The 51,134-nt window shown below is 65.2% G+C and carries 47 protein-coding genes and 2 pseudogenes; 16 read left to right on the top strand and 33 right to left on the bottom strand.

Features of this window, described 5'->3' with window-relative positions; genetic code table 11:
• Positions 1-211: 211 nt before the first annotated feature.
• Positions 212-376: an alternative ribosome rescue factor ArfA gene (gene arfA, locus LU671_RS26175; protein ID WP_028690395.1), complete on the top strand. Its 165-nt coding sequence runs from the start codon at positions 212-214 to the stop codon at positions 374-376.
• A 61-nt stretch (positions 377-437) separates the two neighbouring features.
• Positions 438-1,751, top strand: a complete 1,314-nt coding sequence (locus tag LU671_RS26180) for a lytic murein transglycosylase (protein ID WP_232857385.1) — start codon at positions 438-440, stop codon at positions 1,749-1,751.
• Positions 1,752-1,871: 120 nt separating this feature from the next.
• Here LU671_RS26180 and LU671_RS26185 read toward each other — a convergent pair whose 3' ends face one another.
• From LU671_RS26185 to LU671_RS26245, 13 genes are all read right to left on the bottom strand, one after another.
• Positions 1,872-2,810: a S66 peptidase family protein gene (locus LU671_RS26185; protein WP_232857386.1), complete on the bottom strand. Its 939-nt coding sequence runs from the start codon at positions 2,808-2,810 to the stop codon at positions 1,872-1,874.
• 102 nt (positions 2,811-2,912) lie between these two features.
• Positions 2,913-3,929 carry a lipoyl synthase gene (lipA, locus tag LU671_RS26190; RefSeq protein ID WP_028690392.1) on the bottom strand — a complete coding sequence of 339 codons (1,017 nt, stop codon included), beginning with the start codon at positions 3,927-3,929 and terminating at the stop codon, positions 2,913-2,915.
• A 2-nt stretch (positions 3,930-3,931) separates the two neighbouring features.
• Entirely contained in the window at positions 3,932-4,579 is a 648-nt protein-coding gene (gene lipB / locus LU671_RS26195; RefSeq protein ID WP_203648160.1) for a lipoyl(octanoyl) transferase LipB, read from the bottom strand.
• Complete coding sequence (locus LU671_RS26200) at positions 4,579-4,854, bottom strand: DUF493 domain-containing protein (protein WP_011535839.1); 276 nt, start codon at positions 4,852-4,854, stop codon at positions 4,579-4,581. The genes lipB and LU671_RS26200 overlap by 1 nt, the downstream gene beginning before the upstream one ends.
• A gap of 73 nt (positions 4,855-4,927) precedes the next feature.
• Positions 4,928-6,088 (bottom strand): D-alanyl-D-alanine carboxypeptidase family protein, encoded by a 1,161-nt coding sequence (locus LU671_RS26205; RefSeq protein WP_203648161.1) that lies wholly within the window; start codon positions 6,086-6,088, stop codon positions 4,928-4,930.
• 273 nt (positions 6,089-6,361) lie between these two features.
• On the bottom strand, positions 6,362-7,360 hold the full coding sequence (locus tag LU671_RS26210; protein WP_203648162.1) for a septal ring lytic transglycosylase RlpA family protein: 999 nt from the start codon (positions 7,358-7,360) through the stop codon (positions 6,362-6,364).
• The gene (mltB, locus tag LU671_RS26215; protein WP_203648163.1) at positions 7,361-8,371 is read right to left on the bottom strand and encodes a lytic murein transglycosylase B; all 1,011 of its coding nucleotides are present in this window, start codon (positions 8,369-8,371) and stop codon (positions 7,361-7,363) included.
• Positions 8,372-8,388: 17 nt separating this feature from the next.
• Positions 8,389-9,492, bottom strand: coding sequence for a rod shape-determining protein RodA (gene rodA / locus LU671_RS26220; protein WP_203652712.1), 1,104 nt, complete (start codon positions 9,490-9,492; stop codon positions 8,389-8,391).
• A gap of 38 nt (positions 9,493-9,530) precedes the next feature.
• Positions 9,531-11,429, bottom strand: a complete 1,899-nt coding sequence (mrdA, locus tag LU671_RS26225) for a penicillin-binding protein 2 (protein ID WP_203648164.1) — start codon at positions 11,427-11,429, stop codon at positions 9,531-9,533.
• A 17-nt stretch (positions 11,430-11,446) separates the two neighbouring features.
• Complete coding sequence (gene rlmH / locus LU671_RS26230; protein WP_023631106.1) at positions 11,447-11,914, bottom strand: 23S rRNA (pseudouridine(1915)-N(3))-methyltransferase RlmH; 468 nt, start codon at positions 11,912-11,914, stop codon at positions 11,447-11,449.
• Between the two features lie 9 nt (positions 11,915-11,923).
• The gene (gene rsfS, locus LU671_RS26235; protein WP_203648165.1) at positions 11,924-12,355 is read right to left on the bottom strand and encodes a ribosome silencing factor; all 432 of its coding nucleotides are present in this window, start codon (positions 12,353-12,355) and stop codon (positions 11,924-11,926) included.
• Between the two features lie 44 nt (positions 12,356-12,399).
• The gene (nadD, locus tag LU671_RS26240; protein ID WP_203648166.1) at positions 12,400-13,059 is read right to left on the bottom strand and encodes a nicotinate-nucleotide adenylyltransferase; all 660 of its coding nucleotides are present in this window, start codon (positions 13,057-13,059) and stop codon (positions 12,400-12,402) included.
• 1 nt (position 13,060) lies between these two features.
• Positions 13,061-14,332, bottom strand: coding sequence for a glutamate-5-semialdehyde dehydrogenase (locus LU671_RS26245; RefSeq protein WP_203648167.1), 1,272 nt, complete (start codon positions 14,330-14,332; stop codon positions 13,061-13,063).
• 305 nt (positions 14,333-14,637) lie between these two features.
• Here LU671_RS26245 and LU671_RS26250 point away from each other — a divergent pair, with 305 nt between their 5' ends.
• Together LU671_RS26250 and LU671_RS26255 are read left to right on the top strand one after the other, a co-directional pair.
• The gene (locus LU671_RS26250; protein ID WP_232857387.1) at positions 14,638-15,330 is read left to right on the top strand and encodes a DNA-3-methyladenine glycosylase; all 693 of its coding nucleotides are present in this window, start codon (positions 14,638-14,640) and stop codon (positions 15,328-15,330) included.
• A gap of 3 nt (positions 15,331-15,333) precedes the next feature.
• Positions 15,334-16,650, top strand: coding sequence for a bifunctional DedA family/phosphatase PAP2 family protein (locus LU671_RS26255; protein ID WP_232857388.1), 1,317 nt, complete (start codon positions 15,334-15,336; stop codon positions 16,648-16,650).
• Between the two features lie 167 nt (positions 16,651-16,817).
• On the opposite strand, the gene LU671_RS26260 is transcribed toward LU671_RS26255, so the two are convergent.
• Genes LU671_RS26260 through LU671_RS26270 form a run of 3 tightly spaced genes read right to left on the bottom strand, consistent with a single transcriptional unit; the run spans position 16,818 to position 18,493 of the window.
• Positions 16,818-17,408: an LON peptidase substrate-binding domain-containing protein gene (locus LU671_RS26260; protein ID WP_203648170.1), complete on the bottom strand. Its 591-nt coding sequence runs from the start codon at positions 17,406-17,408 to the stop codon at positions 16,818-16,820.
• A 9-nt stretch (positions 17,409-17,417) separates the two neighbouring features.
• Positions 17,418-18,134, bottom strand: coding sequence for an LrgB family protein (locus LU671_RS26265; protein ID WP_203648171.1), 717 nt, complete (start codon positions 18,132-18,134; stop codon positions 17,418-17,420).
• A complete protein-coding gene (locus LU671_RS26270; RefSeq protein WP_203648172.1) occupies positions 18,131-18,493 on the bottom strand; it encodes a CidA/LrgA family protein in 363 nt (120 codons plus the stop codon). Before LU671_RS26270 ends, LU671_RS26265 begins: the two co-directional genes overlap by 4 nt.
• Before the next feature lie 151 nt (positions 18,494-18,644).
• On the opposite strand from LU671_RS26270, the gene LU671_RS26275 reads away from it, so the two are divergent.
• The 3 genes from LU671_RS26275 (at position 18,645) to LU671_RS26285 (ending at position 21,594) form a co-directional block, all read left to right on the top strand.
• Positions 18,645-19,100 carry a MaoC family dehydratase gene (locus tag LU671_RS26275; RefSeq protein ID WP_110737952.1) on the top strand — a complete coding sequence of 152 codons (456 nt, stop codon included), beginning with the start codon at positions 18,645-18,647 and terminating at the stop codon, positions 19,098-19,100.
• A gap of 88 nt (positions 19,101-19,188) precedes the next feature.
• Positions 19,189-20,922, top strand: coding sequence for a C13 family peptidase (locus tag LU671_RS26280; protein ID WP_232857389.1), 1,734 nt, complete (start codon positions 19,189-19,191; stop codon positions 20,920-20,922).
• Between the two features lie 27 nt (positions 20,923-20,949).
• Entirely contained in the window at positions 20,950-21,594 is a 645-nt protein-coding gene (locus LU671_RS26285; RefSeq protein ID WP_028690375.1) for an oxidoreductase, read from the top strand.
• Positions 21,595-21,684: 90 nt separating this feature from the next.
• Here LU671_RS26285 and LU671_RS26290 read toward each other — a convergent pair whose 3' ends face one another.
• The 4 genes from LU671_RS26290 to LU671_RS26305 form a co-directional block, all read right to left on the bottom strand.
• Positions 21,685-21,972 (bottom strand): YceK/YidQ family lipoprotein, encoded by a 288-nt coding sequence (locus tag LU671_RS26290; RefSeq protein ID WP_203648173.1) that lies wholly within the window; start codon positions 21,970-21,972, stop codon positions 21,685-21,687.
• A complete protein-coding gene (gene ubiX, locus LU671_RS26295; protein WP_198744903.1) occupies positions 21,969-22,598 on the bottom strand; it encodes a flavin prenyltransferase UbiX in 630 nt (209 codons plus the stop codon). The genes LU671_RS26290 and ubiX overlap by 4 nt, the downstream gene beginning before the upstream one ends.
• Positions 22,595-23,944 (bottom strand): UDP-N-acetylmuramate:L-alanyl-gamma-D-glutamyl-meso-diaminopimelate ligase, encoded by a 1,350-nt coding sequence (gene mpl, locus LU671_RS26300; RefSeq protein ID WP_232857390.1) that lies wholly within the window; start codon positions 23,942-23,944, stop codon positions 22,595-22,597. The genes ubiX and mpl overlap by 4 nt, the downstream gene beginning before the upstream one ends.
• Before the next feature lie 66 nt (positions 23,945-24,010).
• On the bottom strand, positions 24,011-25,987 hold the full coding sequence (locus tag LU671_RS26305) for a sigma-54-dependent Fis family transcriptional regulator (protein WP_232857391.1): 1,977 nt from the start codon (positions 25,985-25,987) through the stop codon (positions 24,011-24,013).
• A 267-nt stretch (positions 25,988-26,254) separates the two neighbouring features.
• On the opposite strand from LU671_RS26305, the gene exaC reads away from it, so the two are divergent.
• The 8 genes from exaC (at position 26,255) to ppa (ending at position 34,735) form a co-directional block, all read left to right on the top strand.
• Complete coding sequence (gene exaC, locus LU671_RS26310) at positions 26,255-27,775, top strand: acetaldehyde dehydrogenase ExaC (RefSeq protein ID WP_203648175.1); 1,521 nt, start codon at positions 26,255-26,257, stop codon at positions 27,773-27,775.
• A gap of 229 nt (positions 27,776-28,004) precedes the next feature.
• The gene (gene eat, locus LU671_RS26315; protein WP_028690369.1) at positions 28,005-29,453 is read left to right on the top strand and encodes an ethanolamine permease; all 1,449 of its coding nucleotides are present in this window, start codon (positions 28,005-28,007) and stop codon (positions 29,451-29,453) included.
• A 49-nt stretch (positions 29,454-29,502) separates the two neighbouring features.
• Positions 29,503-30,897 carry an ethanolamine ammonia-lyase subunit EutB gene (locus LU671_RS26320; RefSeq protein WP_203648176.1) on the top strand — a complete coding sequence of 465 codons (1,395 nt, stop codon included), beginning with the start codon at positions 29,503-29,505 and terminating at the stop codon, positions 30,895-30,897.
• Positions 30,898-30,905: 8 nt separating this feature from the next.
• Entirely contained in the window at positions 30,906-31,724 is an 819-nt protein-coding gene (gene eutC, locus LU671_RS26325) for an ethanolamine ammonia-lyase subunit EutC (protein WP_232857392.1), read from the top strand.
• Positions 31,725-31,831: 107 nt separating this feature from the next.
• On the top strand, positions 31,832-32,290 hold the full coding sequence (locus tag LU671_RS26330; RefSeq protein ID WP_203648178.1) for a GNAT family N-acetyltransferase: 459 nt from the start codon (positions 31,832-31,834) through the stop codon (positions 32,288-32,290).
• A 354-nt stretch (positions 32,291-32,644) separates the two neighbouring features.
• Positions 32,645-33,292 (top strand): DedA family protein, encoded by a 648-nt coding sequence (locus tag LU671_RS26335; protein WP_232857393.1) that lies wholly within the window; start codon positions 32,645-32,647, stop codon positions 33,290-33,292.
• Between the two features lie 7 nt (positions 33,293-33,299).
• On the top strand, positions 33,300-34,115 hold the full coding sequence (locus tag LU671_RS26340) for a zinc-dependent peptidase (RefSeq protein ID WP_232857394.1): 816 nt from the start codon (positions 33,300-33,302) through the stop codon (positions 34,113-34,115).
• A gap of 92 nt (positions 34,116-34,207) precedes the next feature.
• Positions 34,208-34,735, top strand: a complete 528-nt coding sequence (gene ppa / locus LU671_RS26345) for an inorganic diphosphatase (protein WP_203648181.1) — start codon at positions 34,208-34,210, stop codon at positions 34,733-34,735.
• Between the two features lie 93 nt (positions 34,736-34,828).
• Here ppa and LU671_RS29830 read toward each other — a convergent pair.
• The 13 genes and pseudogenes from LU671_RS29830 to LU671_RS26405 all read right to left on the bottom strand — a co-directional run.
• Positions 34,829-35,344, bottom strand: a pseudogene (locus LU671_RS29830) (methyl-accepting chemotaxis protein); the annotation flags it as partial.
• A 390-nt stretch (positions 35,345-35,734) separates the two neighbouring features.
• A pseudogene (locus LU671_RS29835) lies at positions 35,735-36,427 on the bottom strand (methyl-accepting chemotaxis protein); the annotation flags it as partial.
• Positions 36,428-37,070: 643 nt separating this feature from the next.
• Positions 37,071-38,363, bottom strand: a complete 1,293-nt coding sequence (locus LU671_RS26355; protein ID WP_028688256.1) for an adenylosuccinate synthase — start codon at positions 38,361-38,363, stop codon at positions 37,071-37,073.
• A gap of 55 nt (positions 38,364-38,418) precedes the next feature.
• A complete protein-coding gene (locus LU671_RS26360; RefSeq protein ID WP_110734905.1) occupies positions 38,419-39,606 on the bottom strand; it encodes an ATP phosphoribosyltransferase regulatory subunit in 1,188 nt (395 codons plus the stop codon).
• A 292-nt stretch (positions 39,607-39,898) separates the two neighbouring features.
• Positions 39,899-40,768: a protease modulator HflC gene (gene hflC, locus LU671_RS26365; RefSeq protein WP_203648182.1), complete on the bottom strand. Its 870-nt coding sequence runs from the start codon at positions 40,766-40,768 to the stop codon at positions 39,899-39,901.
• Positions 40,768-41,952 (bottom strand): FtsH protease activity modulator HflK, encoded by a 1,185-nt coding sequence (gene hflK, locus LU671_RS26370; protein WP_110734900.1) that lies wholly within the window; start codon positions 41,950-41,952, stop codon positions 40,768-40,770. Before hflK ends, hflC begins: the two co-directional genes overlap by 1 nt.
• A gap of 96 nt (positions 41,953-42,048) precedes the next feature.
• Entirely contained in the window at positions 42,049-43,350 is a 1,302-nt protein-coding gene (hflX, locus tag LU671_RS26375) for a ribosome rescue GTPase HflX (RefSeq protein WP_023629895.1), read from the bottom strand.
• Positions 43,351-43,368: 18 nt separating this feature from the next.
• On the bottom strand, positions 43,369-43,629 hold the full coding sequence (hfq, locus tag LU671_RS26380; protein WP_203648183.1) for an RNA chaperone Hfq: 261 nt from the start codon (positions 43,627-43,629) through the stop codon (positions 43,369-43,371).
• 93 nt (positions 43,630-43,722) lie between these two features.
• Positions 43,723-44,694, bottom strand: a complete 972-nt coding sequence (gene miaA / locus LU671_RS26385; RefSeq protein WP_203648184.1) for a tRNA (adenosine(37)-N6)-dimethylallyltransferase MiaA — start codon at positions 44,692-44,694, stop codon at positions 43,723-43,725.
• Between the two features lies 1 nt (position 44,695).
• Positions 44,696-46,597, bottom strand: coding sequence for a DNA mismatch repair endonuclease MutL (gene mutL, locus LU671_RS26390; RefSeq protein WP_203648185.1), 1,902 nt, complete (start codon positions 46,595-46,597; stop codon positions 44,696-44,698).
• Positions 46,594-48,036, bottom strand: coding sequence for an N-acetylmuramoyl-L-alanine amidase (locus LU671_RS26395; protein WP_420713625.1), 1,443 nt, complete (start codon positions 48,034-48,036; stop codon positions 46,594-46,596). The genes mutL and LU671_RS26395 overlap by 4 nt, the downstream gene beginning before the upstream one ends.
• The gene (gene tsaE, locus LU671_RS26400) at positions 48,037-48,489 is read right to left on the bottom strand and encodes a tRNA (adenosine(37)-N6)-threonylcarbamoyltransferase complex ATPase subunit type 1 TsaE (protein WP_420713658.1); all 453 of its coding nucleotides are present in this window, start codon (positions 48,487-48,489) and stop codon (positions 48,037-48,039) included.
• An 8-nt stretch (positions 48,490-48,497) separates the two neighbouring features.
• Complete coding sequence (locus tag LU671_RS26405) at positions 48,498-49,349, bottom strand: NAD(P)H-hydrate dehydratase (protein WP_232857396.1); 852 nt, start codon at positions 49,347-49,349, stop codon at positions 48,498-48,500.
• Positions 49,350-49,413: 64 nt separating this feature from the next.
• On the opposite strand from LU671_RS26405, the gene queG reads away from it, so the two are divergent.
• Positions 49,414-50,478, top strand: a complete 1,065-nt coding sequence (gene queG, locus LU671_RS26410; protein WP_232857398.1) for a tRNA epoxyqueuosine(34) reductase QueG — start codon at positions 49,414-49,416, stop codon at positions 50,476-50,478.
• Positions 50,479-51,134 lie beyond the last annotated feature (656 nt).

Consider the following 51,134-nt stretch of genomic DNA (forward strand, 5'->3'; position numbering starts at 1 on the left):
CCAGTAGCCATGGAGGAAAAGCTCAAGGCAGCGGCATAAACCTTAACCGGTGTCCAAAATTACTTGACCAGTTCAAGCCCGCTCCCACAAAGATGTCGTGGGAGCGGGCTTGACCCGCGATCAGGCCCGCCGCCATAAACACAATCAATTGGCTCAGGTAGCGCTACAGGCCTAAAGTGCGCGCGCCATCCACCCAGACCGGGAACCCACCATGAGCAAGAAACCGAAAAAGCACGGCCCCAACAAGGCCAAGTCCATCGTCGCCCAACCGCTGTTCCGCTGCCGCCAGGAACGACCGGAAAAAGGCAAAGGCAGCTACCGCCGCGAAGCCTTCCAATCGAGAGATTGGGAGGCTTCCTGCTTTATGGCGGCATGAAAGGCATGAAATGCGCAGGCATGGTATGGTCGGCACCTGACCTGCAATTCTGGATCTGTGCATGCCCTCTCGTCTCACTCTCCGCTGGCAACCCCGCCAGCTGATCGCGGCCACAAGCTTCATCCTGCTCGTCGCCTGCGCCGAGAAACCCACCGCCGCCGACGCCCTGCCGCTGGCGCCCGCCCAGCCCGCCCCCGTCGCCACCCAGCCCGGCACCGCGCCCGAGGCCAACGGTGAAATCCAGCCCCTGCAGACCTTCGCCCAATGGCAGGCCGGCTTCCGCCAACAAGCCCTGCAAGCCGGTATCAGTGCCAGCCTGTTCGACCGCGCCTTCCTCGGCGTCACCCCGGACATGGACGTGATCAAGGCCGACCGTAGCCAACCCGAGTTCACCCGCCCGGTGTGGGAGTACCTGGACGGCGCCCTGTCGCCGCTACGCGTGCGCAACGGCAAGAAACTGCTCGAGCAGAACGCCGATCTGCTGACCCGCATCGAACAACGCTACGGTGTCGATCGCCAGGTTCTGGTCTCGGTATGGGGCATGGAAAGCAACTTCGGCCAGTTCCAGGGCAGCAAGTCGGTGATCCGCTCACTGGCCACCCTGGCCTATGAGGGCCGGCGTCCGCAGTTCGCCCAGGACCAGCTGATCGCCGCCCTGCAGATCCTGCAGAACGGCGATATCCAGCCCGATGCGATGCGTGGCTCCTGGGCTGGCGCCATGGGCCAGACCCAGTTCATCCCGACCACCTACCTGACCCACGCCGTGGACTTCGACGGTGACGGCCGTCGCGACATCTGGAACAGCACCGCCGACGCCCTGGCCTCCACCGCGCACTACCTGCAGGCGTCCGGCTGGAAACGTGGCCAACCCTGGGGCTTCGAGGTGCAGGTGCCCGCCGGCTTCGACTACTGGCTGGCCGATGGCAGCCAGCGCAAGAGCGTCAACGAGTGGCTGCAGCTGGGCGTGAAACTGCCGGCCGGCACCACCCTGCCAACCGGCAGCGACCAGCTGCCCGCCGCCCTGTTGCTGCCCGCAGGTGCCAAGGGGCCAGCATTCCTGGTACTGGACAACTTCCGCGCCATCCTCAAGTACAACAATTCGTCGTCCTACGCGCTGGCGGTGAGCCTGCTGGGGGATCGTTTCTCCGGATGGGGGTTCATTGCCGGCAGCTGGCCGAAAGAGGACCTGCCGCTGAGCCGCAGCGAGCGAATCGAGTTGCAGACCTTGCTCAATGCCAACGGGCATGAAGCAGGCAATCCGGATGGGATCATCGGCGCCAATACCCGCAAGGCAATCCGCAATGCGCAGCAGGCCCAGGGTTGGCCGGCGGATGGTTATCCGACCCACAAGCTGCTTGATAGCCTGCGCCGCTAGAGAGCGCAGGGGGGCGCTTTGCGCCCCTTTCGCGGCACAAGGCCGCTCCTACAGGCGATTGCAATCCCCTGTAGGAGCGGCCTTGTGCCGCGAAAGGGCTGCAAAGCAGCCCCGGCGATCTCAACCCCTGAACAGATCCTGCAACAGCACCAGACTCTGCTCTTCAGCATCCAGTCGCACACTTGCCCCCATCGGCAAGCACACATTCGGATCACAGTGCCCACTGCGCCACCCGGCCAGCACCGGCACCCCGAGCGGGCCGAAGATGTCCAGCAGCAGCGGCGTCATCGCCGCCACCGTGATCCCGGCAAAGTCCCCCACCAGCACCCCTCGCACCTCTTCCAGCTTGCCGGCCAGGCGCAGTTGGGTCAGCAGTCGGTCGACACGGTAGAGCGGCTCGTTGACGTCCTCGATGAACAGGATGCTGTCCCGGGTGTCGACTTCCGCCAGCGTCCCCAGCGTGGAGCCGAGCAGCGACAGGTTGCCGCCAACCAGACGCCCGCTGGCAATCCCGGGCACCACGCTGGTGAGCGGGAACTCGACAGGGTGGTCAATCACATCACCCGCCCCCAACCGCCCCCGTAGCTGTCCGAACAGTGAGCTGACGGTGGGCTCGAGCTTGCCCCCCAGCAGGTCGGCATTGAGCATTGCACCATGGAAGGCCAGCATCCCGGCATGTCGGTTGAGCGCCGAATGCAGGGCGGTGATGTCGCTGTAACCCACCAGCGGCTTGGGATGGCGTCGGATCAGTTCGAAGTCGATGCGGTCCAGCAGGCGCATGCTGCCGTAACCGCCGCGCATGCACAGGATGGCGTCGATGTCCGGGGCGCTGAATGCATCGTGCAGGTCACGCAGGCGTTGCTCGTCGCTGCCGGCAAGGTAACCGTCCGCCTGCAGCACCCCAGGGTAGATGCGGCACTGCTGGCCACGGCTTTCGAACCACTGACGGGCCTTGTCGGTGTCCAGCCGCGCCGGCCCGGCCGGGGCGACGATGGCGAAACGGGCGTTGTCAGGCAAGGCCTTGGGCAACAGGTATTCAGCAGTTTCCAGGCAATTCATCGCGCCACTCCTTGCAGCTTGTCGCTTGAAACAGATCGCTCAAAAACAAAAATGCCGATGCCGCCTTCCGGCGCGCATCGGCATGTCCCGCTCAAGCCCGGTTCAGAGCTTGATCTTGGCTTCGTGGGCCTGCTGGTCGGCGTGGTACGACGAGCGCACCAGCGGGCCGGAGGCGACGTTCTTGAAGCCCATCTTGTAACCTTCCTCGGCGAACCAGGCGAAGGTGTCCGGGTGCACGAAGCGCTGTACCGGCAGGTGGTTGCGCGACGGCTGCAGGTACTGGCCGAGGGTCAGCATGTCGATGTCATGCTCGCGCATGCGGTGCATGACCTCGATCACCTCGTCGTCGGTCTCGCCCAGGCCCAGCATCAGGCCGGACTTGGTCGGCACATGCGGGACCATCTGCTTGAACTTCTGCAGCAGGTCCAGCGACCAGTCGTAGTCCGAGCCCGGACGCGCGGCCTTGTACAGGCGCGGCACGGTCTCGAGGTTGTGGTTGAACACGTCCGGCGGCGTCTGTGCGGTGATTTCCAGCGCCACGTCCATGCGCCCGCGGTAGTCCGGCACCAGGGTCTCCAGCTGGACGCCCGGCGAGAGCGCGCGGATTTCGCGGATGCAATCGGCGAAGTGCTGGGCACCGCCGTCACGCAGGTCATCGCGGTCCACCGAGGTGATCACCACGTACTTCAGGCGCAGGTCGGCGATGGCGATGGCCAGGTTCTTCGGCTCGTCCAGGTCCAGAGGCTTCGGACGGCCGTGGCCGACGTCGCAGAACGGGCAGCGACGGGTGCAGATGTCGCCCATGATCATGAAGGTCGCGGTGCCGCCGGAGAAGCACTCGCCCAGGTTCGGGCAGGAGGCCTCTTCGCACACGCTGTGCAGTTTGTGCTTGCGCAGCAGTTGCTTGATGCGGTCGACCTCCGGCGAAACCGGGATGCGCACGCGAATCCAGTCAGGCTTTTTCGGCAGTTCTTCGGTGGGGATGATCTTCACCGGGATGCGCGCCACCTTCTCGGCGCCGCGCAGCTTCACGCCGGCCTCGACTTTCTTCGGCGCAGGGCGCGGGGTCACGTCTTGCGTGGGGATCAGGTTCGGCACGGCTTCTTGCACAGTTGTCATAATCAGTCGATTCCGCCCGTCAGGGTCGTCTGCTCAGCATAGTCGAGGTGCCTGACCAGCTGTCCGCGCAGCCTTGTCCTGACCTCGTCAAGTTCGATCGGGCCTGCCAGGTCGCGCAGCTGGGTCATGGCCAGCCCCGCATACCCACAGGGGTTGATTCGGCGGAATGGCGCAAGGTCCATGTCCACGTTCAGGGCAAGGCCGTGGAAGGAACGACCGTTGCGGATTCGAAGGCCAAGGGACGCGATCTTCGCGCCATCGACGTAGACGCCCGGGGCATCGGGCTTGGCCACCGCCTGCACGCCGTAGCTGGCGAGCAGGTCGATGAGCGTCTGCTCGATGCGACTGACCAGCTCGCGCACGCCGATGCTCAGGCGCCGCACATCCAGCAGCAGGTAGGCCACCAGTTGGCCGGGGCCGTGATAAGTGACCTGGCCACCGCGATCGGTCTGTACCACCGGGATCTCCCCCGGGATCAGCAGGTGCTCGGCCTTGCCGGCCTGGCCCTGGGTGAAGACCGGCGGGTGCTCGACCAGCCAGACTTCGTCCTGGCTGTCCGGGCCGCGGTGCTCGGTAAAGCGGCGCATGGCCTGCAGCACCGGTTCATAGGGCTGCAGGCCAAGATCGCGAATACCGAGCACGCCGGACATCACAGCACCATTTTCACGATGCCGGTGGCACGCAGGGCACTGTTGATGTCGTGCAGCTGGTTTTCGCTCTCGGCAACGATATGCAGTTGCACCGTGGTGTACTTGCCTTCCTTGCTCTGGCGCTCGGCCAGGGTCGACAGGTCGACCTTGGCGTGCTTGCTGAGGATCTCGATCACGGTGTCGCGGAAACCGACAACGGTGTCACCGATCACCTTGATCGGGTAGTCCTCGCAGGGGAATTCGATCTTGTGCGACTTGACGTCTTCTTCGCTCATGGCGGAAACGGCCTCGTAAGCCGTGGCAGCAACATCGCCCCCGCCTGGTTCACGGGGGCGCGCTGGTCACGTATCAGTTGAACAAACCGTAGAAGAACAGGCGGATGCTATCCCACATACGGCCGAAGAAACCAGCTTCCTCCACGCCGTCAAGGGCGATGAGGTCGGCGCTGTGAACCACTTTCTCGTCCAGTTTGACTTCCACTTTGCCGATCACGTCACCTTTGGCGATCGGAGCGGTCAGTTGCGGGTTCATGGTCATCGAAGCCTGAAGGCGCTTCAATTGGCCTTTAGGCATGGTCATGGTCAGGTCGTTGGCCAGGCCGGCTTTCACCTGGTTGGTCGCGCCTTTCCATACCTGGGCCTGGGTCAGCTCGGTGCCTTTCTGGTAGAAGGTCTGGGTTTCGAAGAAGCGGAAACCGTAGGTCAGCAGCTTCTGGGTCTCGGCGGCGCGGGACTGCTCGCTGTTGGTGCCGAACACCACGGCGATCAGGCGCTGGCCGTCACGCACGGCCGAGGCGACCATGCAGTAGCCGGCTTCGTCGGTGTGGCCGGTCTTCAGGCCATCGACGGTCTTGTCGCGCCACAGCAGCAGGTTACGGTTCGGCTGCTTGATGTTGTTCCAGAAGAACTCTTTCTGCGAGTAGATGGCGTAGTGCGCCGGATCTTCGTTGATGATCGCGCGTGCCAGCAGGGCCATGTCGTGGGCCGAGGAGTAGTGCTCGGGGTTCGGCAGGCCGGTCGGGTTCATGAAGTGGCTGTTGGCCATGCCCAGGTCGGTGGCGGTCTTGTTCATCATGTCGGCGAAAGCGTCTTCGCTGCCGGCGATGTGCTCGGACAGGGCGACCGAGGCGTCGTTGCCGGACTGGATGATGATGCCGTGCAGCAGGTCGCTGACGGTGACCTGGCTGCCGACCTTGATGAACATGCGCGAACCACCGGTGCGCCAGGCGTTCTCGCTGACGGTGACCGGGTCGTTCTCGCCGATCTGGCCGCGACGGATGTCCAAGGTGGCGATGTAGGCGGTCATCAGCTTGGTCAGGCTGGCCGGCGGCAGGCGCTCGTCACCGTTGTTCTCGACCAGCACGTTGCCGCTGGACGCGTCCATGAGTACGTAGGACTTGGCGGCCAGTTGCGGTGGTGCCGGCATCATCTGCTCCGCTGCGAAGGCAGCAGGCATGATCATCAGCAGAACGGGCAGGCAAAGTCGTTTGGCAAGGTTGGTGATGTTCATCCGTCTCTCGTAAATCGCTAATGGTCTGATGTTCCGTGGGCAAGTTCGTTTGCCCAGCGCCCCGTCAGTCTAGTTTTATGGCCGGTGGCCTGGCCCGACAGTGCGACGTAATGCCGCTGCGGGCAAAAGCGGGCATTGTACATGTCATTGCCCGGCAATTCATGAACAAACCGACAGATCGGTGTGCTCTGCTTCGCGGGTGAACCCGCTCCCACAGGATCTGTGCAAAACCCTGTGGGAGCGGGTTTACCCGCGAAAGGTCCGACGCGTACGTCAGTCGGTCACGACCTTCGCCTGACCGAGGTTCGCCAGGCGAATGCTGTCCTGCGCCTGCTGGATCTCGCCCTGGCTGTTGATCGGCCCCAGGCGCACCCGGTGCAGGGTCTGCTGGTTACGCACCACGGAGCTGATGAACACCGGCGCGCTGACCATGGTGCTCAGCTTCGAGCGCAGCAGCTCGGCGGCATCCGGGTTGGCGAATGCGCCCACCTGCAGGATGCTGCCGCCACTTGCGTTCGGCACATTGTTGCCGCCCACCTGCACCGGCACCACCGGCGCCGCGTGCTGCTGCGGTGGCGGGGTCCACTGCTCGACCCGGCCGGTGCTCGCGGCAATCGGCTGGGCCTGGGCCACCTGCGGTTCCTTGAGCACCATCGGCGGCTGCTGGCCACGCTGGGCCCACCATTGCTGCGGGTCGATCCCTTCGACGCGCACGTGCGCGGTGCCGGTCTCGGCATAGCCGAGCTTCTTCGCCGCGGCGTAGGACAGGTCGATGATACGGTCGGAATAGAACGGGCCACGGTCATTGACCCGCAGGATCACACTGCGGCCGTTGGCCAGGTTGGTCACTCGCACATAGGCCGGCAGGGGCAGGGTCTTGTGCGCCGCGCTCATGCCGTACAGGTCGTACAGCTCGCCGTTGGCGGTGTTCTGGCCGTGGAACTTGGTGCCATACCACGACGCGGTGCCTTCGGCGCGGTAGTTGCGCGAGTCCTGCATCGGGTAGTAGGTCTTGCCCAGCACCGTGTAGGGGTTGGCCTTGTAGTTGCCAGTGTGCACGGTCGGCGTGGCGTCGGGGATCTTGTTGACGTCCACGTCCCACCAGGGCGCGCCGTCCTTGTGCGCACGATTGATGTCCAGGCCCGGCTGCGCGCGCACGGTGTTGCCGCTCTGCGGGGTGGAGGGCCGGCTCGACGAGCAGCTGGCCAGCACCAGGCCGACAGCGACGCAGGTGAGCAGTTTTGCGGTATTGACGGTGAAAAATTCGCGCATTTACTTGACGCCCCGTGCCAGAACCAGCTGTTCGGAAAGCTGATGCACCGCCATGGCATACATCACGCTGCGGTTGTAGCGAGTGATCGCGTAGAAGTTTTTCAGGCCCATCCAGTACTCGGGGCCATCGGCGCCTTCCAGGCGGAAGGCGGTGACCGGCAGATCATCGCGCAGCGCATCATGACCCGACCAGCCCAGCGCCCGCAACTGCGCGACCGTCCTGGTCGGCTCGATGCCGGTGGTCAGGCCTTCGTCGACCCGTGCGCCGGCCACGCTGGCGCGGCTGACCACAGGTTCCCCGGGTACCCAGCCATGACGCTTGAAGTAGCTGGCGACGCTGCCGATGGCATCGTCCGGGTTGTTCCAGATATTGATGTGGCCGTCGCCGTCGAAGTCCACGGCATAAGCGCGGAAGCTGCTCGGCATGAACTGCGGCAGGCCCATGGCGCCGGCATAGGAGCCCTTGAGCGTGAGCGGATCAAGCTGCTCCTCGCGGGCCAGCAGAAGGAACTCGCGCAGCTCCTTGCGGAAGAATTCGGCCCGTGGCGGGTAGTCGAAACCGAGCGTGGACAGGGCATCGATGACCCGGTAGTTGCCGGTGTTGCGACCGAAGAAGGTTTCCACGCCGATGATCGCGACGATGTACTGCGCCGGCACGCCGTATTCCTGTTCGGCGCGGGCCAGCACGGCCTCGTGCTGGCGCCAGAAGTCCACACCGCGGGCGATGCGCGCGTCGGTGATGAACATCGGGCGGTATTCCTTCCACGGCTTGACCCGCTCGGCCGGCCGCGATATCGCATCGAGGATCGCCTGCTTGCGCTGCACCTCGCGGAACACGCCCATCAGTTGCTCGCCGGCGAAGCCGTAGTCGCGAGTCATCTCGCCAACGAACTCGGCCACCTGGGGCGAGCCGTCGTAGTCACCGGCATTGGCCTGCTGGATTGCGCCGAGCAGCCCCACTGCGCCGAAGAACGGCGCCAGGCGGGCAGCCCAGCCACGCACTGCTTGCATGAAATTCTTCACCTTTTTCAAACCTGTGCAATCCATTTACGGTGCGTATGGATCGACATCAGAACGCCAAACGCTGACAGCAGCGTCACCAACGAAGTTCCGCCATAGCTGATGAAGGGCAGCGGCACGCCCACCACGGGCAGTAGGCCGCTGACCATACCGATATTGACGAACACATAAACAAAGAAGGTCATGGTCAGGCTGCCCGCGAGCAGCTTGCCGAACAGGGTCTGGGCCTGGGCGGTGATCATCAGCCCGCGGCCGATCAGCAGGATGTAGATCAGCAGCAGCAGGCAGATGCCGACCAGGCCGAACTCCTCGCCGAGCACGGCGATGATGAAGTCGGTGTGGCTTTCCGGCAGGAAGTCCAGGTGCGACTGGGTGCCCAGCAGCCAGCCCTTGCCGAACACCCCGCCCGAACCGATCGCCGCCTTGGACTGGATGATGTTCCAGCCGGTGCCCAGCGGGTCGCTTTCCGGGTCGAGGAAGGTCAGTACGCGCTGCTTCTGGTAGTCGTGCATGACAAAGAACCACATCGCCACCGCCACCGGCACCGCCGCGGCGATCACGCTGACGATCCAGCGCCAGCGCAGCCCGCCCATGAACAGCACGAAGGCGCCCGAGGCGAGGATCAGCAAGGCCGTGCCCAGGTCAGGCTGGCGCACGATGAGGATGAACGGCACGCCGATCAGGACCAGGCTGATCGCCACATGCTTGAGCTGCGGCGGCAACGTGCGCTTGGCCAGGTACCAGGCGATGGTCGCCGGCATGATGATCTTCATGAATTCCGAGGGCTGGAAACGGATCACCCCGGGAATGTTGATCCAGCGCGTCGCGCCCATGGCGTTGTGGCCCATGACGTCCACCACGATCAGCAGGAACACCCCGGCCAGGTAGGCCAGCGGCACCCAGCGCGCCATGAAGCGCGGTTCGAGCTGGGCGATGATGAACATCGACACCAGGCCGATGCCGAAGGAACTGGCCTGCTTCATCAGCAGGTCCCAGTTCTTGCCGCTGGCCGAATAGAGCACGAACAGGCTGCCGGCGGCGAGCGTCAGCAGGATGAGCAGCAAGGGGCCGTCGATGTGGATGCGCTGCAGGAAGCTGGCGCGCCTGCGCATCACGTCCTCGCTGGAGAGCATGCGGTCGAAGTTGTTCTTCACGGGGCCGATTCCTGGGCGACTGTGGCGGGGGCGAACTCGGGCTTGAGCCGGCCGTTCTCGTCAAGCAGCCAGGCATCCATGACCTGGCGCACCACGGGGGCGGCGACGCCGGAACCGGACTCACCGTTCTCGACCATCACCGAAACCACGATCCTCGGATCGTCGGCCGGGGCGAAGGCGACGAACAAGGCGTGGTCGCGGTGGCGTTCCTGGAGTTTGTTACGGTCGTACTTCTCACCCTGCTTGATCGCCACCACCTGGGCCGTGCCGCTCTTGCCTGCGATGCGGTACTGCGAGCCGATGGCGGCCTTGCGGGCGGTGCCGCGGGCGCCGTGCATCACCTGCTCCATGCCATGAGTGACCCTGGCCCAGTCAGACTTGTCGCGCAGGACGATGTTTTCCATGGGGTTCTCGTCCACCGGAGGCTGGCCTTCGATGGTCTTGGCCAGGTGTGGACGGTTCCACACGCCTTTGTTGGCAATCAGCGCGGTGGCCTGGGCCAACTGCAGCGGCGTGGTCTGCATATAGCCCTGGCCGATGCCAAGGATCAGGGTTTCGCCGGGGAACCAGGCCTGACGGCGGGTGGCGCGCTTCCACTCACGGGACGGCATCAATCCGGGCGACTCTTCGAACATGTCCAGGGCGACCTTCTGCCCGATACCGAACTTGTTCATGTAGCTGGACAGCCGATCGATTCCCATCTTGTGCGCAAGATCGTAGAAGTACGTGTCGTTTGACCGCATGATCGCCACATCCAGGTCAACCCAGCCATCGCCGGTGCGGTTCCAGTTGCGGTATTTGTGATCGTAGTTGGGCAGTTGGTAGTAACCCGGGTCGAACACCCGGCTGCCTGCCGTCACCACGCCACTGTCGAGCCCGGCAATCGCCACTGCCGGCTTGATGGTCGAGCCAGGCGGATAAAGACCGCGCAGCACACGGTTGAACAGCGGCCGGTCGATCGAGTCGCGCAGTTCGGCGTAGGCCTTGAAGCCGATACCGGTGACGAACAGGTTGGGGTCGAAGCTCGGCTGGCTGACCATCGCCAGCACCTCGCCGGTGCGCGGGTCAAGGGCGACGATGGCGCCACGGCGCCCGCCCAGCGCCTGCTCGGCGGCTTCCTGCAGCTTGATATCCAAGCTCAGCACGATGTCCTTGCCCGGCTTCGGGTCGGTGCGCTTGAGCACTCGCAGCACGCGGCCACGGGCGTTGGTCTCGACTTCCTCGTACCCCACCTGGCCATGCAGCTCGTCTTCGTAGAAGCGCTCGATGCCAGTCTTGCCGATGTGGTGGGTGCCGCTGTAATTCACCGGGTCGAGGCTCTTGAGTTCCTTCTCGTTGATCCGCCCGACGTAGCCCACCGAATGGGCGAAATGCGCGCCCTGGGGGTAGTGGCGAACCAGCTGCGCCGCTACCTCCACGCCGGGCAGGCGGAACTGGTTGACCGCGATGCGGGCAATCTGCTCTTCGTTGAGCTCGAACAGGATCGGCACCGGCTCGAATGGCCGGCGCCCCTGCTTCATGCGCTTCTCGAACAGGGCACGGTCGTCGGGAGTGAGCTCGAGCACCTCGACGATCACATCCAGCACGTCCTGCCACTTGCCGGCATTGCCGGCGCGTTCGCGGGTCATCACCAGGCTGAAGCTGGGGCGGTTGTCCGCCACCACCACGCCGTTGCGGTCGAAGATCAGCCCACGGGTCGGCGGGATCGGCTGCACATGCACCCGGTTGTTCTCCGACAGCGTCGAGTGATAGTCGTACTGGATGACCTGCAGGTAATACAGCCGGGCGATCAGCACGCAGACGAGCAGCACCACCGCCACGGCGCCCACGACGACGCGGTTGCGCACCAGGCGGGCGTCTTTTTCGTGGTCCTTGAGGCGAATCTGCTGCGGCATCGGAGAGGCTTACAGGTTCATTTGTGGTAGGGATGCCCGGACAGCACGGTCCAGGCGCGGTAGATCTGCTCGCCGATGAGTATCCTTACCAACGGGTGCGGCAACGTCAGCGGCGACAGCGACCAGCGCTGTTCGCTGCGCGCGCAGACTTCCGGCGCCAGCCCTTCCGGGCCGCCCACCATCAGGTTGACCGTACGCGCGTCCAGGCGCCAACGGTCCAACTCGCCCGCCAATTGCTCGGTGCTCCAGGGCTTGCCATGGACCTCGAGGGTGACGATGCGTTCCCCAGGCTGCACCTTGCTCAGCATCGCCTCGCCCTCCTGACGGATCAGGCGGGCGACATCGGCGTTCTTGCCGCGGGTGTTAAGCGGGATTTCCACCAGCTCCAGCGCAAGCTCCGGGGGCAGGCGCTTGGCATACTCATGCCAGCCTTCCTCGACCCACTTGGGCATGCGCGAGCCGACCGCGATCAGACGCAGACGCACGGCGCTTCCTTATTCCCGGTCTTTGAGCTTGTCGGTGAAGTAATCGCTGGCGTTTTCCGGGCTGTGGTGCTTGGCATCGGCGGCACGGCTCTGCTCGGCACCCAGCCACAGGCGCTCCAGGTCGTAGAACTGGCGGGCAGCGGCGGTCATCATGTGCACGATGACGTCGTTCAGGTCCAGCAGGACCCAGTCGCTGTCGCCCTTGCCTTCTTCACCCAGGGGTTGCGCACCCTCTTTCTTCACCGCTTCACGGACCTTTTCCAGCATCGCGTTGATCTGGCGATTGGAGGTACCGGTGGCAATGATCATGTAGTCGGTCAGGCTGTGCTTTTCGCGCACGTCGATGACCTGGATGTCCTGGGCCTTGACGTCTTCCAGGGCGCTGATGGTCAGTTTGACCAGCTCTTCGCCACTGATGCCATTGATTTTCTGCTTGGTCATATAAAACTCGTTCAACTCATTGATTGAGGCGCCAGCGGGCGCCGTCAGTTGGACACACGATACAGGTCGTGTGCCTCGATATAGGCCAGTACTGCGTCCGGCACCAGGAACCGCACCGACTTGCCGCTGGCCAGCAGCTGCCGGATTTGCGTGGCGGACACCGCGAGCGGGGTCTGCCAGACGAACGAAATGTGCCCCGCCGGGCCGGACATGGCGGTGGGATCGCTCTCCGAGCGCGCCGCCAACAGGTTGCGCAACTCGTCAGGGGGTTCGACATCGGCATCCGGGCGCTGCAGCACCAGGATGTGACAGTGTTGCAGCAGCTCTTCCCAGCGATGCCAGCTGGGCAGGCCGCAGAACGCGTCCCAGCCCAGCACCAGGAACAGCTGGTCGTGCACGTTCAATTCAGAGCGGATCGATTCGAGCGTGTCGATGGTGTACGACGGTTTGTCGCGGGCCAGTTCACGGGCATCGACACTCAGGCAATCAACCCCGGCCACCGCGCCGCGCACCATGGCCAACCGATCCTGGGCCGACACCAGCGGCGTGTCGCGGTGCGGCGGGCGGGCGTTAGGCAGCAGGCGCAGCTCGTCCAGGCGCATGAACTCGGCCACTTCCAGCGCGCTGCGCAGGTGACCGATATGCACCGGGTCGAAGGTACCGCCGAGAATGCCGATACGCCGGACTGCCACAGCGTTGCTCAACTCAGCACGACTCCTGGCCGCGCAGCTGGCCGTCGCCGATCACCACGTACTTCTCGCAGGTCAGGCCTTCCAGGCCGACCGGGCCGCGGGCGTGCAGCTTGTCGGTGGAGATGCCGATTTCCGCGCCCAGGCCGTACTCGAAGCCATCGGCGAAGCAGGTCGGGGTGTTGAGCATGACCGACGCCGAGTCTACCTCGGCGATGAAACGCCGGGACTGGCCCTGGTGCTCGGTAATGATCGAGTCGGTGTGGTGCGAGCCGTAGTGGTTGATGTGTTCGATGGCCTGCTCCAGGCCGTCGACGACGCGGATCGACAGGATCGCGTCAAGGTATTCGGTGTGCCAGTCGTCTTCACTGGCCGGCTTGGCGTCGATGATCGCCCGGGTGCGCTCGCAGCCGCGCAGCTCGACGCCCTTGTCGTGGAATCGGCGGGCCATTTCCGGCAGGAAGCGCTCGGCCACGGCCTGGTCCACCAACAGGGTTTCCATGGCGCCACAGATGCCGTAGCGGTAGGTCTTGGCGTTGAAGGCCACGCGCCATGCCTTGTCCAGGTCGGCATGGGCATCGACGAAGACATGGCAGATGCCGTCCAGATGCTTGATTACCGGTACCCGGGCGTCGCGACTGATGCGCTCGATCAGGCCACGGCCGCCACGCGGGACAATCACATCGACGAATTCCGGCATGCTGATCAGCGCGCCCACGGCCTCGCGGTCGGTGGTCTCGACCACTTGCACCACCGCCGGCGGCAGGCCGGCCTCGGCCAGGCCGCGCTGGATGCAGGCGGCGATGGCGCGGTTGGAGTGGATGGCCTCGGAGCCGCCGCGCAGGATGGTGGCGTTGCCCGACTTCAGGCACAGGCTGGCGGCGTCGATGGTCACGTTGGGGCGCGACTCGTAGATGATGCCAATGACACCCAGCGGCACGCGCATCTTGCCGACCTGGATGCCCGACGGGCGGTAGCTCATGTCGCGGATGGCACCGACCGGATCCGCCAGGCTGGCCACCTGGCGCAGGCCGGTGATCATGCCGTCGATGCGCGCCGGGGTGAGTGCCAGGCGGTCGAGCAGCGCCGGCTCCAGGCCGTTCTTGCGACCGTTGGCCAGGTCCTGTTCGTTGGCTGCGGTGAGCGCGTCGCGAGCCGCGTCGAGGGCGTCGGCGGCGGCCTGCAGGGCGCGGTTCTTCTGCGCGGTGCTGGCACGGCCGATCACCCGCGAGGCCTCACGGGCGGCGCGACCCAGGCGGGTCATGTAGTCAAGAACGGACTCGGTCATGGGTTCGGTGTCTTGGCAAAGGGGAAATCGGCTGATTATAACTGGAGCGCTCGGGTACGCCCAGCGGCGGGTGGCGGATGGTCGAAAATGGTGGGGGGAATGTGTTGGAAAGATGTAACGACCCGTATCAGCATTTCCTGCGCCTGATCCGGCCCTTTCGCGGGTAAACCCGCTCCCACAGGCTCTGCGCATAACCTGTGGGAGCGGGTTTACCCGCGAAAGGGCCAATCACCGACTTGGCGATTCAGCCTCGATTAAGCCATTCATTGCTATCATCGCCGCCTCCATAGCCACGAACCGCGCGTATGTCCGTCCCAGCCCCCTGCCCGGCCCGGGCCTTGCCCGACAGCTTCTTCGACCGCGACGCCCAGACCCTCGCCCGCGACCTGCTGGGCAAGGTCATCCGCCATCGCCACGGCGATCTCTGGCTGGCAGCGCGGATCATCGAGACCGAGGCCTACTACCTCACCGACAAGGGCAGCCACGCCTCCCTGGGCTTCACCGAGAAGCGCAAGGCGCTGTTCCTCGATGGCGGGCACATCTACATGTATTACGCCCGTGGCGGCGATTCACTGAACTTCAGCGCCCAGGGCCCGGGCAACGCGGTGCTGATCAAGTCCGCCTACCCTTGGACCGACGCCATCTCAGACGCCAACAGCCTGGCCCGGATGCAGCTGAACAATCCCGACGCCAGCGGCAACCTGCGCCCGCCCGAGCGCCTGTGCAACGGCCAGACCCTGCTGTGCCGGGCCCTGGGCCTGAAGGTGCCGCATTGGGACGCCCGGCGCTTCGACCCCGAGCGCCTGTATGTCGAAGACTGCGACATACAGGTGCCAAAGGTGATCCAGACCACCCGCCTGGGCATCCCCCACGGTCGCGACGAACACCTGCCCTACCGCTTCGTCGATGCCGACTACGCGCGCTTCTGCAGCCGAAACCCGCTGCGCCGCGGCCAGGTCGAAGGCAAAGACTTCTTCATGCTCGAACAAGGAAACTGAACCATGGGCCAATGGCTGGACAGCCTGACCACCTGGCTTGGCGCCAATCCGCAGTGGCTCGGCCTGGCGATCTTCATCGTCGCCTGCGTCGAATGCCTGGCGATCGCCGGCATCATCGTGCCCGGCACCGTGCTGCTGTTCGCCGTCGCCGTGCTGGCCGGCAGCGGCGCCTTCAGCCTCGGCGAGACGCTGTTGCTGGGCTTCCTCGGCGGGATGCTGGGCGATGCGATCTCCTACGGCATCGGCAAGTACTTCCACCAGAACATCCGCCGCCTGCCGCTGCTACGCAGCCACCCGCAGTGGATCGGCAGCGCCGAGGCGTACTTCCAGCGCTACGGCATTGCCAGCCTGCTGGTCGGCCGCTTCATTGGCCCGCTGCGACCGATGCTGCCGATGGTCGCCGGCATGTTCGACATGCCGCTGCCACGCTTCATCGCCGTGAGCCTGGTGGCCGGCGCCGGCTGGTCGGTAGCCTACCTGCTGCCCGGCTGGGCCACCGGCGCGGCCATGCGCCTGCCACTGCCGGAAGGGTTCTGGCTGGACGCCGGGATCGTCGTCGGCACCCTGGCAGTGCTCATCGGCCTGAGCTTGAGCACCAGCATTCGCGACCAGCGCCACGGCACCCGGCTGATCGCCGCCCTCAGCGGCCTGGCCGTGGCCGCGCTGTTCATCGGCTGGCCATACCTGAGCGAGTTCGACCAGGGCGTGATGACCCTGGTTCAGGAACACCGCAGCCAGGCCATCGACGGCGCCGTGGTGCTGATCACCCGCCTGGGCGACTTCCGCACCCAGTTCTTCCTGGGCGGCCTGCTCACCGGCTTGCTGCTGCTGGCCCGGCAATGGCGTCACGCCTTGTTCGCCGGCACCGCGCTGATCGGCACGGCCTTGGCCAACGGTACACTGAAATGGCTGTTCGCCCGCGCCCGCCCCGAGGTGCTGGTCGATCCGCTGACCAGCTACAGCATGCCCAGCGGCCACAGCTCGGCGTCGTTCGCCTTCTTCCTGGTGCTGGCGGTGCTGGCCGGACGCGGGCAGCCGCCGCGCATGCGCCTGACCTGGGTCATGCTGGGCTGCCTGCCGGCGCTGGCGATCGCCTTGTCGCGGGTGTACCTGGGCGCGCACTGGCCAACCGATATCCTCGCCGGGGCACTGCTGGCGTGCTGCGTGTGCGCGGCGAGCCTGACCCTGGTGCAGCATCGCCAGCCGCTGGTGGCGCTGGCGCAACGGGTGTGGTGGCTGGTGCTGCCGGCATGCGTCGCGTTGCTGGCGTTCTTTGCCCTGCACGCGCTGCCAAAGGCGTTGTTGCGCTACCAGTATTGATACAGTCGCAAGTCCCTGTAGGAGCGGCCTTGTGCCGCGAAAGGGCGGCGAAGCGGCCCCGGGATTTCAGCGCTAAAGCAAAAATCGCCGGGGCCGCGTTGCGCCCCTTTCGCGGCACAAGGCCGCTCCTACAGGGATCGCATGGGCCGCTGGGCGGGCAATCCTGATCAGGCGAACAACTCGCCCTGGATCCGCTCGAGCAACGCCTGGATCGCCTCCAGCCTGAGCTGCGGCGAATCGATGGCCAGCAGGCCGAGCTTATCCTCTTCCATGAACGGCAGCAGGTACGCCAGCTGGTTGCCCAGCGACTGGCGCCCGTCCACGTCGCGCGGCATGTCCAGCGCTTCGACCATCGGGTGCTCGCCCAACGCCAGCAGCAGGGCCAGGAGGTCGTCGTCCTGCTCCAGCAACGGGCTGTCCGCCAGGTCCGGCAGCCATTGCACCTCGGCGAGCATCAGCTGGTCCTTCTGCACCTCGGTCCGCTCGACGCGAAACCGCCGCACGCCCTCGACACGGATGCCCAGCAGGCCGTTGTCCTGCTGCACGAAATCGCGGATCAACGCCTCGCAGCCGAGCGAGGCCACCACTGGCGGCGCCTTGCCCACCTGTTCGCCTTCAAGGATGCACACCACGCCGAAACCGGCGCCCTGCTTCATGCAGCGGCCGATCATGTCCAGGTAGCGCGCCTCGAAGATCTGCAGGTCGAGCAGGCAACCGGGGAACAGCACGGTATTGAGGGGAAACAGCGGTAACGTCATCTCGATTCCTCAAGCCACCAGGCTGACCGCCAACGGCAGGAACACCGCCGTGGCCACCCCCATCAGGCTCATCGCCAGCGCGGCGAAGGCGCCGCATTCGTCACTTTCCTGCAAGGCCACCGAGGTACCCACCGCGTGGGCGGTCACCCCCAGCGCCATGCCTCGCGCCTCCGGGCTGAGCACGCCGCAGCGGGTCAACAGCGCCGGGCCGAAGATCGCGCCGATCACCCCGGTGATCAGCACGAACACCGCGGCCAGGGCCGCCACCCCGCCGATCTGCTCGGCCACCAGCATGGCGATCGGCGAAGTGACCGACTTCGGCGCCATGGTCATCAGGATCATGTGTTCGGCACCGAACCACCACCCCAGCGCCAGGCACGCCACGGTGGCGAACAGGCCTCCGACTACCAGCGTAGTAAATGTCGGCCAGAACAGCTGCCGAATACGCCGCAGGTTGAGGTAGAGCGGCACCGCCAGGGCCACGGTAGCCGGCCCCAGGAGGATGTTCATGATCTCGGTGCTCTTGCGGTACTCGGCGTAGTCGATGCCGCAGGCCAGGAGGATGCCGATCACCACCAGCATCGACACCAGCACCGGCTGCAGGAAGATCCAGCGGGTCCTCTCATAGCCCGCCAGCACCAGCTGGTAGGCGGCCAGGGTGATGCCGATGCCGAACAACGGATGGTGGATGACCGCCTCGAGCGCGCCGTGCCAGTCGAGGATCATGGCTGCTCCTCGCGCCTGCCCTGACGCTGGATCAACTTCTGCATCAGCACGCCGACGAACACCAGGGTCAGCAGGCAGGAAATCAGCAGGGCCCCGACGATGGCCCAGAAGTCGGCGGCGATGTCCCTGGCATAGACCATCACCCCCACCGCCGGCGGCACCAGCAGCAGCGGCAGGTAGCGCAACAGGCTGCCGGCGGCCTCGTTGAGTGGCTGGCCGACCTCGCCACGGATCATCAGGAAGGCCATCAGCAGCAACAGGCCGATGATGGGCCCGGGCAGGATGGGCAGCAACAGGTGGTTGATCGCCGTTCCCAGCAACTGGAACAGCACCAGCCAGGTCAAACCACGCAACAGCATATGGACCTCCCTCAGAGCATGGCGACCATTATAAGCACGCTAAGCAACTGCCTATAAGGCGATATTCGGCGAAAAGCGGGCAACTTGACTGAAACGGTTCGCCGTGCTGATCTTGCACACTCGTACCAAATGACAATCTGGAGATGTCGCGATGCCCTATGTACCCGTTACAGAGCTTTCGCAGTACGTTGGCAAGGAACTGGGACGTTCCGCCTGGCTGAAGATCGATCAGCAACGCATCAACCTGTTCGCCGAGGCCACCGGCGATTTCCAGTTCATCCATGTCGACCCGGTCAAAGCGGCCAAGACCCCGTTCGGCACCACCATCGCCCATGGTTTTCTCACCCTGTCGTTGATTCCCAAACTGATGGAAGACATCCTCGTGCTGCCCGAAGGGCTGAAGATGGTGGTCAACTACGGCCTGGACAGCGTGCGCTTCATCCAGCCGGTGAAGGTCGACAGCCAGGTACGACTGAAGGTCGACCTGACCGACGCCACCGAGAAGAAACCGGGGCAATGGCTGCTCAAGGCCACCGTCACCCTCGAGATCGAAGGCGAAGAAAAACCCGCCTACATCGCCGAACCGCTGTCGCTCTGCTTCGTCTGAGCCGCCCCAGGGGTCGCCACGCGGCCCCGATTCACGCACCTGCGCATTCTGCGGCATACTCGGCGCATCGATTGTCCCGGAACCCGCCATGCGCCGCCTGCTCCCCCTGACCCTGATCCTGCTGCTCGCCGCCTGCGGCGAAGGCGAACCACTGTCGCCCCCGGACGCCCGGCTGCCCGACGGCGGCCGCTACCGCGGCCAGGTGGTTGACGGCCTGCTGCAAGGCGAGGGGCGCATCGACTATCCCAACGGCAGCTGGTACGCCGGCACCTTCAAGGACGGCCAGTGGCATGGCCAGGGCGAATGGCACGGCAGCAACGGCGAGGTCTATCGCGGCCAATTCAGCGAAGGCCTGTTCCAGGGCCTGGGCGACCTGACCACCCCCGGCAGCCATTATGCCGGCACCTTCAAGCATGGCCGCCGCGATGGCGAGGGCACGCTCAAACAAAACGACCAGACCTACCGCGGCCAGTTCAAGGACGACCAGTACGAAGGTGCCGGCCAGCTCGAACTGGCCGACGGCAGCCGCTACCAGGGCCTGTTCGCCAAGGGCAAGCCCAACGGCGCCGGGGTGCGCAGCGACGCCAGCGGCAACCAGTTCGGCGGCCACTTCATCGACGGCCAGCTGCAAGGCGCCGGCACCTACGACAGCGCCGACGGCGAGCAGTACATCGGCGAGTTCAAGGACAACCGCCTCGAAGGCCGGGGTCGCTACGAGAGCGCCGACGGCGATGTCTGGATCGGCGACTTCAAGGATGGGTCGCTGGTCGGCCAGGGCGAACTGCTGGGCAGCGACGGCAGCCGCTACAAGGGTGGTTTTCGCGACTGGCGCTTCGCCGGCAGCGGCACCTTGCAACTGGCCGACGGCAGCCAGTATGTCGGCGGTTTTGCCGACGACGCCTACCATGGTCGTGGCAAGCTGACCCACCCGGACGGACGGGTCGAGAGCGGCACCTGGGTCAACGGCGTGCGGGTGCGCGATACCCAGGGCAAGCTGCTGCCCGACCCGCTGGACCTGGCCCTGCTCAACCAGGGCAAACTACTGGCCGATGCACTGGCCAAGGTGCCTGCGTCGGTACCGCCTGTGCAGCTGTACAGCCTGGTGGTGGCCGGTGACGGCCAGCAAAGCGTGTTCCTGCGTGAGGCCGACTATGTCAGCAACATGCTCAAGGTGCGCTTCGGCGCCCACGGCCAGGTGACCCTGGTCAATCATCGCGACCATCTGGCCGACCGCCCCATGGCCACACGCGAGAACATCACCCGTGCCGCCCGTACCCTGGCCGAGCGCAGCGGCCCGGAGGACCTGGTGTTCATCTACTTGACCAGCCACGGCAGCCATGACCACCAACTGGTGCTCGACCAGCCGCGCCTGCAACTGGCCGACCTGTCCGCCGACGAACTGGCCAGCGCCCTGACACCACTGAAGGACCGCGACAAGGTGATCGTCATCTCCGCCTGTTATTCCGGTGGCTATATCGCCCCGCTCAAGGACGACCGCACCCTGGTCATGACCGCCGCGCGCCCCGACCGGGTGTCGTTCGGCTGCTCGGAAGAGGCCGACTTCACCTACTTCGGCGACGCCCTGTTCGCCCAGGCGCTGAACCAGACCGACGACCTGAAACAGGCGTTTGAACTGGCGCGGCAAAGCGTTGCCGAAAGAGAACGAAGGGAGGGCTTCGAAGCCTCGGAGCCACAGCTCTGGGCGCCGCCGCCAGTGATCAGCCACTGGCAGCGCCTGCGCCACCAACAGGCCGAGCAAGCCCTGCGCAATGAAGCCCAGCCAGCTTCGGGGGAACAGGCAAAAAAACCTGGCGCCCACTAAGCTGTGTAGTAACGAGGGAGAGACACCATGTACCTGACGCCTCAACATGTCCTGCTTGCCGGTGCCACGGGTCTGACGGGTGAACACCTGCTCGACCGCCTGCTCAACGAGCCCACCATCAGCCGCGTGCTGGCACCGACCCGCCGCCCCCTGGCCGAGCATCCGCACCTGGAAAACCCGGTGGGCGATCCGGCCGTGTTTCTCCCGCAACTGGCCGGTCGTGTCGATATCGCCTTCTGCTGCCTGGGCACCACGCTCAAGCAGGCGGGCTCGGAAAACGCCTTCCGCGCCGTCGACCTGGACATGGTCGTGGCCTTCAGCAAGCGTGCCCGCGAGATGGGCGCCCGTCACCTGCTGGTGATCAGCGCGCTGGGCGCCGATCCGAAATCGTCGGTCTTCTACAACCGGGTCAAGGGCGAGATGGAAGAGGCGCTCAAGCAGCAGGACTGGCCGCAGTTGACCATCGTGCGGCCTTCGTTACTGCTGGGCGAGCGGATCGAGCCGCGCCTGGGTGAACGGATGGCGGCGCCCTTCGCCCGCCTGATACCGGGCAAGTACCGGGGCATCGAGGCCTGCACCCTGGCCCGGGCGCTGTGGCGCCTGGCGCTGGAAGAGGAAGACGGGATTCGGGTGGTCGAGTCGGACGAGTTGCGAAAACTCGGCAAGAAATAGCGTTGACCTGTTATGCCCTTTCGCGGGTAAACCCGCTCCCACAGGTTGTGCACAAGCCCTGTGGGAGCGGGTTTACCCGCGAAAGGGCCGCTACAGACCGCCCGTGGCGTTGAAACCCACCCCCGCCGCAGTCAACAACGACAGCGGCAGCAACAAGGTATCCAGCAACGCGCTCCCCGGCAGGTCCAGCCCCGGATAAGCCGGCGCTTCGGCGCCAAAGCGGTCCTCGGGGCAACAACCGCCATTGATCACGTACAAGTCCAGGCGCGTTCCGGCATACACCACCGGCGCCCCCGGCTTGTTGGCATCGAGGGTGCGCACCGTGGCGCAGCCGCCGAGCTCGGCCAGTATCACCAGCCCCGCCAACACCCGCTTCAATCATCGACCCCGTAATGATGCTCGCCCCAGCGCGGCAGCATGTCCTGCGGGATGTTCAGCAGGTTGAGGATGCGCGCCACGACGAAATCGACCAGGTCGTCGATGCTCTGCGGCTGGTGATAGAACCCCGGTGCCGCCGGCAGGATCACCGCGCCCATCTGCGACAGCTTGAGCATGTTCTCCAGGTGGATGGTGGAGAACGGCGCCTCGCGCGGCACCAGGATCAGTTGCCGACGTTCCTTGAGGGTCACGTCGGCGGCGCGCTCGATCAGGTTGTTGCAGGCACCCGTGGCGATCGCCGACAGGGTGCCGGTGGAACAGGGCACCACCACCATCGCCGCCGGCGCGCCGGAGCCCGAGGCCACCGGCGACATCCAGTCCTCCTTGCCGTACACGCGGATCTGCCCGTCGGCCGCGCCGGTGTACTCGGTGAGGAACGCCTGCATGGCCTGGGGCTTGGCCGGCAGCAGCACGTCGGTCTCGGTGGCCATCACCAACTGCGCGGCCTTGGAGATGAGGAAGTGCACCTCGCGGTCCTCGCGCACCAGGCAATCGAGCAGACGCAGGCCATACTGCGCCCCGGAGGCGCCGGTCATGGCCAGGGTGATGCGTTCCGGCCCGCTCACTTCAGCGCCTCGGCCAGCTTGCCGTGCAGGCCGCCGAAGCCGCCGTTGCTCATGATCACCACATGGGTGCCCGGGCGGGCCTGGCCCTTGATGCGCTCGATGATGGCTTCGAGGCTGTCGGCCACCACGCTCGGCACCTTGCACTGCGCGGCGGTGCCCGCCAGGTCCCAGCCCAGGTTGGGCGGCGCGTACCAGATCACCTGGTCGGCGTCGTTGACGCTTTCCGGCAGGCCATCGCGGTGGGCGCCAAGCTTCATGGAGTTGGAGCGCGGCTCGATCACCGCAATCACCGGCGCCTCGCCAACGCGCTTGCGCAGGCCATCGAGGGTGGTGGCAATGGCAGTCGGGTGGTGGGCGAAGTCATCGTAGATGGTCACGCCTTGAACTTCGGCGACCTTCTCCATACGCCGTTTGACGCTCTTGAACGCGCTCAGGCCCTCGATGCCCATGGCCGGGGCCACACCCACATGGCGGGCGGCCGCCAGGGTGGCCAGGGCGTTGGCAACGTTGTGCTGGCCAGTCAAGGCCCAGTCCACCACGCCTTGCGCCTCGTCCTCGAACAGCACTTCGAAGCGCGAACCGTCGGCGCTGAGCAGGCGCGCCTGCCACTGGCCACCAGCTCCGGTGGTCTGCACCGGGGTCCAGCAGCCCATGCCGATCACTCGCTCCAGCGCCTGCTCGGTGGTCGGGTGGATGACCAGGCCTTCGCTCGGGATGGTGCGCACCAGGTGGTGGAACTGCCGCTCGATGGACGCCAGGTCCGGGAAGATGTCCGCGTGATCGAACTCGAGGTTGTTGAGGATCGCGGTGCGCGGGTGGTAGTGCACGAACTTTGAGCGCTTGTCGAAGAAGGCGCTGTCGTATTCGTCGGCCTCGACCACGAAGAACGGTGTGCCGCCCAGGCGCGCCGACACCGAGAAGTTCTGCGGCACGCCGCCGATCAGGAAGCCCGGGCTCATGCCGGCATGCTCCAGGACCCAGGCCAGCATGCTGCTGGTGGTGGTCTTGCCATGGGTACCGGCCACGGCCAGCACCCAGCGGCCCTGCAGCACATGGTCGGCCAGCCACTGCGGGCCGGACACATAGGGCAGGCCCTTGTTCAGCACGTACTCCACCGCCGGGTTGCCCCGCGACATGGCGTTGCCGATCACCACCAGGTCAGGTGCCGGCTCCAGCTGGGCCGGGTCGTAGCCCTGGGTCAGCTCGATGCCCTGGGCCTCGAGCTGGGTGCTCATCGGGGGATAGACGTTGGCATCGGAGCCGGTGACGCGGTGGCCCAGTTCCTTGGCCAGCACCGCCAGCGAACCCATGAAAGTGCCGCAAATACCGAGAATATGAATGTGCATGATCGACCTCGCAAAACGTCGAGGCAGGGTAGCCCAGGGCGAGGGAAATCGCACTCGCTGTTTCGCTCAACCAGCCCTGGCGATGCCGTGTTTGCGCAGTTTTCGATACAAGGTATTGCGGCTGATGCCCAGGTGTTCGGCGACGCGGGTCAAGTGCCAGCGGTTTGCCTCCAGTACGGCGAGCAATGCATCGCGCTCGGCGTGTAGGAGCGGCCTTGTGCCGCGAAAGGGCTGCGCAGCGGCCCCGGCGATTTCAGCGATATGGTCAGGATGCTGGGGCCGCTCTGCGGCCCTTTCGCGGCACAAGGCCGCTCCTACAGAGGGCGCGCCATGGCGGACAATTGCAGGGAGATCGGAAAACTCGATGTGCGCACCTTCGCACAACGCCACCAGCGTACGCAGCACATTCCTCATCTGCCGCACGTTACCCGGCCAGGTGAAGTCCAGCAGTGCCTGGCGGGCGGCCGGGTCGAGGCCGACGGGTTGGCCCTCGGCCTCCTGCGCCAGCAGGAAATCGAGCAACTGCGCCTTGTCGCTACGCTCGCGCAGCGCCGGCAGTGCAACCTCGAGGCCATTGAGGCGGTAATAGAGATCTTCGCGAAAGCCCCCCTGTTCAACCCGTTCCAGCAGGTCACGGTGGGTGGCGCTGACGATCCGCACATCCACCGCCTGCGGCTCGCCACCGATGGGCACCACCTGGCGTTCTTCGAGCACCCGCAGCAGGCGGGTCTGTAGCGCCAGCGGCATATCGCCGATCTCGTCCAGCAGCAAGGTGCCGCCATCGGCCTGCAACAGCTTGCCGCGCATGCCCTCCTTGCGCGCGCCGGTGAAGCTGCCGCCGCGATAGCCGAACAGCTCGCTCTCAATCAGGCTCTCGGGAATCGACGCGCAGTTGATCGCCACGAACGGCTTGTGCCGGCGCGAGCTGGCCTGGTGCACGGCCTGGGCGAAGGCCTCCTTGCCGCAGCCGGTCTCGCCGCGCAGCAGCAGCGGCACATCACGCTCGAACACCCGCACGGCGCGGCGAAAGTCCTCGCGCAGGGCCGGGTCGAGCAGGCAGATGCCGGGGTCGCTGGCCCGGGGCAAGGCCACCGGCACTGACCACACCGGCGTTCGGGCCTGGCCGCGCAAGCTGGCGAACACCTGGCGGCCATCGCGGGTGTGCAGCGGCCAGGCGCTGCTGCCCTGGGGCGTGGCGCGACTGAACAGCTCGTCGTGGCTGCAGGCGAAGAACCTGTCCAGGGGCTTGCCCAGCACGCCGCCTCGGATGGTCCCCAGCAGGTTCAAGGCGCTCTGGTTGGCGGCGCAAATCCGCCCGTCGCCATCGACGGCAAGCAACCCTTCGCTGAACAGGCCGACCGACTCGGCCTGCAGGTGGAAGCGCAGCAGCCACTGCTGCTCGAAATGACGCAGGAAATAACAGCTTTCGATCATCTTCGCCGACAGGTTGACCAGGGCCATGGTGTGGAACTGGCTCTGGCGCGAAACATCCGGCCGTGCCGATGACACGTCGAGTACCCCCAGCAGTTCACCGTGGGGGTCGAATACCGGGCTGGCCGAGCAGGTCAGGCCGGTATGGCGGCCACGAAAGTGCTCGTCCTGGTGAATGGTCAGGGCCTGGCGCTCGACCAGGCAGGTGCCGATGCCGTTGGTGCCCTCGCGGGCTTCGCTCCAGTCGGCGCCAAGCCACAGCCCGGCGCGCTCGAAGATGCGCCGCTCGCCGGGAGCGGTGACGCAGTTGAGGATCACCCCGCGGGCGTCGGTCAGCAACACCGCGTGCCCGCTGCCGGAGAGCTGCTGGTGCAGGCTGTTCATCTCGTTGTCGGCGATCTGCAGCACCTGGCGCAGGCGCTCGCGGCTCTCCAGCAGGCGGCCGTGCTCGAGCACCACCGGGGCCTGGGCCCGTGCCGGGTCGAGGTGGTAGTCCTCCAGGCAGCGCAGCCAGGAGCGGGCGATCGACGGGTCGCTGCCCGGCCCGCTGGCCTGGCCGTGGGCGACCGTGAGCACTTGCTGGGCATGGCGGCTGAACGGGTTGCTCTGCATTTGTAGTTGTTCTCCGCAGATAGAGCGTGTCGCCAGCATCCTCCAGGCGGGAACGCTTTGCAATGGTGCACTGACCCTGCGGTCACGACCCGTGTCGCAAACGGTACAAAGTGTCACCCAGGCCGTACCGGCCTTGGCACAGAGCATGGCCAACCGCTTACCGCCCTTGACCCAAGTCATTGATACACAAGGACCTCCAGGCGCTGGCCCGACCTTTGCTCTACGCTAGGAAACTCCGCAACAATCACAACGACCAGGAGACACACCATGCGTTACGCACATCCCGGTACCGAGGGCGCGAAGGTTTCCTTCAAGAGCCGCTACGGCAACTACATCGGTGGTGAGTTCGTTCCTCCGGTAAAGGGTGAGTACTTCACCAACACCTCGCCGGTGAACGGCCAGGCGATCGCCGAGTTCCCCCGCTCCAGCGCCGAAGACATCGAAAAGGCCCTCGACGCCGCCCATGCCGCCGCCGACGCCTGGGGCCGCACCTCGGTGCAGGACCGCTCCAACGTCCTGCTGCGCATCGCCGATCGCATCGAGCAGAACCTCGAACTGCTGGCCATCACCGAGACCTGGGACAACGGCAAGCCGATCCGCGAAACCCTCAACGCCGACATCCCGCTGGCGGTCGATCACTTCCGCTACTTCGCCGGCTGCATCCGCGCCCAGGAAGGCGGCGCCGCCGAGATCAACGAATCCACCGTGGCTTATCACATCCACGAGCCACTGGGCGTGGTCGGGCAGATCATCCCGTGGAACTTCCCGCTGCTGATGGCCGCCTGGAAGCTGGCCCCGGCCCTGGCCGCCGGCAACTGCGTGGTGCTCAAGCCTGCCGAGCAGACGCCGCTGGGCATCACCGTGCTGCTGGAGCTGATCGGCGACCTGCTGCCCAAGGGCGTGCTCAACGTGGTGCAAGGCTATGGCCGCGAGGCCGGTGAAGCCCTGGCCACCAGCAAGCGCATCGCCAAGATCGCCTTCACCGGCTCCACCCCGGTCGGCGCGCACATCATGAAATGCGCCGCCGAGAACATCATCCCGTCCACCGTCGAGCTGGGCGGCAAGTCGCCCAACGTCTACTTCGAGGACATCATGCAAGCGGAGCCGGCCTTCATCGACAAGGCCGCCGAAGGCATGGTGCTGGCGTTCTTCAACCAGGGTGAAGTATGCACCTGCCCGTCGCGCGCCCTGGTGCAGGAGTCGATCTACCCGCAGTTCATGGAAGTGGTGATGAAGAAGGTCCTGCAGATCAAACGCGGCGACCCGCTGGACACCGACACCATGGTCGGCGCCCAGGCATCCCAGCAGCAGTTCGAGAAGATCCAGTCGTACCTGAAGATTGCCCAGGAAGAAGGCGCCGAGCTGCTCACCGGCGGCAAGGTGGAGCAGCTCGAAGGCGCGCTGGCCAGCGGCTACTACATCCAGCCGACCCTGCTCAAGGGCAACAACAAGATGCGCGTGTTCCAGGAAGAAATCTTCGGCCCGGTGGTCAGCGTCACCACCTTCAAGGACGAAGCCGAGGCCCTGGCCATCGCCAACGACACCGAGTTCGGCCTCGGTGCCGGCGTGTGGACCCGTGACATCAACCGCGCCTACCGCATGGGCCGCGGTATCAAGGCCGGCCGCGTGTGGACCAACTGCTACCACCTGTACCCGGCGCACGCCGCGTTCGGTGGCTACAAGAAGTCCGGCGTCGGCCGTGAAACCCACAAGATGATGCTCGACCACTACCAGCAGACCAAGAACCTGCTGGTGAGCTACGACATCAACCCGCTGGGCTTCTTCTAAACCGCGTCGCCCTTTTCGCGGGTAAACCCGCTCCCACAGATACAGCATAAAATTCAAAATCAGTGCCGAATCTGTGGGAGCGGGCTTGCCCGCGAAGAGGCCAGACCTGCACAAACCAGAAACCAGGGCGGTTCCCGTGCATCAACCGCTCTGGCCCGCTTCCTGCAAAACGAATCACCAGTGGCCGGCAGTCCCTCCGGCAACCTAAGAAAAACAACAGGTGAACCCTATGCCAAGCGATCATTCCGGCAGCGCGCCGGCGAGTTCCTCCGTCGACTTCGAAAAAGTCGGATCGGACTATTTCCAGCAACGTGAACTGAAGAAAGGCGCCGCCGGCTGGGTCCTGCTGGTGGGCCTGGGCGTGGCCTACGTGATCTCCGGCGACTATGCCGGCTGGAACTTCGGCCTGGCCCAGGGTGGCTGGGGCGGCATGTTCCTCGCCACCCTGCTGATGGCCACCATGTACCTGTGCATGTGCTTCTCCCTGGCCGAACTTTCGTCGATGATCCCTACCGCCGGCGGCGGCTATGGCTTTGCCCGCAGCGCCTTTGGCCCCTGGGGCGGGTTCCTCACCGGCACGGCGATCCTCATCGAGTACGCCATTGCCCCCGCAGCCATCGCCGTGTTCATCGGCGCCTACTGCCAGTCGCTGTTCGGTATCGGCGGCTGGATGATCTACCTGGCCTTCTACATCGTGTTCATCGGCATCCACATCTTCGGGGTGGGCGAGGCGCTGAAGCTGATGTTCATCATCACCGCCGTCGCCGCCATCGCCCTGGCGGTGTTCCTGATCGGCATGGTGCCCCATTTCGATGCAGCCAACCTGTTCGACATCGCCAAGACTGACGCCGTGGGTGCCAGCAGCTTCCTGCCGTTCGGCTACGTCGGCGTGTGGGCGGCGATTCCCTACGCAATCTGGTTCTTCCTCGCGGTCGAGGGCGTGCCGCTGGCCGCCGAAGAGACCAAGAACCCGAAACGCGACCTGCCCCGCGGCCTGATCGGCGCGATGCTGGTGCTGCTGGCCTTCGCCCTGCTGATCCTGGTGGTCGGGCCCGGCGGCGCCGGTTCCGAAGCGCTGAAGGCCTCGGGCAACCCGCTGGTCGAGGCGCTGTCCAAGGCCTACGGCGGCTCCACCTGGATGGGCGGCTTCGTCAACCTGGTGGGCCTGGCCGGCCTGATCGCCAGCTTCTTCTCGATCATCTATGCCTATTCGCGGCAGATCTTCGCGCTTTCCCGTGCCGGCTACCTGCCGCGCAAGCTGTCGGAAACCAACAAGAGCAAGGCCCCGGTACTGGCCCTGGTGATCCCCGGCATCATCGGCTTCGCCCTGTCGCTGACTGGCCAGGGCGACCTGCTGATCCTGGTGGCGGTGTTCGGCGCCACGCTGTCCTACGTGCTGATGATGGCCGCGCACATCACCCTGCGTATCCGTCGCCCGAAAATGGAGCGCCCGTACCGCACCCCCGGCGGCATCTTCACCTCGGGCGTGGCCCTGGTGCTGGCCTGTATCGCCGTGGTCGCCGGGTTCCTGGTCGATCCGCGGGTGGTGATTGGCGCTGCAGTGATCTATGCAGTATTAATTGCCTACTTTGCTTTCTACAGCCGTCACCACCTGGTGGCGGGTACCCCGGAAGAGGAATTCGCCGCGATCCAGAAGGCCGAAGAGGCCCTGCACTGATCGCCGACTTGCGCCGCAGGCCAGGCCTGCGGCGCCCTGGAGATTCTGTATGGCAAGTTTCACGCATACGGTAGGCCACCAGGTCTACCGCTTCGACAGCCTCAAAGAGGTGATGGCCAAGGCCAGCCCGGCGCGTTCGGGTGACTACCTGGCCGGTGTCGCCGCCAGCAACGACGGCGAGCGGGTGGCGGCGCAGATGGCCCTGGCCAACATCCCGCTCAAGCACTTCCTCAGCGAGGCGCTGATTCCCTATGAACAAGACGAAGTCACCCGCCTGATCATCGACACCCACGATGCGCAGGCCTTCGCCGCCGTCAGCCACCTGACCGTCGGCGGCCTGCGCGACTGGCTGCTGGGCGAGCAGGCCGACGAGCACAGCCTGCGCGCCCTGGCGCCGGGCCTGACGCCGGAAATGGCGGCGGCGGTATCGAAGATCATGCGCGTGCAGGACCTGGTGCTGGTGGCGCAGAAAATCCGCGTGGTCACCGCCTTTCGCGGCACCATGGGGCTGCGCGGGCGGCTGTCGACGCGCCTGCAACCCAACCACCCGACCGACGAACCGGCCGGCATCGCCGCGAGCATCCTCGACGGCCTGCTGTATGGCAACGGCGACGCCATGATCGGCATCAACCCGGCCACCGACAGCATCGCCTCGATCTGCGCGCTGCTGGAGATGCTCGACGCGATCATCCAGCGCTACGACATCCCCACCCAGTCCTGTGTGCTGACCCACGTCACCACCTCGATCGAGGCGATCAACCGTGGCGTGCCGCTGGACCTGGTGTTCCAGTCCATCGCCGGTACCGAGGCGGCCAATGCCGGCTTCGGCATCAACCTCAACGTGCTCCAGGAAGGCTACGAGGCGGGCCTGTCGCTCAAGCGCGGCACGCTCGGGCAGAACCTGATGTACTTCGAGACCGGCCAGGGCAGCGCGCTGTCGGCCAACGCCCACCACGGCGTCGACCAGCAGACCTGCGAGACCCGCGCCTACGCCGTGGCCCGCCACTTCAAGCCGTTCCTGGTCAACACAGTGGTCGGCTTCATCGGCCCGGAATACCTGTACAACGGCAAGCAGATCATCCGCGCCGGCCTCGAGGACCACTTCTGCGGCAAGCTGCTGGGCGTGCCGATGGGCTGCGACATCTGCTACACCAACCACGCCGAGGCCGACCAGGACGACATGGACACCCTGCTGACCCTGCTGGGCGTGGCCGGGATCAACTTCATCATGGGCATCCCCGGCTCCGACGACATCATGCTCAACTACCAGACCACCTCGTTCCACGACGCGCTCTACGCGCGCCAGACCCTGGGCCTGAAGCCCGGGCCGGAATTCGAGGCGTGGCTGGAGCGCACCGGCATCTTCACCCAGGCCGACGGCCGCATCCGCTTCGGCGACAACCTGCCGCCAGCCTTCCGCCAGGCCCTGGCACAGCTGGCCTAGAGGTGACCATGGAACGACACACCCCCACTCCGGACAATCCCTGGCTGGCCCTGCGCAACCTCACCCCGGCGCGCATCGCCCTCGGCCGCACCGGCATCAGCCTGCCGACCGGCGCCCAGCTGGACTTCCAGTTCGCCCACGCCCAGGCCCGCGATGCCGTGCATCTGCCGTTCGACCACGTCGGCCTGCGCCAGCAGCTTGGCGAGCGCGGCCGCGACAGCCTGCTGCTGCACAGCGCCGCCAGCGACCGCCATCAGTACCTGCAACGCCCGGACCTTGGCCGGCGCCTGCACGAGGACTCGGCGCAGCGCCTGCGCGAGCATGCCCAGGCCAACCCCGACGGCGTAGACCTGGCGATCGTCGTCGCCGATGGTCTGTCGGCGTTGGCCGTGCACCGCCACACCCTGCCCTTCCTGAGCCGCTTCGAGGAGCAGGCCGCCGCCGATGGCTGGACCAGCGCCCCGGTTATATTGGTGGAGCAAGGCCGGGTCGCGGTGGCCGACGAAGTCGGTGAGCTGCTTGGCGCACGCATGACAGTCATGTTGATCGGCGAACGCCCGGGCTTGAGTTCGCCCGACAGCCTGGGGCTGTACTTCACCTACGCGCCCAAGGTCGGCCTGACCGACGCCTACCGCAACTGCATTTCCAACGTGCGCCTGGAAGGCCTGAGCTACGGCATGGCCGCCCACCGCCTGCTGTACCTGATGCGCGAAGCGTGCCGACGCCAGCTCTCGGGGGTGAATCTGAAGGACGAAGCAGAGGTCCATAGTATCGACAGTGAAGACTCTGCCGGAAAAAGCTCAAACTTCCTGCTCGGTGAAGGGTAAACAACATGTCACGGAAGGCGGATTGCGCTTCTGGCCTGCTTTAGGCAGCATGCCAGAGGACGCTGCAGGCAATCCGCCGTATCCCCAATGGACTCAGAGGCCCGCCCATGCGCATCATCCAGGCAACCTTGGAACACCTCGACCTGCTCACCCCGCTGTTCGTGAAATATCGCGAGTTCTATGGGCAATTGCCTTACCCGGACAGCTCACGATCCTTTCTCGAGAAGCGCCTCGAGCGCAAGGAATCGATCATCTACCTCGCCCTGCCCGTTGACGACGACGGCAAGTTACTGGGTTTCTGCCAGCTCTACCCAAGCTTCTCCTCGCTGTCACTCAAGCGCGTGTGGATCCTCAATGACATCTACGTGGCCGAGGACTCACGACGCATGCTGGTAGCGGACAACCTGATGCGCGAGGCCAAGAAGATGGCCAAGCAATCCAACGCCGTGCGCATGCGCGTGTCCACCAGCAGCGACAACGAAGTGGCGCGCAAGACTTATGAGTCCATGGGTTTTCGCAAGGACACCGAGTTCGAGAACTATATCTTGCCGATCAGTCAGGATTGAGCGATGCACGGGGCCACCGGCATACAAGATGACCGTACACGTACGCCTGTAGGAGCGGCCTTGTGCCGCGAAAGGGCTGCGAAGCGGCCCCGGGATTTTGGATGCACCAACAATCGTCGGGGCTGCTCCGCAGCCCTTTCGCGGCACAAGGCCGCTCCTACAGAGAATGCGCCTGGTCTGAAAGAGTCGTAACCCCTCGCTACAAACTCTCCGGGCACAATCCGGACTTCGCCGTATAATCCCCTTCCTGTCATGTGCGAAAAGTTACCCGCCTAGCCGGTAAACCTTCCCCAACCATGGCGCTGTCCGTCATCGCGCGCCCGTAGTAGCGGGTCAAGAACACAGGTGCTGTACATGGATTTCAACCCGCTGGACCTCATCCTGCATCTCGATGCCTACCTCGATCTGCTGGTCAACAACTACGGTCCCTGGATCTACGCCATTCTCTTCGCCGTGATCTTCTGCGAGACCGGCCTGGTGGTGATGCCGTTCCTGCCGGGCGACTCGCTGCTGTTCATCGCCGGCGCCGTGGCCGCTGGCGGCGGCATGGATCCGGTGCTGCTGGCCGGCCTGCTGATGACTGCGGCGATCCTCGGCGACAGCACCAACTACGTGATCGGGCGCACGGCGGGCGAACGCCTGTTCCGCAACCCCAACTCGAAGATCTTCCGCCAGGACTACCTGCAGCGCACCCACGAGTTCTATGAACGCCATGGCGGCAAGACCGTCACCCTGGCGCGCTTCCTGCCGATCCTGCGCACTTTCGCGCCGTTCGTCGCCGGTATCGCCCACATGCACTACCCGCGTTTCCTGGCCTTCAGCGTGGCCGGCTCGCTGCTGTGGGTAGGTGGCCTGGTGACCCTGGGCTACTTCTTCGGCAACGTACCGTTCATCAAGCAGCACCTGTCGTTGATGGTGGTCGCCATCATCATCCTGTCGCTGGTGCCGATGATCCTCGGCCTGCTGCGCGGTCGCTTCAGCCGCACGGCCAAGGCCCACTGACCAGCGCATGTGGTCGTTCAGCGCCTGGCGCCGCCGGCGCACCCTGGCCCGTTATCCAGTCGACCCGCGCATGTGGCAGGTGGTCCGCGAGCGCCTGCCGCTGCTGGATGGTCTCAGCGACGAGGAAGACCGCTGGCTGCGTGAAGCCAGCGTGCTGTTCCTGCATGACAAGCACCTGACTACCCTGCCGGGCGTCGAGCTGGACGACGAGCAGCGCCTGTTCCTCGCCGCCGAGGCCCAATTGCCGCTGCTGCACCTGGGCGAGCTGAACTGGTACCAGGGCTTCCACGAGATCATCCTCTACCCCGACGACTTCAAGAGCCCTCAGCGCCACCGCGACGCCAGCGGCGTCGAGCACGTGTGGGATGCCGAGCACAGTGGCGAAGCCTGGCAGCAGGGCCCGGTGATCCTGGCCTGGCCCGGGGTCCTGGCCAGCGGCGGCTGGGAAGCCTACAACCTGGTGATCCACGAGCTGGCGCACAAGCTGGACATGCTCAACGGCGACGCCAACGGCCTGCCGCCCCTGCACCACGGCATGCGCGTCGAGGACTGGGCCCAGGCCATGCAGCAGGCCTATGACGCGATGAATCGCCAGCTCGATGCCGACCCGGACGCCGAAACGGCCATCGATCCCTACGCCGCGGAAAACCCTGCCGAGTTCTTTGCCGTCACCAGTGAATACTTCTTCAGCGCCCCCGATCTGCTGCACCAGGCTTACCCGCAGGTCTACCAGCAGCTGTCGCTGTTCTATCGCCAGGATCCGCTCGAGCGTCTGATGCACCTTCAGGCCGAACACCCGGACTACCGCGAAAGCCACGCCTGAACGCCCGCACATCAGGCCGGACGTGGCACCCACCGTGGGAATGTGCCTATAATCGCCGCCACTTTTTTGTTCAAACACGGGGGCATTGCCCAATGAGCTACAGCAAGATTCCAGCCGGCAAAGACCTGCCGAACGACATCTACGTCGCCATCGAAATCCCGGCCAACCACGCGCCGATCAAGTACGAGATCGACAAGGACAGCGATGCCCTGTTCGTCGACCGTTTCATGGCCACCCCGATGTTCTACCCGGCCAACTACGGCTACATCCCCAACACCCTGGCCGACGACGGTGATCCGCTGGACGTGCTGGTCGTTACCCCGTACCCGGTTGCCCCAGGCTCGGTGATCCGCGCCCGTCCGGTCGGCATCCTGAACATGACCGACGACGGCGGCGGCGACGCTAAGGTCATCGCTGTTCCGCACGACAAGCTGAGCCAGCTGTACGTTGACGTGAAGGAATACACCGACCTGCCAGCCCTGCTGATCCAGCAGATCGAGCACTTCTTCGCGAACTACAAGGATCTCGAGAAGGGCAAATGGGTCAAGATCGAAGGCTGGGAAGGCGCCGACGCCGCCCGTGCCGCGATCACCAAGTCGGTCGCTGCCTACAAGGGCTGAGCCTGACACAAGAAAAGCCCTGCTTCGGCAGGGCTTTTTCATGGGCGTTCGGCAACGGACATTGCCCAACGCAGGCGCTATAAAGGCGCAATATCAGGCCCTGAACTGCCCCAGGCTGGCCCGCAACTGCGCCGCCAGGTCGTCCAGCACCTTGCTGCTGGCCGTGGTCTGCATCACTACCTCGGCCGAACGCTCAGCCTGGGCATGGATGTTCTCCACCCGCCCACGTACCGCCTGCGCGCCATTGGCCTGCTGCTCCGCCGCACGGGTGGCCAGGCCGATCGCCGCATGCACCTGTTCCACTGCCGCCTGCACCGACTGCTGGCGCCGCTCGTTGTCGCGCAGCACCAGCAGGCCCTCGCTGGCCTGGCGCCCAGCCTGGCTGATGGTCGCCACCGCCTCCTTGGCCCCCTGCTGCAAGGCGGCGATATGCGACTGGATATCCCCGGTCGAACTCTGCGTCTTGCTCGCCAGCGCCCGCACCTCGTCGGCCACCACGGCGAAGCCGCGCCCGGTTTCCCCGGCCCGCGCCGCCTCGATGGCGGCGTTCAGCGCCAACAGATTGGTCTGCTCGGCGATACCATGGATCACCGTCAACACCACCTCGATCTGTTCGCTCTGCTTGGCCAGCCGCTCGATCACCTGGGAGCCGGTCTGTACCTCACCGGCCAGGTTCTCGATCAACCGCGCCAGCTGGGTAGAGGCGCGGCTGTTCTCATCGGTGGCCTGGCGAATGTCCACCACCTGCTGCAACGCCGCCTGCATGGCATGGCTCTCGGCCTGGGCCTCGTCGGCCATGCTCGACAGGTCGCGCAGGCTGGCCGCCACTTCGTCGCGCTGCAGCGCAGCGGCAGCATCGGCCCCCGCGTTGCGCTGGGCCATGCTGCCGATCTCCACGCCAGTGCGCTGTGCCACCTCACCGGCCTCGCGAACGATGGGCTGGAGCTTGTCGACGAAGCGGTTGACCGCCGAGGCCATGTCACCGATCTCGTCACGGCTGTCGAGCTTGACCCGCTTGGTCAGGTCGCCCTCGCCCGCGGCCAGGTCGTTCAGCGCGGCGATCAGCAGGCCGAGCTTGCTCAGTACCCGGCGCCCGAGCACCACCGCCACCACCAGCAGCACGCCCAACCCGACCAGCACCAGGCCCAGGCCGATGCGCCAGCGCAGCTCGGCGGCGGCATCGCGCACGGTCTGCGCGGTATTGGCCTGCATCGCCGTGGCGCTGTTCTGGGCCGTCTCCAACCGCGCGCGCAGGGCCTTGCCGCTGTCGGCGGCGGCAGCCACCAGGCTGTCGCCGACCAGTTGCTCGCCGCTGGCGATCAGTGCGGCGAATCGCTGGTCGAGGGCCTTGAGCTCCTGGTCGACGCCCGCGGTGGAGACGCCCATCAGCACCTTGCCGATCTCGGCACCGTTGGGGTTGATCGAGGCCTCGACGTAGTACACCGACGGGTCCTTGCGTGCGGCATCCAGCACCTTGTCCAGCGCCCGCTCGCCCTGCCCCTTGTCCATCAACGCCTGGTTGATCGGGTTCTGCCGGTTGAGGTAGCGGGTCAGGTGCTGGCCCTGGGCGTCGTCATAGATGACGAACAGCACGTTGGGATTGCGCTGGGCACGGCGGGCGAAGTCCGACAGCGTCGGCACGTCGTTGTCCCAGATCGCCCGCGGCGCTACCGAGGCCAGCAGCTCGGCCATGTCGTTGGCCGAATCCTTGAGGTTCTTTTCCAAGGTGGCGCGCAATTGCTGCTGCTCGGCCTGCAGCCGCTCGGAAAGGCCGGCGCTTAGGCGCTGGCGGGTACTGGCCGACAGGCTGTCGAGCCCGGCGCGGACATCCTGCCCGGCCTGCTCGAGTTCGGCGGCCAGTTTCTGGCTGTCGTTGCCCAGGCGCGCCCCCAAATCGGCCTCCAGGGCGGTGACCGTGCTCCGTGTCAGTGCAACGGCGACCAGCACCTGCACCAGAAGAGCGATACCAAGCGCAACAAACACAGGCCGCAAGAGGCGGCTTCGTAACAGTGAAAGGATGGCAGACACGTTGTAACCCTCGTGTTTCTGGCGCCATTACTTTGATGGCATCGTCAGAAGCTTCTTACAGCAAGGGTTGTGCCGAAGGCAGCAGGTAAAAATGCCAGGTCGGGCGGCATCTGTACCTGTGACAGAGTTGAAAGCAAAGCAACATCTCTGTGGGAGCGGGTTTACCCGCGAATGCAATGCTGGATTCACCGCCGCATTCGCGGGTAAACCCGCTCCCACAGAGACTCGACAGTACTGCCATACAGAAACAAAAACGCCGCGTTCCCTTGCGGGAACGCGGCGTTCAATCAGCTACCGAAGCGGCCGATCAGGCAAACGGATGACGCAGCACGATGGTCTCGTTGCGGTCCGGGCCGGTCGAGATGATGTCGATCGGCGCGCCGACCAGCTCCTCGATACGCTTGATGTAGTTGCGCGCGGCTTGCGGCAGCTCTTCCAGGGTTTTCACGCCCAGGGTCGACTCGCTCCAGCCCGGCATCTCTTCGTACACCGGCTCCAGGCCGATGTAGCTGTCGGCATCGGACGGCGCGTCGATGACGGCACCGTTCTCGTTCTTGTAGCCAACGCAGATGTTGATGGTTTCCAGGCCGTCCAGTACGTCCAGCTTGGTCAGGCAGATGCCCGAGATGCTGTTGACGTCGATGGCGCGACGCAGGATGACGGCGTCGAACCAGCCGCAACGACGGGCGCGGCCGGTAGTCGAGCCGAACTCGTGACCACGCTTGGCCAGGGTGGCGCCGGTCTCGTCGAACAGTTCGGTCGGGAACGGACCGGAACCGACGCGAGTGGTGTACGCCTTGGTGATGCCCAGGATGTAGTCCAGGTACATCGGGCCAACGCCGGAACCGGTGGAGATGCCGCCGGCGGTGGTGTTGGAGCTGGTGACGTACGGGTAGGTACCGTGGTCGATGTCCAGCAGCGAGCCCTGGGCGCCTTCGAACATGATGTCCTTGCCGGCGCGGCGCAGGTTGTGCAGTTCGGCGGTGACGTCGAGCATCATCGGCTTGAGCTGCTCGGCGTAGGCCATGCACTCGTCCAGGGTCTGCTGGAAGTCGATGGCCGGCTCTTTGTAGTAGTTCACCAGCTGGAAGTTGTGGTAGTCCAGCAGCTCACCGAGCTTGGCGGCGAAACGCTCGCGGTGGAACAGGTCGCCGACGCGCAGGCCGCGACGGGCCACCTTGTCTTCGTAGGCCGGGCCGATGCCACGACCGGTGGTGCCGATCTTGGCTTCGCCACGGGCCTTCTCACGGGCCTGGTCGAGGGCCACATGGTACGACAGGATCAGCGGGGCGGCCGGGCTGATGCGCAGGCGCTCGCGCACTGGCACGCCCTTCTCTTCCAGCTTGGTGATTTCACGCATCAGGGCGTCAGGAGCAACGACCACGCCGTTGCCGATCAGGCACTGCACGCCTTCACGCAGGATGCCAGAGGGAATAAGGTGCAGAACGGTCTTCTCACCGTTGATCACCAGGGTGTGGCCCGCGTTGTGGCCACCTTGGTAGCGCACTACGGCGGCAGCATGTTCGGTCAGCAGATCGACGATCTTGCCTTTGCCCTCATCACCCCACTGGGTGCCCAGGACGACGACATTCTTACCCATAACACTTGTCCTCATTCACGCAACTTGGTTGCCGGCCCACTGCCGGCGAAGAATCTCAATGGGTCAGCGGCAGAACCTGCCAGCGCCCGTCTTGCTGAATCAATTGCCGATCACAATCCGCTTCGAAGGCAGCACTCAACGGCTGGCCAGGCAGGGCCTGGACCACACGCTGGCCTTCGTTGCGCAACTGGCAGACTTGCTGCCAGAGGGCCGCATCGCTGCTGTCGGGCATCCAGATGCCGCCAGCAGGCAATACGACCTCCGCTCGCCCCAGTGTGACCAGGGTCTTCAAATCCGTGGAGAATCCGGTGGCCGGGCGTGCCCGGCCGAAATCGGCGCCGATGTCGTCGTAGCGACCGCCCTGGGCGATCGACTGACCTTCGCCCGGCACGAACACCGCGAACACCACGCCGGTGTGATAGTTGTAGCCGCGCAGCTCGCCGAGGTCGAAGTACAACGGCAGGTCCGGGTAGCGCGACGCCAGGCGATCAGCGATCGCCAGCAGGTCGTCCAGCGCCGCCAGCACGCTGGCCGGGGCACGGCCCAGGCGCACACGGGCCTCGGCCAGCACTTCACGGCCGCCGCACAACTCGACCAGGGCGCGCAGCATGTTGCCCAGGTCCTTCGGCAGGTCGGCGGTGAGCGCCTGCACTTCGTCGACCGCCTTGCGCTGCAGGGCGTCGAACAGCTGCTGCTCGACCGCGCCAGACAGGTTGGCGGCGCGGGCCAGGCCGCGGTAGATACCGACGTGGCCAAGGTCCATGTGCACATCCGGCACATCGGTCAGCTGCAGCGTGGCGAGCATCAGGCTGATGACCTCGACATCACTGGTGGGGCTGGCGTCGCCGTACAGCTCGGCGCCCAGTTGGATCGGGCTGCGCGAGGTGGACAGGGCACGCGGTTGCGCGTGCAGCACGCTGCCGGCGTAGCACAGGCGGCTCGGGCCTTCACGGCGCAAGGTGTGGGCGTCGATACGCGCCACCTGCGGGGTGAAGTCGGCACGGAAGCCCATCAGGCGGCCGGACTGTGGGTCGACGACCTTGAAGGTGCGCTGGTCCAGGTCCTGGCCGGCGCCGGTGAGCAGCGACTCCAGGTACTCGATATGCGGCGTGACGACCAGTTCGTAACCCCAACTCTGGAACAGGTCCAACACCTGACGTCGCGCGATCTCGATGCGCGCGGCCTCAGGTGGCAGTACTTCCTCGATGCCATCTGGCAGCAGCCAGCGGTCTACCGTTGCCATTACGCCATTTCCCCTCTGGTCCGGGCGGCCTGCCCGCAGGCGAGCCGTGAGTAAAGCAGGCGTTGGCGCACAATAGCGGGCAGCACCGATCCCAGCGCAACCACCGTACCCAACACCCTCGAATTGCCTTGCGTCCTGACCAAACCGTCAACAAGCCATGGGCCGATCAACCTTGCAGACGCAAAAAAGCCGGGAATTTCCCGGCTGCCGCATCATACACCCCTTTTCATTCAGGATGCACCCCGCCTGGCATTTTAGCTGCCAGACGGGGCGCCCCGTCATGAGAGCAGCATCAGGGCTTGCTCTTGTCCAGGTAACGGAAGAACTCGTTCTTCGGGTCCAGGACCAGTACGTCGCTCTTGCTCGAGAAGCTCTCGCGGTAGGCCTGCAGGCTACGGTGGAACGCATAGAAATCAGCGTCCTGGCTGTAGGCCTTGGCGTAGATGGAGGCCGCCTGGGCGTCGCCATCACCGCGGGTCTCTTCCGCTTCACGATACGCCTCGGCCAGCAGCACGCGGCGCTGACGGTCGGCGTCGGCACGAATACCTTCGGCCAGCTCGTTACCCTTGGCGCGGTGCTCGCGAGCCTCACGCTCACGCTCGGTGCTCATGCGGTCGAACACGCTACGATTGACTTCCTTCGGCAGGTCGATGGCCTTGACGCGAACGTCGACCACTTCGATACCCAGCTCCTTGCTGGCCATGCGGTTCAGCGAAGCGGTGATGTCAGCCATCAACGCGTCACGCTCACCGGACACCACTTCGTGCAGGGTGCGTTTACCGAACTGGTCACGCAGGCCGCTTTCCAGACGACGCGACAGACGCTCGTCGGCGATCTGCTTCATGCCCGAAGTGGCGGTGTAGAAGCGCTCGGCGTCCTTGACCCGCCACTTGGCGTAGGCATCGACCATCACCGCCTTCTTCTCCAGGGTCAGGAAACGCTGGGTCGGGGCGTCGAGGGTCATCAGGCGGGCATCGAACTTGCGCACCTGGTTCACGTACGGCACCTTCACGTGCAGGCCGGGCTGGACATCAGCCTTGACCACGCGGCCGAACTGCAGCAATACCGCGCGCTCGGTCTGCGAGACGATGTAGAAGCAGTTCCAGGCGACGATCGCCAGCACCACGGCGCCAATCAGGGCGAACAGCGATTTATTGCTCATCAGCGGCTCTCCCTGGAACGCAGCGGCGGTTGTTGTTGCAGGTCCTGCGCGGCACGTGCGGCGGCGTCGTTGACCGACGGCGAAACTCCGCTGACCGGCGCTGGCGTGCTGTTGCGGCTGCCTTCGACCATCTTGTCCAGTGGCAGGTAGAGCAGGTTGTTCTGCCCGTCCTTGGTCGCCACCATGACCTTGCTGGAGTTGCTGTACACCTCCTGCATGGTTTCCAGGTACAGACGCTGACGGGTCACGTCCGGCGCCTTGCGGTACTCGGCAACCAGCTTGGTGAAGCGATCGGCCTCACCCTTGGCACGGGCGATTACCTCATCGCGGTAGCCATTGGCGTCCTCGATGATGCGCTGCGCCTGACCGCGGGCCTCGGGCACCACGCCGTTGGCGTAGGACTCGGCCTGGTTGCGCGCACGCTGTTCGTCTTCACGGGCACGGATCACGTCGTCGAAGGCTTCCTGTACTTCACGCGGAGCTGCCGCGCTCTGCACGTTGACCTGGGTGACGGTGATACCGGTGCGGTAGGTGTCGAGGAAACGCTGCAGACGCTCGCGGATGTCCACGGCCATCTGCTCGCGGCCTTCGGTCAGCACCTGGTCCATCGAGGTGGAACCCACCACGTGGCGCAGGGCGCTGTCGGTCGCATGCTGCAGGCTGACTTCCGGCTGGTCGACGTTGAGCACGAAGTCCTGCAGGTTGCTGATGCGGTACTGCACGGTCAGCGGCACCTCGACGATGTTCTCGTCTTCGGTGAGCATCTGGCCCTGCTTGGTGTAAGCCCGCTCGCGAGTCACGTTTTCCATGTACTTGCGGTCGATCGGCGGGAAGTAGATGTTCAGGCCGGGACCGACGGTCTCGTAGTACTTGCCGAAGCGCAGCACCACGGCCTGCTCCTGCTCGTCCACCACGTACACGGCGTTGTACAGCCAGATGGCCGCCAGCACCGCCAGGCCGATACCCAGCAAGCCATAGCTGCCGCCCTTGCCGATATTGCGGTCGCCACCGCCACCGCGTTTCTTGCCACTGCCGAACATGCCGTTCAGGCTGTCCTGCAGCTTGCGGAAGGCCTCGTCGAGATCCGGTGGACCTTTCTTGTCGCCACCACCGCCGCCGCCGTTACGGCGACCGCCCCAGGGATCCTGATTGTTCGAGTTGCCACCCGGCTCGTTCCAAGCCATAGCGCTCTCCATCTGATAAAGCAAAGACGCGCCCACGGCGCGCCGTCCAATGCTACAGAATGCCTGTCACCGCTGCCCGACGACCTCGACGGGCATTTATTGCAAAGTGTGTTGCTCGACAAACACTTGCGGCTCCATGCCTTCGCGACTGACCAGGCGATTCAACTCGACCCTGGGCAGTCGCACGCTCAGCAGGCTGCGCCCTTCTTCATCATGCTCTTCACTCTGCACGGCACCCAGGGCAAAGAATTGCGCGCGCAGGCGGGCAAACCGTTGCTCCAGGCACAGGGTTCCGACATACAGGTCGTCCCCCAGCAACTCGGCAATCGCCTGGCCAACCAGCTCCAGGCCTCGACCATCGCGTGCCGATACCCAGACCCGCTGCGGCTTGCCATCGGCATCGCGCTGGATCTGCGGCTCGACATCTTCGAGCAGGTCGAGTTTGTTATAGACCTCGAGGATCGGCAAGCTCTCGGCCCCGATCTCACCCAATACCGCCAGCACCTGCTCGATCTGCTCCATGCGCTCGGGCTCATGGGCGTCGATCACGTGCAGCAGCAGGTCGGAGTTGCTCGACTCTTCGAGCGTAGCCCGAAATGCCTCGACCAGCTTGTGCGGCAGGTGGCGAATGAAGCCCACGGTGTCGGCCAGCACGATCGGTCCCAGGTCGGCCAGTTCGAGCCGGCGCAAGGTCGGGTCGAGGGTGGCGAACAACTGGTCCGCGGCATACACGTCGGATTGCGTCAGGGCGTTGAACAAGGTCGACTTGCCGGCGTTGGTGTAGCCCACCAGCGAAACCGACGGAATGTCCGCGCGTTTGCGCCCGCGACGGGCCTGCTCACGCTGGCTGCGCACCTTCTCAAGGCGTGCCTTGATCTGGCGCAGACGCACCCGCAGCAGGCGGCGGTCGGTTTCCAGCTGGGTCTCGCCCGGGCCGCGCAGGCCAATACCACCTTTCTGTCGCTCAAGGTGGGTCCAGCCGCGCACCAGCCGCGTGCTCATGTGCTCGAGCTGGGCCAGTTCGACCTGCAGCTTGCCTTCGTGAGTACGCGCCCGTTGGGCGAAGATATCGAGAATCAGCCCGGTACGGTCCAGCACGCGACACTCGAAGACACGTTCGAGGTTGCGTTCCTGGCTGGGCGTGAGGGTGTGATTGAAAATCACCAGATCGGCTTCGGCCGAATGGACCAGGTCGCGTAGCTCCTCGACCTTGCCGCTGCCGATCAGAAACTTGGCGGTGGGCTGATGCCGCGCCACTGTTACCAGCGAAACGATATCGGCTCCGGCCGACAGCGCCAGCTCCTGAAACTCCTGCGGGTCTTCGCGCGCCTCAGGGTTCTGACCTTCCAAGTGAACGAGCAGCGCTCGCTCACCACCACCGTGGCGCTCAAAGAACAATGCAGGCTCCTACTATTTTCAAGCGTTGCCTGGCTCGCTGTCACCGTGCTCGGCATCGGTCGGGCTTGGCAGGCGAACCGGACGTGCCGGGACGACGGTCGAAATGGCGTGCTTGTAGACCATCTGGCTGACGGTATTCTTCAGCAGCACGACGAACTGGTCGAAGGATTCGATCTGGCCCTGCAGCTTGATCCCGTTGACCAGATAGATCGAAACCGGGACTTTTTCTTTTCTCAAGGTGTTCAAGTAAGGGTCTTGTAGCGAATGCCCTTTTGACATATGCCGCACTCCTGTAAGGATCAATAGTAGAAAAACTGGAAATTCGATGATTCATGCCGTTTTTCGTAAGAATAGACGGCTATAAGCAGGGACTCAGCTCAATATGGAGACGGCCCCAAGGTATTTCAAGGTGCGGGACAGATTGTCGCAGGCCAGGCTATCCAGCCAGTGCACGCCTTCCCAGCCGCGCAACCAGGTGAACTGCCGCTTGGCCAGCTGGCGCGTGGCAATGATACCGCGTTCACGCATCTCATTCTCAGTCAGCTGACCGTCGAGATAATCCCAGACCTGTCGATAGCCCACTGCCCGTATAGACGGCAGCCCCGCGTGCAAGTCACTTCTGGCACGCAGCGATCGGACCTCATCGACGAAGCCCTGTTCCAGCATCTGCGAAAATCGTAGCGCAATTCGCTGATGCAAAATGTGACGATCTGTAGGAGCAATCGCCAAACTCGCGACAGTATAGGGCAAATGCCCGTTCGCGCCTGCGTCTGCGTCGCGACTTTCCGCGAATTGACGCTGGCGGTGGGCGGTCATGCTCTCGCCGCTCACCCGGTATACCTCGAGCGCGCGGATAAGACGCTGCGGGTCATTCGGATGGATGCGCGCGGCTGATTCCGGGTCGACTTCGGCCAGTTGCCGATGCAATTCAGCCAGCCCCAGCGCACTTGCCTGCGCCTCGAGCTCGGCGCGCACGGCGGCGTCGGCCGGTGGCATGTCAGCCAGACCATCGACCAGGGCCTTGTAATAGAGCATGGTGCCGCCCACCAGCAGCGGGATCTTGCCGCGCGCGGTGATCTCGGCCATGGCTTCAAGGGCGTCGGTGCAGAACTGCTTGGCCGAATAGCTTTCGACCGGGTCAAGAATGTCGATCAGCCGATGCGGATGAGCGGCCAGGATCTCTTTCGAAGGTTTGGCAGTGCCAATATCCATGCCGCGATAGACCAACGCCGAATCGACGCTGATCAGCTCGCAGGGCAGCACCTGGGTCAGCTCGATGGCAAGGTCGGTCTTGCCGGCCGCAGTCGGTCCCATGAGGAATATCGCCGGGGGTTTTGCGCTCATCTTATCGGCCCCGCAGGAACAGCTTGTCCAGGTCGTCCAGGCCCATCTGGGTCCAGGTCGGCCGGCCATGGTTGCACTGGCCGCTGCGCTCGGTGTTCTCCATGTCGCGCAGCAGCGCGTTCATCTCCGGGATGGCCAGGCGCCGATTGGCGCGCACCGCGCCGTGGCAGGCCATGGTCCCGAGCAGTTCGTTCAGGTGCGCCTGGATACGGTCGCTAGTGCCGTATTCCATCAGGTCGGCAAGCACGTCCTGGACCAGACGGTTAGCCTCGGCCTGCTTGAGCAGCGCCGGGATCTGGCGGATCGCCAGGGTTTCCGGGCCCAGGCGCTGCAGCTCGAAGCCCAGGCGCTGGAACCACTGGGCGTGCTCCTCGGCGCAATCGGCCTCGCGCTGGCTCAGCGCCAGCGACTCGGGCACCAGCAGCGGCTGGCCGCTCAGGCCCTCGCTGGCCATGGCCACCTTCAGACGCTCGTACATGATCCGCTCATGGGCGGCGTGCATGTCCACCAGCACCAGGCCGACGGCGTTCTCGGCGAGGATATAGATACCCTTGAGCTGCGCCAGGGCGTAGCCCAGCGGCGGGATGTCGCCCTGGCTTTCCGGCAGCGCGTTTGGCGTGGCGGTAGCGTTGTCCAGCGGCGCGTAGAACTCGCGGTAGACCGCCTGGGCCTCGCCGACGTTGACCGGCTGCGCGGGGCGCGGGGTGTACTGGTACTGATAGCCGGCGCCAGAACCGCCGGAGGAAAAGGCCGGCCGCGCCTCGCCCTGGGGCTGCTCGAGCACTGGCGAGGCCAGGCGCATCTCGCCCTGCGGGCCGAACTCGCCGGCCTGCAGACCGCTAGGGCGAAGCATCTCGCTGGTCGCGGCGGGCGCGGCGAGCTGGTCCTCCGGACGCACGTCGGCCAGGGCGCGGTGCAGGGTGCCATAAAGGAAGTCGTGGACCGTGCGCCCTTCGCGGAAGCGCACCTCGTGCTTGGTCGGGTGTACGTTGACGTCCACCCCGGTCGGGTCGCACTCGAGGAACAGTACGAAAGTCGGGTGCCGGCCATTGAACAGCACGTCGCGATAGGCCTGGCGCACCGCGTGGGCGACCAGCTTGTCGCGCACGGCGCGGCCATTGACGAAGAAGTACTGCAGGTCGGCCTGGCTGCGCGAGAAGGTCGGCAGGCCGACCCAGCCCCACAGCCGCAGGCCGTTGCGCTCGACGTCGATCGGCAGCGCTTGTTCGAGGAAGCCCGGACCACAGATGGTGCCCACGCGCCGCGCGCGGGCCATCTCGTCGGCTGCTTCGTGCAGGCTGAAGATGGTCTTGCCGTTGTGGCGCAGGTGGAAGCCGACATCAAAGCGCGCCAGCGCCAGGCGCCGGATCACTTCCTGCAGGTGATCGAACTCGGTCTTCTCGGCCTTGAGAAACTTGCGTCGGGCCGGGGTGTTGAAAAACAGGTCGCGCACTTCGACCGAGGTGCCGACCGGATGCGCGGCAGGCTGCACCCGCGGCGTCATCTCGCGCCCTTCGGTTTCCACCTGCCAGGCTTCGCTGGCGTCGGCGGTACGCGAGGTCAGGGTCAGGCGCGCCACCGAGCTGATCGAGGCCAGGGCCTCGCCGCGAAAACCGAGGCTGAGCACGCCTTCGAGGTCCTCCAGTTCGCGGATCTTGCTGGTGGCGTGGCGCGCCAGGGCCAGCGGCAGGTCGTCCGGGGCGATGCCGCTGCCGTTGTCGCGCACCCGCAGCAACTTCACGCCACCCTGCTCGACCTCGACCTCGATGCGCCGGGCACCGGAGTCGAGGCTGTTTTCCAGCAGCTCCTTGGCCACCGACGCGGGGCGCTCGACCACCTCGCCGGCGGCGATCTGGTTGGCCAGCCGCGGGCTGAGCAGCTGGATACGCGAACCGCCACTCATTGCTGGGACGCCAGGGCGGTGGTGGGGATATCCAGGTGCTGGCCGACCTTCAGCTCGTCGGTTTTCAGGCTGTTGCTGCTGCGCAGGCTGGCAACGCTGACCTGGTAGCGCACCGCGATCATCGCCAGGGTCTCGCCGGGACGCACGGTGTGCTCACGCGGCCCCTGGGCGATCTTGCCGCTGTCGCGCAGCCAGGCGATGTAGGTGCCCGGTGGCGGGTTCTGCTGGAAGAACTGGCGCACGCCGGTGTGGATCGAGCGCGCCAGTGCCTGCTGATGGCTACGTGTCGCCAGCTTGGCGGCCTCGTTGGCGTTGGAGATGAAGCCGGTCTCGACCAGGATCGACGGAATGTCCGGCGATTTCAGCACCATGAATCCGGCCTGTTCCACGCGCTGCTTGTGCAGCGGCGTGACCCGCCCCATGTTGCCCAGCACCTTCTGGCCGACGTTGAGACTGGAGCTGAGGGTGGCGGTCATCGACAGGTCGAGCAGCACACCGGCCAGCATGCGGTCCTTGTCGTCGAGGCTGACATTGCCGGCACCGCCGATCAGGTCGGAGCGGTTTTCCGTGTCGGCCAGCCAGCGGGCGGTCTCGGAGGTGGCGCCACGGTCGGACAGGGCGAACACCGAGGCGCCGAAGGCGGCCTTGGACGGCGCGGCGTCGGCGTGGATCGAGACGAACAGGTCGGCGCCTTTCTTGCGGGCGATCTCGGTGCGCTTGCGCAGCGGGATGAAGTAATCGCCGGTACGGGTCAGCTCGGCGCGGTAGCCCTTCTCGGAGTTGATCTGGCGCTGCAGCTCCTTGGCGATATCCAGCACGATGTCTTTCTCGTGCTGGCCGCGCGAGCCGGACGCGCCCGGGTCTTCGCCACCGTGGCCGGCATCGATGGCAACCACGATGTCACGCTTGCCGGCCGGCGCCGGCGGCAGCTTGATCGCCGGTTGCGCCGGGGTGACCGGCACCGCCGGCGTGGTGGCCGGAGGCTGCGGCGTCGGTGGCGGGGTCGGGTTGCTGGCGGCGATAGCGTCAGCTTCCTGGTCGTACAGGTCGACCACCAGGCGGTTGCCGTACTGGGCATTCGGCGCCAGGACGAAGCTTTTGGGCGAGACGGCCTTTTTCAGGTCGACCACCACCCGCAGGTCGGTGGGCGTGCGTTGGGCCGAGCGCACGCTGGTGATCGGCGTGTTCGAGGTGGAGACGTTCAGCGGCGCGCCCAGGGTCGCGCCGTTGATGTCGATCACCAGGCGATCGGGTGCGGTCAGGGTAAAGACGCTGTGCTGCACAGGCCCGGACAGGTCGAAGACCAGCCGCGTGTTGTCCGGAGCGCGCCACAGGCGCATGCTCTTGACTTGAGTGACGGCCAGAGCGTCAACGGTCACCGCGGTCAGCAGCAGCCCAACGACGGCGACCAGTGCGCGTATGCGCATACCTTTCCCCACTTACTGTTTGAATTCTTTGGCCAGAACGGCACACCAGGCTTCGCCGCGTGCCCCCTGCGGCGACAGGTTCAGCGAACGTCCGCCCGCTTGCGGGCTTATGGTAATGGTCAGGTCGGGCTTTGGCAAAACGCCCGCGCCTTTATCCGGCCATTCGAACAGACACAACGCATCGCCCTCGAAATAGTCGCGAATGCCCAGGTACTCGAGCTCCTCCGGATCGACCAGACGATAGAGGTCGAAATGGAAGGCGCGGATGTCGCCTATCTCGTAGGGTTCGACCACGGTGAAAGTCGGGCTTTTCACCGGGCCGTCGTGGCCCAGGCCGCGGATCAGGCCACGGGACAGCGTGGTCTTGCCGGCGCCCAGGTCGCCTTCGAGAAAGATCACGCCATGACCTTTGGTCACTTCGGCCAGCTTGGCGCCAAAGGCGACGGTGGCTGGCTCGTCGGCCAGAAACAGGGTTACACCTGACACGCTGAATGCTCCTCCAATAACGCTCTAATGACCGGGACCAGATCACTGGCCGCCAGCCCTCTGCCTTTGACACCCAGGCGCTCGCCCGCGCAGGCATGCAACCATACCCCCAGACACGCGGCCTGCCAGGCGTCCAGCCCCTGGGCCAGCAACGCCGCCAGCACGCCGGTAAGCACATCGCCCAACCCGGCACCAGCCATGGCCGGGTGCCCTCGCCCGCACTGCGCCAGTTGCCCGGCCGGGTCGGCCACCAGCGTGCCCGCGCCCTTGAGCACGCAGACGCTGGCGTAGCGCCGCGCCAGCTTGCGCGCGGCGCCCGGCCGGTCGGCCTGCACCGCCTCGGTGGAGATGCCCAGCAGCCGCGCCGCCTCGCCCGGGTGCGGGGTGAGGATGCTGCCGCTGGGCAACGCCAGTGGCGCAGCGGCCAGCAGATTGAGGGCATCGGCGTCCCACACCTGCGGCAGGTGCGCATGGCTCACCGCCGACAGCAGGCTGCGGCCCCAGGCCGCCTGGCCCAGGCCGGGACCGACCACCAGCACCGAGGCCCGTGCGAGCGGGCCAAGCAGCTGGTTGGCTGAGCTCACGCCCTGCCACATCACCTCCGGCAGGCGGGCCAGCCCTGCGCCGACGTGCTCGGCACGGGTCGCCACGCTGACCAGGCCGGCGCCGCAACGCAGCGCTGCCTCACTGCTGAGCATCACTGCGCCGCCGGTGCCCAGGTCGCCGCCAATCACCAGCACATGGCCGAAATCGCCCTTGTGGGCATCGGCGGCGCGGGGCGGCAGCCCGGCCAAGGTCAGGCTACTCAGCAGTAATGGGGGGTGTTTGGTCTGAGGCATGGGGTCAAAGGCTCCGATGTCTGGCAGAATTATACGCACCTCCGCTCGTAATGCTTGTTCATCCATGTCCGCCAATCTCCCAGACATCGCCACACTGGCCCAATCGATCAAGGATTGGGGCCGCGAACTCGGTTTTGCCCATGTCGGCATCGCCGGCGTCGACCTTGGCGAGCACGAACAGCACCTGCAGCGCTGGCTGGCTGCCGGCTACAACGGCGAGATGGAGTACATGGGCGACCATGGCCACAAGCGCTCGCGCCCGGCCGAGCTGATCCCCGGCACGCTGCGGGTGCTTTCGCTGCGCATGGACTACCTGCCCGGCGACACGCAGATGGCCAAGCGCCTGGCGGAACCGGAAAAGGCCTACATCTCGCGCTACGCCCTGGGCCGCGATTACCACAAGCTGGTGCGCAAACGCGTGCAGCACTTCGCCGATCGCATCCAGGAGGCCATCGGCCCCTTTGGCTACCGTGCCTTCGTCGACAGCGCCCCGGTGCTGGAGAAGGCCCTGGCCCAGGAGGCCGGCCTGGGCTGGATCGGCAAGAACACCCTGTTGCTCAACCGCAAGGCCGGCAGCTATTTCTTCCTGGCCGAGCTGTTCGTCGACCTGCCGCTGCCGATTGATGGCGTGCAAGGTAGCGACCATTGCGGGCGCTGCCAGGCGTGCCTGGACATCTGTCCGACCCAGGCTTTTGTTGGGCCTTACCAGCTCGATGCGCGGCGTTGCATTTCGTACCTGACTATCGAATTGCGCGGTGCCATTCCACTGGAACTGCGGCCATTGATTGGTAACCGGGTGTTCGGTTGCGACGATTGCCAGATCGTCTGTCCTTGGAACCGTTTCGCCAAGACCACAACCGAAGACGACTTCATGCCCCGCCGGGGGCTGGACAATATCGAGCTGGCCGAGTTGTTCCTGTGGGATGAAAAGCGTTTTCTCGGCTGCACCGAGGGTTCGCCCCTGCGGCGGGCGGGGTATGAGCGGTTTTTGCGTAACCTGGCGGTGGGGCTGGGGAATGCGCCTTCGACCATTCCCGTCTTGGAAGCGCTCAACGCGCGGCGGGATGATCCTTCGGAGCTGGTACGCGAGCACGTGGAGTGGGCCCTGGCTCGCCACGACGCCCTTTGACGCCTGTTGGCTTTTGGCTTTTGGCTTTTGGCTTTTGGCTTTTGGCTTTTGGCTTTTGGCTTTTGGCTTTTGGCTTTTGGCTTTTGGCTTTTGGCGATCAGAAGGTTAACTCCACAGCCAACTAGCGACAGCTGCGTCAGCCTAGGCGCCGCCCGTACCTTCGCGACTTCAGGAGGCCTCCGCAGGCCTTGCGGAGGGAGGTGACGGGCATGGATGCCCGTCAAGCGCTGGGGCCCAGGATGGGCCCTGCAGCGCGGTCCTCCCGGGAGCAAGGCCGGAGTGAGGGGACCCGGAGCGAAGCGTAGGGCCGGATGAATGGAGCGCAGCGTTTTTTGGTTACTTTTTGTCGCGTTTGACAAAAAGTGACTCGCCGTAAGGGCGAAAAGGTGACTATGCGTCATTATAGCCAATGAATGCGCTTACAACTGTAAAAACCCACGCCGATCGCATTTGACTTTGACTTTGACTTTGACTTTGACTTTTAGAGTCATGTGTTTTGAAAGTTATATGCGCATTCATTTGCGATGGTGACGCAAAGTCACCTTTCCGCCCTTACGGCGGGTCCCTTTTTGAAGGATCTGTAGAGACCGGACACATCGCTGACACATGTGCGCAGACATGGTTGACACATTATGGTCCGTAATCAGGTTTATTCA

The sequence above is a fragment of the Pseudomonas sp. NMI760_13 genome, from assembly GCF_021283245.1.
GTDB classification, from domain to species: Bacteria; Pseudomonadota; Gammaproteobacteria; order Pseudomonadales; family Pseudomonadaceae; genus Aquipseudomonas; species Aquipseudomonas peradeniyensis.

Bases quoted from the DNA above. Each gene is read 5' to 3' on its own strand.
- arfA (WP_028690395.1), top strand. From the start codon at position 212: ATGAGCAAGAAACCGAAAAAGCACGGCCCCAACAAGGCCAAGTCCATC.
- LU671_RS26180 (WP_232857385.1), top strand. From the start codon at position 438: ATGCCCTCTCGTCTCACTCTCCGCTGGCAACCCCGCCAGCTGATCGCG.
- LU671_RS26185 (WP_232857386.1), bottom strand. From the start codon at position 2,810: ATGAATTGCCTGGAAACTGCTGAATACCTGTTGCCCAAGGCCTTGCCT.
- lipA (WP_028690392.1), bottom strand. From the start codon at position 3,929: ATGACAACTGTGCAAGAAGCCGTGCCGAACCTGATCCCCACGCAAGAC.
- lipB (WP_203648160.1), bottom strand. From the start codon at position 4,579: ATGTCCGGCGTGCTCGGTATTCGCGATCTTGGCCTGCAGCCCTATGAA.
- LU671_RS26200 (WP_011535839.1), bottom strand. From the start codon at position 4,854: ATGAGCGAAGAAGACGTCAAGTCGCACAAGATCGAATTCCCCTGCGAG.
- LU671_RS26205 (WP_203648161.1), bottom strand. From the start codon at position 6,088: ATGAACATCACCAACCTTGCCAAACGACTTTGCCTGCCCGTTCTGCTG.
- LU671_RS26210 (WP_203648162.1), bottom strand. From the start codon at position 7,360: ATGCGCGAATTTTTCACCGTCAATACCGCAAAACTGCTCACCTGCGTC.
- mltB (WP_203648163.1), bottom strand. From the start codon at position 8,371: ATGCAAGCAGTGCGTGGCTGGGCTGCCCGCCTGGCGCCGTTCTTCGGC.
- rodA (WP_203652712.1), bottom strand. From the start codon at position 9,492: ATGCGCAGGCGCGCCAGCTTCCTGCAGCGCATCCACATCGACGGCCCC.
- mrdA (WP_203648164.1), bottom strand. From the start codon at position 11,429: ATGCCGCAGCAGATTCGCCTCAAGGACCACGAAAAAGACGCCCGCCTG.
- rsfS (WP_203648165.1), bottom strand. From the start codon at position 12,355: ATGACCAAGCAGAAAATCAATGGCATCAGTGGCGAAGAGCTGGTCAAA.
- LU671_RS26245 (WP_203648167.1), bottom strand. From the start codon at position 14,332: ATGACCGAGTCCGTTCTTGACTACATGACCCGCCTGGGTCGCGCCGCC.
- LU671_RS26250 (WP_232857387.1), top strand. From the start codon at position 14,638: ATGTCCGTCCCAGCCCCCTGCCCGGCCCGGGCCTTGCCCGACAGCTTC.
- LU671_RS26255 (WP_232857388.1), top strand. From the start codon at position 15,334: ATGGGCCAATGGCTGGACAGCCTGACCACCTGGCTTGGCGCCAATCCG.
- LU671_RS26260 (WP_203648170.1), bottom strand. From the start codon at position 17,408: ATGACGTTACCGCTGTTTCCCCTCAATACCGTGCTGTTCCCCGGTTGC.
- LU671_RS26265 (WP_203648171.1), bottom strand. From the start codon at position 18,134: ATGATCCTCGACTGGCACGGCGCGCTCGAGGCGGTCATCCACCATCCG.
- LU671_RS26270 (WP_203648172.1), bottom strand. From the start codon at position 18,493: ATGCTGTTGCGTGGTTTGACCTGGCTGGTGCTGTTCCAGTTGCTGGGA.
- LU671_RS26275 (WP_110737952.1), top strand. From the start codon at position 18,645: ATGCCCTATGTACCCGTTACAGAGCTTTCGCAGTACGTTGGCAAGGAA.
- LU671_RS26280 (WP_232857389.1), top strand. From the start codon at position 19,189: ATGCGCCGCCTGCTCCCCCTGACCCTGATCCTGCTGCTCGCCGCCTGC.
- LU671_RS26285 (WP_028690375.1), top strand. From the start codon at position 20,950: ATGTACCTGACGCCTCAACATGTCCTGCTTGCCGGTGCCACGGGTCTG.
- mpl (WP_232857390.1), bottom strand. From the start codon at position 23,944: ATGCACATTCATATTCTCGGTATTTGCGGCACTTTCATGGGTTCGCTG.
- LU671_RS26305 (WP_232857391.1), bottom strand. From the start codon at position 25,987: ATGCAGAGCAACCCGTTCAGCCGCCATGCCCAGCAAGTGCTCACGGTC.
- exaC (WP_203648175.1), top strand. From the start codon at position 26,255: ATGCGTTACGCACATCCCGGTACCGAGGGCGCGAAGGTTTCCTTCAAG.
- eat (WP_028690369.1), top strand. From the start codon at position 28,005: ATGCCAAGCGATCATTCCGGCAGCGCGCCGGCGAGTTCCTCCGTCGAC.
- LU671_RS26320 (WP_203648176.1), top strand. From the start codon at position 29,503: ATGGCAAGTTTCACGCATACGGTAGGCCACCAGGTCTACCGCTTCGAC.
- eutC (WP_232857392.1), top strand. From the start codon at position 30,906: ATGGAACGACACACCCCCACTCCGGACAATCCCTGGCTGGCCCTGCGC.
- LU671_RS26330 (WP_203648178.1), top strand. From the start codon at position 31,832: ATGCGCATCATCCAGGCAACCTTGGAACACCTCGACCTGCTCACCCCG.
- LU671_RS26335 (WP_232857393.1), top strand. From the start codon at position 32,645: ATGGATTTCAACCCGCTGGACCTCATCCTGCATCTCGATGCCTACCTC.
- LU671_RS26340 (WP_232857394.1), top strand. From the start codon at position 33,300: ATGTGGTCGTTCAGCGCCTGGCGCCGCCGGCGCACCCTGGCCCGTTAT.
- ppa (WP_203648181.1), top strand. From the start codon at position 34,208: ATGAGCTACAGCAAGATTCCAGCCGGCAAAGACCTGCCGAACGACATC.
- LU671_RS26355 (WP_028688256.1), bottom strand. From the start codon at position 38,363: ATGGGTAAGAATGTCGTCGTCCTGGGCACCCAGTGGGGTGATGAGGGC.
- LU671_RS26360 (WP_110734905.1), bottom strand. From the start codon at position 39,606: ATGGCAACGGTAGACCGCTGGCTGCTGCCAGATGGCATCGAGGAAGTA.
- hflC (WP_203648182.1), bottom strand. From the start codon at position 40,768: ATGAGCAATAAATCGCTGTTCGCCCTGATTGGCGCCGTGGTGCTGGCG.
- hflK (WP_110734900.1), bottom strand. From the start codon at position 41,952: ATGGCTTGGAACGAGCCGGGTGGCAACTCGAACAATCAGGATCCCTGG.
- hfq (WP_203648183.1), bottom strand. From the start codon at position 43,629: ATGTCAAAAGGGCATTCGCTACAAGACCCTTACTTGAACACCTTGAGA.
- miaA (WP_203648184.1), bottom strand. From the start codon at position 44,694: ATGAGCGCAAAACCCCCGGCGATATTCCTCATGGGACCGACTGCGGCC.
- mutL (WP_203648185.1), bottom strand. From the start codon at position 46,597: ATGAGTGGCGGTTCGCGTATCCAGCTGCTCAGCCCGCGGCTGGCCAAC.
- LU671_RS26405 (WP_232857396.1), bottom strand. From the start codon at position 49,349: ATGCCTCAGACCAAACACCCCCCATTACTGCTGAGTAGCCTGACCTTG.
- queG (WP_232857398.1), top strand. From the start codon at position 49,414: ATGTCCGCCAATCTCCCAGACATCGCCACACTGGCCCAATCGATCAAG.